The organism is Prevotella veroralis DSM 19559 = JCM 6290 (assembly GCF_000377625.1).
Taxonomy (GTDB): domain Bacteria; phylum Bacteroidota; class Bacteroidia; order Bacteroidales; family Bacteroidaceae; genus Prevotella; species Prevotella veroralis.
Genome location: NZ_KB898326.1, coordinates 173,014 through 230,684 on the forward strand (window position 1 = coordinate 173,014; position 57,671 = coordinate 230,684).

At 43.8% G+C, this 57,671-nt stretch carries 41 protein-coding genes and 1 pseudogene (2 of these 42 only partly in view); 20 read left to right on the forward strand and 22 right to left on the reverse strand.

The annotated features are described in order from the left end of the window. On the forward strand, window positions 1–256 hold the final stretch of the coding sequence (locus D464_RS0103195; RefSeq protein WP_004382100.1) for a cation diffusion facilitator family transporter. It extends 377 nt beyond the left edge of the window; the window shows 256 of its 633 coding nt (coding positions 378–633); its start codon lies off the left edge, out of view; its stop codon occupies window positions 254–256. 41 nt (window positions 257–297) lie between these two features. Here the strand turns inward: D464_RS0103195 and D464_RS0103200 are convergent, their stop codons facing one another. Then, entirely contained in the window at window positions 298–2,313 is a 2,016-nt protein-coding gene (locus D464_RS0103200; RefSeq protein ID WP_018910117.1) for a TonB-dependent receptor plug domain-containing protein, read from the reverse strand. A gap of 175 nt (window positions 2,314–2,488) precedes the next feature. Between D464_RS0103200 and D464_RS0103210 the strand changes: the two genes are divergently transcribed. The 5 genes from D464_RS0103210 to D464_RS0103230 all read left to right on the forward strand — a co-directional run bounded on the left by D464_RS0103210 (window position 2,489) and on the right by D464_RS0103230 (window position 10,072). After that, on the forward strand, window positions 2,489–5,152 hold the full coding sequence (locus tag D464_RS0103210) for an endonuclease MutS2 (protein ID WP_018910119.1): 2,664 nt from the start codon (window positions 2,489–2,491) through the stop codon (window positions 5,150–5,152). Between the two features lie 101 nt (window positions 5,153–5,253). Next, on the forward strand, window positions 5,254–7,341 hold the full coding sequence (gene porE, locus D464_RS0103215; protein ID WP_018910120.1) for a PorE family type IX secretion system protein: 2,088 nt from the start codon (window positions 5,254–5,256) through the stop codon (window positions 7,339–7,341). 35 nt (window positions 7,342–7,376) lie between these two features. Further along, on the forward strand, window positions 7,377–8,774 hold the full coding sequence (locus D464_RS0103220; protein ID WP_024985727.1) for a methyltransferase RsmF C-terminal domain-like protein: 1,398 nt from the start codon (window positions 7,377–7,379) through the stop codon (window positions 8,772–8,774). Window positions 8,775–8,786: 12 nt separating this feature from the next. Then, on the forward strand, window positions 8,787–9,581 hold the full coding sequence (locus D464_RS0103225) for a thymidylate synthase (protein WP_018910122.1): 795 nt from the start codon (window positions 8,787–8,789) through the stop codon (window positions 9,579–9,581). Window positions 9,582–9,586: 5 nt separating this feature from the next. Next, entirely contained in the window at window positions 9,587–10,072 is a 486-nt protein-coding gene (locus D464_RS0103230) for a dihydrofolate reductase (protein WP_018910123.1), read from the forward strand. A 103-nt stretch (window positions 10,073–10,175) separates the two neighbouring features. Here the strand turns inward: D464_RS0103230 and D464_RS0103235 are convergent, their stop codons facing one another. Further along, window positions 10,176–10,778, reverse strand: coding sequence for a DUF4890 domain-containing protein (locus D464_RS0103235; protein WP_238309052.1), 603 nt, complete (start codon window positions 10,776–10,778; stop codon window positions 10,176–10,178). A gap of 264 nt (window positions 10,779–11,042) precedes the next feature. Here D464_RS0103235 and D464_RS0103240 point away from each other — a divergent pair, with 264 nt between their 5' ends. Then, a complete protein-coding gene (locus D464_RS0103240; protein ID WP_024985728.1) occupies window positions 11,043–11,534 on the forward strand; it encodes a DUF4112 domain-containing protein in 492 nt (163 codons plus the stop codon). 27 nt (window positions 11,535–11,561) lie between these two features. Here D464_RS0103240 and D464_RS0103245 read toward each other — a convergent pair whose 3' ends face one another. The 3 genes from D464_RS0103245 to D464_RS0103255 are packed head-to-tail and all read right to left on the reverse strand — an operon-like array spanning window position 11,562 to window position 14,147. Next, entirely contained in the window at window positions 11,562–12,317 is a 756-nt protein-coding gene (locus D464_RS0103245) for an SDR family oxidoreductase (RefSeq protein WP_018910126.1), read from the reverse strand. 29 nt (window positions 12,318–12,346) lie between these two features. Beyond that, entirely contained in the window at window positions 12,347–13,216 is an 870-nt protein-coding gene (locus tag D464_RS0103250; RefSeq protein ID WP_154649578.1) for a DMT family transporter, read from the reverse strand. A gap of 13 nt (window positions 13,217–13,229) precedes the next feature. Continuing rightward, a complete protein-coding gene (locus D464_RS0103255) occupies window positions 13,230–14,147 on the reverse strand; it encodes a DMT family transporter (RefSeq protein WP_018910128.1) in 918 nt (305 codons plus the stop codon). A 606-nt stretch (window positions 14,148–14,753) separates the two neighbouring features. Between D464_RS0103255 and D464_RS0103260 the strand changes: the two genes are divergently transcribed. The 6 genes from D464_RS0103260 (at window position 14,754) to D464_RS14065 (ending at window position 27,003) form a co-directional block, all read left to right on the forward strand. Then, window positions 14,754–15,287 carry a low molecular weight protein-tyrosine-phosphatase gene (locus tag D464_RS0103260; RefSeq protein ID WP_018910129.1) on the forward strand — a complete coding sequence of 178 codons (534 nt, stop codon included), beginning with the start codon at window positions 14,754–14,756 and terminating at the stop codon, window positions 15,285–15,287. Between the two features lie 303 nt (window positions 15,288–15,590). Beyond that, a complete protein-coding gene (locus tag D464_RS0103265) occupies window positions 15,591–20,717 on the forward strand; it encodes a translocation/assembly module TamB domain-containing protein (protein ID WP_018910130.1) in 5,127 nt (1,708 codons plus the stop codon). After that, window positions 20,704–23,118, forward strand: a complete 2,415-nt coding sequence (tamL, locus tag D464_RS0103270) for a translocation and assembly module lipoprotein TamL (RefSeq protein WP_018910131.1) — start codon at window positions 20,704–20,706, stop codon at window positions 23,116–23,118. Before D464_RS0103265 ends, tamL begins: the two co-directional genes overlap by 14 nt. A gap of 17 nt (window positions 23,119–23,135) precedes the next feature. Further along, the gene (locus D464_RS0103275) at window positions 23,136–23,825 is read left to right on the forward strand and encodes a peptidylprolyl isomerase (protein ID WP_018910132.1); all 690 of its coding nucleotides are present in this window, start codon (window positions 23,136–23,138) and stop codon (window positions 23,823–23,825) included. Window positions 23,826–23,898: 73 nt separating this feature from the next. Continuing rightward, complete coding sequence (locus D464_RS0103280) at window positions 23,899–26,400, forward strand: zinc-dependent metalloprotease (protein WP_018910133.1); 2,502 nt, start codon at window positions 23,899–23,901, stop codon at window positions 26,398–26,400. A gap of 480 nt (window positions 26,401–26,880) precedes the next feature. Further along, complete coding sequence (locus tag D464_RS14065) at window positions 26,881–27,003, forward strand: hypothetical protein (RefSeq protein ID WP_262502519.1); 123 nt, start codon at window positions 26,881–26,883, stop codon at window positions 27,001–27,003. A gap of 49 nt (window positions 27,004–27,052) precedes the next feature. Here the strand turns inward: D464_RS14065 and D464_RS12470 are convergent, their stop codons facing one another. Next, complete coding sequence (locus D464_RS12470; protein WP_024985729.1) at window positions 27,053–27,484, reverse strand: hypothetical protein; 432 nt, start codon at window positions 27,482–27,484, stop codon at window positions 27,053–27,055. Window positions 27,485–27,644: 160 nt separating this feature from the next. Between D464_RS12470 and D464_RS0103290 the strand changes: the two genes are divergently transcribed. Next, window positions 27,645–29,066: a PepSY-associated TM helix domain-containing protein gene (locus D464_RS0103290; RefSeq protein WP_018910135.1), complete on the forward strand. Its 1,422-nt coding sequence runs from the start codon at window positions 27,645–27,647 to the stop codon at window positions 29,064–29,066. Window positions 29,067–29,099: 33 nt separating this feature from the next. Here the strand turns inward: D464_RS0103290 and D464_RS0103295 are convergent, their stop codons facing one another. The 9 genes and pseudogenes from D464_RS0103295 to pflB form a co-directional block, all read right to left on the reverse strand. Continuing rightward, the gene (locus D464_RS0103295; RefSeq protein ID WP_018910136.1) at window positions 29,100–29,774 is read right to left on the reverse strand and encodes a phosphatase PAP2 family protein; all 675 of its coding nucleotides are present in this window, start codon (window positions 29,772–29,774) and stop codon (window positions 29,100–29,102) included. A gap of 68 nt (window positions 29,775–29,842) precedes the next feature. Continuing rightward, on the reverse strand, window positions 29,843–30,538 hold the full coding sequence (locus tag D464_RS0103300; RefSeq protein WP_018910137.1) for an HAD family hydrolase: 696 nt from the start codon (window positions 30,536–30,538) through the stop codon (window positions 29,843–29,845). A 3-nt stretch (window positions 30,539–30,541) separates the two neighbouring features. Further along, the gene (locus D464_RS0103305; RefSeq protein WP_018910138.1) at window positions 30,542–31,579 is read right to left on the reverse strand and encodes a hypothetical protein; all 1,038 of its coding nucleotides are present in this window, start codon (window positions 31,577–31,579) and stop codon (window positions 30,542–30,544) included. Window positions 31,580–31,605: 26 nt separating this feature from the next. After that, the gene (locus D464_RS14165) at window positions 31,606–31,794 is read right to left on the reverse strand and encodes a transposase (RefSeq protein ID WP_409371853.1); all 189 of its coding nucleotides are present in this window, start codon (window positions 31,792–31,794) and stop codon (window positions 31,606–31,608) included. A gap of 74 nt (window positions 31,795–31,868) precedes the next feature. Then, window positions 31,869–31,934: pseudogene (locus D464_RS14170) on the reverse strand (hypothetical protein); the annotation flags it as partial. Beyond that, window positions 31,912–32,307: a hypothetical protein gene (locus D464_RS13890; protein ID WP_036908493.1), complete on the reverse strand. Its 396-nt coding sequence runs from the start codon at window positions 32,305–32,307 to the stop codon at window positions 31,912–31,914. The gene D464_RS13890 and the pseudogene D464_RS14170, both read right to left, overlap by 23 nt. Window positions 32,308–32,350: 43 nt before the next feature. Continuing rightward, window positions 32,351–32,647, reverse strand: coding sequence for a COG3415 family protein (locus D464_RS13895; protein ID WP_244264085.1), 297 nt, complete (start codon window positions 32,645–32,647; stop codon window positions 32,351–32,353). 256 nt (window positions 32,648–32,903) lie between these two features. Next, window positions 32,904–33,686, reverse strand: a complete 783-nt coding sequence (gene pflA / locus D464_RS0103315) for a pyruvate formate-lyase-activating protein (protein ID WP_051076958.1) — start codon at window positions 33,684–33,686, stop codon at window positions 32,904–32,906. Continuing rightward, window positions 33,673–35,919, reverse strand: a complete 2,247-nt coding sequence (gene pflB / locus D464_RS0103320; protein WP_018910140.1) for a formate C-acetyltransferase — start codon at window positions 35,917–35,919, stop codon at window positions 33,673–33,675. The genes pflA and pflB overlap by 14 nt, the downstream gene beginning before the upstream one ends. 272 nt (window positions 35,920–36,191) lie before the next feature. On the opposite strand from pflB, the gene D464_RS14070 reads away from it, so the two are divergent. Further along, window positions 36,192–36,320, forward strand: coding sequence for a hypothetical protein (locus D464_RS14070; RefSeq protein WP_279625387.1), 129 nt, complete (start codon window positions 36,192–36,194; stop codon window positions 36,318–36,320). Window positions 36,321–36,636: 316 nt separating this feature from the next. Here D464_RS14070 and D464_RS0103325 read toward each other — a convergent pair whose 3' ends face one another. Genes D464_RS0103325 through D464_RS0103335 form a run of 3 tightly spaced genes read right to left on the reverse strand, consistent with a single transcriptional unit; the run spans window position 36,637 to window position 40,315 of the window. Further along, on the reverse strand, window positions 36,637–38,166 hold the full coding sequence (locus tag D464_RS0103325; RefSeq protein WP_018910141.1) for a peptide MFS transporter: 1,530 nt from the start codon (window positions 38,164–38,166) through the stop codon (window positions 36,637–36,639). A 23-nt stretch (window positions 38,167–38,189) separates the two neighbouring features. Further along, complete coding sequence (locus tag D464_RS0103330; protein ID WP_018910142.1) at window positions 38,190–38,939, reverse strand: porin family protein; 750 nt, start codon at window positions 38,937–38,939, stop codon at window positions 38,190–38,192. A 26-nt stretch (window positions 38,940–38,965) separates the two neighbouring features. Next, on the reverse strand, window positions 38,966–40,315 hold the full coding sequence (locus D464_RS0103335; RefSeq protein WP_081618079.1) for a PBP1 and LysM peptidoglycan-binding domain-containing protein: 1,350 nt from the start codon (window positions 40,313–40,315) through the stop codon (window positions 38,966–38,968). A 285-nt stretch (window positions 40,316–40,600) separates the two neighbouring features. Here D464_RS0103335 and D464_RS0103340 point away from each other — a divergent pair, with 285 nt between their 5' ends. Continuing rightward, entirely contained in the window at window positions 40,601–41,284 is a 684-nt protein-coding gene (locus D464_RS0103340) for a T9SS type B sorting domain-containing protein (protein ID WP_026284621.1), read from the forward strand. A 101-nt stretch (window positions 41,285–41,385) separates the two neighbouring features. Further along, window positions 41,386–44,214: an excinuclease ABC subunit UvrA gene (gene uvrA / locus D464_RS0103345; RefSeq protein WP_018910145.1), complete on the forward strand. Its 2,829-nt coding sequence runs from the start codon at window positions 41,386–41,388 to the stop codon at window positions 44,212–44,214. A gap of 205 nt (window positions 44,215–44,419) precedes the next feature. Here the strand turns inward: uvrA and D464_RS0103350 are convergent, their stop codons facing one another. Continuing rightward, on the reverse strand, window positions 44,420–46,033 hold the full coding sequence (locus tag D464_RS0103350; protein WP_024985946.1) for a RagB/SusD family nutrient uptake outer membrane protein: 1,614 nt from the start codon (window positions 46,031–46,033) through the stop codon (window positions 44,420–44,422). A 22-nt stretch (window positions 46,034–46,055) separates the two neighbouring features. Continuing rightward, entirely contained in the window at window positions 46,056–49,190 is a 3,135-nt protein-coding gene (locus D464_RS0103355; protein WP_018910147.1) for a SusC/RagA family TonB-linked outer membrane protein, read from the reverse strand. 920 nt (window positions 49,191–50,110) lie between these two features. Between D464_RS0103355 and D464_RS0103365 the strand changes: the two genes are divergently transcribed. Then, complete coding sequence (locus tag D464_RS0103365) at window positions 50,111–50,857, forward strand: hypothetical protein (protein ID WP_026284622.1); 747 nt, start codon at window positions 50,111–50,113, stop codon at window positions 50,855–50,857. A gap of 67 nt (window positions 50,858–50,924) precedes the next feature. On the opposite strand, the gene D464_RS0103370 is transcribed toward D464_RS0103365, so the two are convergent. Next, entirely contained in the window at window positions 50,925–51,098 is a 174-nt protein-coding gene (locus D464_RS0103370) for a hypothetical protein (protein WP_018910150.1), read from the reverse strand. Between the two features lie 60 nt (window positions 51,099–51,158). Next, window positions 51,159–51,986, reverse strand: a complete 828-nt coding sequence (locus D464_RS0103375; RefSeq protein ID WP_018910151.1) for a DUF4595 domain-containing protein — start codon at window positions 51,984–51,986, stop codon at window positions 51,159–51,161. A 937-nt stretch (window positions 51,987–52,923) separates the two neighbouring features. Here D464_RS0103375 and D464_RS0103380 point away from each other — a divergent pair. Next, window positions 52,924–56,409 (forward strand): SusC/RagA family TonB-linked outer membrane protein, encoded by a 3,486-nt coding sequence (locus D464_RS0103380; RefSeq protein WP_018910152.1) that lies wholly within the window; start codon window positions 52,924–52,926, stop codon window positions 56,407–56,409. 5 nt (window positions 56,410–56,414) lie between these two features. Continuing rightward, a protein-coding gene (locus D464_RS0103385) for a RagB/SusD family nutrient uptake outer membrane protein (protein ID WP_018910153.1) crosses the window boundary here: on the forward strand, window positions 56,415–57,671 show its 5' portion. The gene runs 294 nt beyond the window's last position; 1,257 of the gene's 1,551 nt are visible here — the first part of the coding sequence; the start codon lies at window positions 56,415–56,417; its stop codon lies off the right edge, out of view.

Here is a 57,671-nt window from a genome sequence, read left to right on the forward strand (position 1 = left end):
CTTGATTGCTAATACCATCAGTGCTTCTGTGCTCCACGGACACGATGGTACGACTGATTATAACAGTCGGGCAGCCTATCTCCACGTGCTTTCTGATGCCTTAACAGAGATTGGTGCAATCATTGGTTTACTATGTGCAATGTTCTGGAACATCACTTGGATTGATTCCTTGGTAGCCGTTGTGAGTGCGATAGTAGTGCTCCGTTGGGCAAAGCGATTGCTTTGGGACACAGGTAGAGCATTGACTAAGTGTTAATAGAAAGGCTTCTTAACTGGCGAGCAAAACCTTATTAATCATCAACGAACATAGTAAATAAGACGTCCCTCACTGGTTACTCCCTCTATAATAAGGTGGTAACCCGATTCTAAAAGAGCAGGGAGAGCAATCTTAAAAGACGTTCCGCGCATGACAGGTTGCCAATAGGCTGTATGCGAATTGGGCGTATAAGACGTTGGAGTTTGATAGCCAAGAGTGGTGAAAGTCTTGGTATTTGTGAGTGGAACCGATGTCACATTATAGTTCCCCTTCTTAGTTGATATAGAGATAACTCCCATCCCTCCGGCTGTTCCCCATAGCACTGTTGAACCCGTCTTAAACACATCTACGCGTTCAACATCAGCCATCTGGATATTGTCTAAATCATAGTCTTCATTCGCAAAGATACCATCCACGGCAATAGCCGCAGGATGTCTGCCCTCGATAGTCATAGCTCCACGAACGTAACACTTGCCGAACTCGACCGTTACACCGGGCACTCTCCGCAACAACTCATGCAGACATGTGGCACCAATGTCCTCTATGTCGCGCAGACCAAACGAATAATCGGCTGTGCGGGCGTATGCATCTGAACGCGAAGCATAGCTCGGTCGGTGACTGAATACATGTATTTCGTCCAGCTTAATACTCCCATCTGTGACCGTCAAAGGTGCTTCCGTGGCAAGAGAATCATTATCGCTAAGCCATTTAAAAGGCGGTAATGAAGATGCAAAAGACGGATAGCTGTCCTCATCCAAATAGAGCTTCACCCATCCTTTACCAGCCTTCGTGAAAGCATTGAGTACGTATTGCGTGCCATCAGGATAGTCCATTCCATCGAATACGAATTGCCCTTTTTCGTCGGTTTTAACGGCTGCGCAGAATCCACGATTGGGCGAGATGAGATTGACCACGCCCCCTTTAATGGGTCTGTGTCCTATGAGTGTCTCCACTTTCCCACGTATCTGTGCTGTCGTTTCTACCTTTACTAATGGTTGTTGATACTGTTTCTTCAAGACAGCCGATAGGTTATATCGCTGCCAGAGATGGTTTCTTATGAAGCCGTCAAGCCTTGGATCGTTCAGTAAAGAGGCTGGTTGCTCTAAGGAGTAACGTGTGTCTTCATCTATCAAGAGGTGAGACAGGATATTAGAATATCCATCCCTATTCTCCTTGGGTAGGCTCTTCACGAGGCGGACAGCAACGTCCATCGTCTCATCGGGATGGAGGTCTGGAGCGGTAATAAGGCAAGGGAGGGTTCCATTCGTTGCCTGTGAAGTACTATCAAGACTTACTTTAAGATTGCAAAACTCCCTCTTCTGATTAATAAAACATTGTTGCTCATCTATTTTATTAAGGTCTGAATCCAATAGTAAAAACGAATGGACTCCATCTTGATTGAAGTCTTTTAGAGGGAAGACAAGGGCGGTATGGGGGCTTACTTTTGCAAAGTAGAAAGGTACGGAACGGCAGTGTCCCAACAACCAAAGTTCTCTTTTAGCAGTAAGGAGGCTATCCTTTATTGATACTCTAACCTTATCTTTTAACCTATTGATTGTTATGTAGTTATCAGAAATTACTTCTATACTATCTTGGAGATTGTCATCAAATGCAGAAAGGAGCTCTCCCGTTCCACCAATAAAAATACTTTTCGTACTTTCATAGCCCTCTACATTCGTCATATTACGGGTGTAGGCGCGCAAGAGATAACGCCCTTTGGCAGCGTTATCGGGTATGTCAATATAACCTGTAAACGTTTGTTGGTTTTGCAGAAGGCGGATGCGTCGAATGGTAACACGCTCTGGATTGATCAATTCAACATATACATACTGGCTCATGTCAGTAGGTTGATGTGTGATCGCATTCACTACGAAGACACGTAAAGAGATTCGTTGCCCTGCTTGATAACAATTAGCATCCGTGCAAACGTAGGTTTTCTCTTGTGGAAATACATTCGCCTGATGGATGAAAGGGGCATAGAGCGCATTGCTCGTCTGCGCTGATAAGGACAGAGCGAATAGAAGTGCAAGGTATGAGAGTATTATCTTTTTCATCATTCAAGCGCATTGTTTGTAGTTGACAGGACAAATATAGTAAATAAAATTGGATTCCTTTTGCTCTTCAAAAGATTTATGTCTTTGTTACAAGTAAATTTTAGTAATTTTGCAGGTAATAATGTGTGGAAGGTGAGAAAAGTGCCTTCTGTGATGGAAAAGAAAGTAAAAAGCAACAATGATATACCCTAAGAACTTTGAACAAAAGATTGGTTTCAGTGAGGTGAGAGCCTTGCTTCGTGCGCGTTGTCTGTCCCCCTTGGGGAAAGAACGTGTAGATGGAATGGCGTTCTCAACCGATGTTAACGAGGTAAACAGGTGGTTGGAAGAGATAAGGGAGTTCCGTCGTGTACAGGAAGGACAGGATGATTTCCCACTTGATAACTTCTTTGATGTGCGTGAGAGCGTGTCCCGCATCCGTTTAGAGGGCACGCACATGGAGGTAGAAGAGCTTTTCGACCTAAAGAGATCACTGGAGACTATCATTGCAATCGTTGCTTTTTTGAGTCGCGGTGAGGCAACGGAGCAAGGAGAGATAAAGCACTTTTATCCTGCTTTATACGACTTGGCGGATGGGATTGCGACCTTTCCACTATTGGTACAACGCATTTCGCAAATCATAGATAAGTTCGGTAAGATGCGCGACAATGCGTCACCTGAATTGCTCCAGATACGTCGGGAGTTGGCAAGAACAGAGGGAAGTATATCTCGAACACTATACAGTATCTTGCGTTCGGCACAAGGAGAAGGACTCGTGGAAAGGGATGTTACACCTGCAATACGTGATGGTCGTCTGGTGATACCAGTAGCTCCTGGATTGAAGCGAAAGATCTCTGGCATTGTTCATGATGAGAGTGCGACGGGTAAAACGGTGTATATTGAACCAACAGAAGTCGTTGAGGCGAATAACAGAATACGTGAGTTGGAGAGCGAGGAACGGCGAGAAATGATCCGAATACTCACTGACTTCGCTAAGAAAATGCGCCCTAATGTGCGTGAGATCATCGATTCCTATAGTCTCATGGCAGCGATCGACTTCATCAGAGCAAAGGCTGAGTTGGCTCGTTACTTCAAGGCTTTTGAACCAGAGGTAAAGGCTGATCCGCATATAGACTGGATTCGCGCGATACACCCACTATTACAACTCTCATTGGAAAGAAAGGGCAAGGAGCGATTAAGTCGTTCGTTATCAGCAGAAGAGGAAACAACTATCTCAGAGGAAGAAGATGTAACGGGAAACGTGCCAACAAGCGTTGTTCCACTTGATATTCAGCTAACGGAAGACAAGCACCTGTTGGTTATCTCGGGCCCAAACGCAGGTGGTAAGTCAGTGTGTTTGAAGACAGTTGGCTTGCTTCAATATATGCTTCAATGTGGCTTATCAATACCTGTTAGCGATCGTTCCACTACTGGTCTCTTCTCCGATATAATGATAGATATAGGCGATGAACAGAGCATTGAAAATGACTTGAGTACGTATTCTTCACACCTGATGAATATGAAGGTGATGATGAGACAGGCCTCTGATAAGACCTTGATACTTATTGATGAGTTTGGCACGGGGACGGAGCCTCAGATTGGAGGGGCTATTGCAGAAGCTGTGTTAAAGCAGTTTTGGGAGAAGCACGCATGGGCTGTTATCACCACACACTACCAAAACCTTAAGCACTTCGCAGAGGCTCATCCAGGTACAGTCAATGGTGCCATGCTTTACGACAGACATGAGATGCGACCTTTATTCCAGCTTGCTATCGGTAGACCCGGTAGTTCGTTTGCAATAGAGATAGCCCGCAAGACGGGTATTCCAGAGGCTGTTATCGAGGATGCCTCATCGATCGTTGGCAGTGATTACATTCGAAGTGATAAGTACTTACAGGACATAGTTAGGGACAAAAGATACTGGGAAGCTAAGAGGCAGATGATACATAGTCAGGAGAAGTCCTTATCGAAGAGTATTGCTCAATATGAGCGTGAGCTTGATGCCTTGGAACAGAGTAGAAAGGATATTCTCAACCGTGCGAAACGACAAGCAGAAGAGCTTATCAAAGAGAGTAACAGGCGTATTGAGAATGCGATCAAAGCGATAAGAGAGAAGCAAGCAGAGAAGGAGGAAACAAAGAGGATACGCCAGGAACTGGCGCAATATGAGGCTGGTTTGATAGAGGAAGATCGGTCGAAAGCATCTGACAAGTCGAATAAGAATAATCTTAAAAATGGCGGTTTGCTTTCTGATGAGGACTTCCAAAAGAGAGTAAATAAGATTAAGAAGCGTAAAGAAAAGCATGAGCAACACCTCAAGACGAAAGCTGAAAAGCAGCAAGCAGCCGCTGAAGCCCTGAAGAATGCAGTGCGTAAACAGCAAAGCGGAGGCGTTATCATGGTTGGTGATAATGTGCGCATCAAAGGCTTGACATCGGTTGGTAAGGTTGAAGCAATCGATGGGAAACAGGCGACAGTCATCTTTGGTGGTATGCGAACAAAGATGTCTATCAGTCGATTAGAGTGTGTGGATGGAGCGACGCTACAGCAGGAACAGAAGCAATTTCAGGCTTTTAATTATAGTAGGGAGACCCGTGAAACCATCGATAAACACCGTAATCAATTCCACCAAGAGCTTGATGTGCGTGGTATGAGGGCTGACGAAGCATTGAATCAAGTGCAACATTTCATCGATGATGCTATCCTCGTTGGGGCAAGTCAAGTGCGTATCTTACATGGAAAAGGTAATGGTATCTTGCGTCAACTCATACGTCAATACCTCGAAACAGTGCCTAATGTGACGAATTATCGCGATGAACACGTACAATTCGGAGGTGCAGGAATCACCGTGGTAGAGCTTTAGAGCAGTGCAGTCCACCTTATATAATAATACAATTCATCGGTATTCACAATGTCACCGAGTACCAAGCAATAATAAAAACAGATGTACGTTTATATGATAATATGGGTTATCTAAGACTTTTACATATCTTTGGTACACGACGAAAAAGCGTTGTCCTGGCAATCAGTATTCTATTGATTCTTAGCTCATGTGGCGCTGATCGCAATATAAAGAAGGGTGATAAGTACCTTTCCATGGGTGAGTATTATAATGCCGCAACACAGTTTAAGACTGCTTATCAGCGCACCCCACCTAAGGAAAGACGGCAACGTGGACTCATCGCAACAAAGTTAGCAGCGTGTTATGACCGCATTTCGTCTTATCAAAGTGCGATAGCTGCCTACCGAAATATCATCCGTTATAAACTAGATAATGGTGAAACGCATAAGAAGCTGGCTGACAATCTGATGAAGAATGGTAGTTACAAGGATGCTATAAAGGAATATCAAATAGCTTTGGATTCGTTACCTGGCAACCAACTCATCATTCAGAGCCTTGAAGCTGCTACTTTGGCAACACAAGCGAAAGAGTTGGGTTCGAAGTACATAGTCAAGCGGATGGATGTATTCAACTCTCGTCGGCAGGATTACTCACCAATGCTTTATGGCGACAAGTTCGATCAGCTCTATTTCACCTCGACCCGTAATGATGCGCAAGGAGACGATATCAGCGGTATTACTGGTGCTAAGGCGGGTGACATCTTCATAAGTGAAAAGGACGACAAAGGCAAGTGGAGCGTACCTCAGGATATAGCTTCTGGACTCAACACAGACGCTGATGAAGGTACACCAGCATTCTCTGTGGATGGCAGAGAGATGTATATTACACAATGCTTAACGGATCCTACTTATCCTCGTTATGCCCAGATTGCCGTGAGTAACCGCACGGATGCTGCGTGGAGTAAGGCTACTAAGTTAGAAATCAGTCGTGACTCGCTATCGAGTTTTGCACATCCTGCCCTCTCACCAGATGGTAATTGGCTTTATTTCACCAGTGACATGCCAGGCGGAAAAGGTGGTCTTGACATCTGGAGAGTGCGTCTTAGCGGAGGAACCACTGGTGGTGTAGAGAACCTCGGAGAGCCTATCAATACCTCTGGAGACGAAGAGTTCCCAACCTTCCGACCCAATGGTGACCTCTACTTCTCTAGTAATGGACATGGAGGAATGGGCGGTTTAGACATCTATATAGCAAAGGTTGGCAACGACCACCACTATCATTTAGAGCATCCGGGGTACCCTCTTAATTCACAGGGAGACGACTTTGGTATGACATTCGAGGGTCGATACAACCGCGGATACTTCTCTTCTAATCGTAACGATGGGCGTGGTTGGGATCATATTTATAGCTTTGAACTCCCCGAAGTGATACAGACTATCAAGGGATGGGTATATGAGATGGATGGTTACGAACTGCCTGCTGCACAGGTATTCATGGTTGGTGACGATGGAACTAACAAGAAGTTGGCTGTCAAGGGAGATGGTTCTTTTGAACAGGAGATACGTCCGGGCGTCAATTACGTGCTACTTGCAACCTGCAAAGGATATTTGAATCATAAGGAAGATATACGCGTTTCGCCTATTGGGGAGTCTAAGGAGTACACGCTCCAGTTCCCTCTTGCCGGCATTAACGTACCTGTCTTGATTGATAACATCTTCTATGACTTTGACAAAGCGACGCTCCGACCAGAGTCCGAAAAGGCTTTGGACGATCTCGTTAAGCTCCTTAACGAGAATCCAAACGTAACGATTGAACTCTCAGCACACACTGATTGCATCGGATCTGCCGATTACAACAAACGCTTGTCACAGCGTCGTGCGGATGCAGTAGTGGCTTATCTCACCGCACATGGGATTGCGCAAGACCGCTTGACACCTGTTGGTTATGGTAAGGAACGCCCTAAAAAGATCAGAAAGAAGCTTACGGAGAAGTACAACTGGCTGAAGGAAAACGATGTTCTGACCGAAGACTTCATCAAGAAACTACCAAAGGATAAACAAGAGATATGCAATCAACTCAATCGTAGAACAGAGTTTATTGTTCTTCGAACTACCTATGGCATGTTTGATGAAAAGGGCAATTTGAAACAGAAACCGAAGCCGAAAACAACGCAGAAGAGCGATGATGAATATGAAATATTCATCGAATAGGCTATTTATCGCCCGATAGTTTGATGTGTAATGATATGGTAAAAGATAAGAATCAACGGCAGGCAGTGGAACAGATAGACGCTCGCCCTATTATATATAAGGTGGAGAATGCCCCCACGTTACCCCCTGCTTTTGTCGACTATACCCGTAAACTCTTTGGGGAGGAATTGTTTGATGTGTTCCTCAAAGGGCTTACCGAACCTGTACCAACCAGTATTCGACTGAACAGCTATAAGCTATCTGCAATGGAGGAAGTGAACCCTAATCTTCATCCCGAACCCATTCCATGGTGCAAAGAGGGCTTTTGGCTGGCAGAACGACCAAACTTTACCTTTGATCCCATGCTCCACGCAGGTGTTTACTATGTGCAGGATGCATCGTCAATGTTCCTCTCTCACGTACTTCGTCATTATGTGAAACACCCCGTAATGGCACTTGATCTCTGTGCAGCACCTGGTGGGAAGACCACTTGCGCACGCTCTTCCCTACCCCAAGGATCGTTTCTCTTTAGCAATGAACCTATCCCCAAACGTGCCCAGATACTTGCTGAAAATGTACAGAAGTACGGTCATTCGGATGTAATAGTCACCAACAACTACCCAAGGGAGTACCAGAAAACGAAACTAACATTCGATGTTATCATCGCAGATGTGCCTTGTTCGGGGGAAGGGATGTTCCGTAAAGACCCGCAAGCTATTGCAGAATGGAGCGCGGCGAACGTTGAGAACTGTTGGAAACTACAGCGTAGTATTATCTCAGATATATGGGATAACCTCAAACCGGGCGGTCTCCTCATTTACTCCACATGCACTTTCAATGCCCATGAAGACGAAGAGAACGTGGCGTGGATACTTGAAGAATATGGTGCAGAGTTGCTCCCTGTGCCAACAGAAGAGGCTTGGAACATCACCGGTTCACTGATTGGTAATCCTTCAAAAACGGCTTCTAACTTCCCTGTTTATCGTTTCATCCCTGGTAAAACACGTGGTGAAGGGCTCTTCATGGCGGTCATTCGCAAACGAGGAGAGGATGAAAACTTACAAAAAGAAGTAGCTCTTGACCCCTCAAAAGCCGTTGCTGAAGCAAGAAAACGGCTTCGCATCCTTAGTTACGGAGTAAAGGCAGGAATACAGAAGGGCAAGACCATCATTCCAGACCATACATTGGCTCTTTCGATAACAGGCGATACTTCCATTTATCCCAATATAGAGGTTGACTGCCCCACTGCCATTAGCTATCTTCGACATGAAGCCATCACACTCGGAAGCGAAGTGCCTCGTGGCATTGTCCTCCTTACCTATAAGCACCATAAACTAGGCTTTGCAAAGAACTTAGGGAACCGCGCCAACAACCTTTACCCACAGGAGTGGAGGATCAAAAGCGGATATATTCCCCAAGAGGTAAAGGTCATTACAGAAACAAATAAACAATAACACATCCATAACATGCAACAGTATTTAGACTTACTAAGCCGCATTCTCAATGAAGGAGTGCATAAAGGCGACCGCACGGGGACGGGTACTCTATCCGTATTTGGTAATCAGATGCGCTTCAATCTACGTGATGGTTTCCCATTACTAACCACTAAGAAGCTCCATTTGAAGAGTATTATTTATGAGTTACTATGGTTCCTTCGCGGTGATACCAATATACATTATCTACAAGAGCATGGCGTTCGGATATGGAATGAATGGGCTGATGAGCATGGCGACTTAGGACCTGTCTACGGTCATCAGTGGCGTTCTTGGCCTGATTACAAAGGCGGAACTATTGACCAGATAGCCAATGTTCTCGATCAGATAAAGCATAATCCTAACTCTCGCCGCATGCTTGTTACGGCATGGAACCCAGCCGAGGTTGATGAGATGGCATTACCCCCTTGCCATTGTCTCTTTCAGTTTTATGTGGCTGACGGACGCCTTTCTTTGCAGCTTTATCAGCGATCGGCAGATACTTTCCTCGGCGTTCCGTTTAATATTGCCTCTTATGCTCTTCTCTTGCAGATGATGGCTCAAGTGACAGGATTAGAGGCTGGGGAATTTATCCACACAACGGGTGATACGCATCTATACAGCAATCATCTCGAGCAGGCAAAACTACAACTCACGCGTACACCTCGCCCTCTTCCGAAGATGAAGATCAACCCTGATGTGAAGGATCTGTTCGCCTTTAAGTACGAAGACTTCGAACTCATAGATTATAACCCATACCCTCATATATCAGCAGAAGTGGCTGTCTAACGCTTATGGAACTAAATATTATAGCAGCAGTAGCGGCTAATCGCGCTATTGGATATCGAAATAATATGGTCTACTTCATACATGAGGACCTAAAGAGATTCAAGCAGTTAACGACGGGACATACCGTTATCATGGGGCGTAAAACATTCCATTCTCTACCCAAGGGAGCACTCCCTAACAGAAGAAACATTGTATTGAGTCGGACGGAGAAGGACTTTAAGGGTTGTGAAGTCTATCCTTCTTTAGATGAGGCAATGCGCCATATTCATGCTGACGAACAGGCCTTTATCATTGGTGGCGCTAGCTTATATAAGGAGGCATTAGGCATTGCCAATCGTTTATATCTTACCGAGATTGCTGATACCCCAGCACAGGCTGATGTCTTCTTTCCACCTTATAACGATGGTACTTGGCGTGTTGAATCCCGTGAGGAGCATCCCGCTACGGATGAAACCCCACCCTATTCATTTGTAAATTACGTTCGGAAGTAGTTTTAAAAGCTACTTCCTACATACGAAAAAGGTGCGAAAGCTCGGACAATCGAGTGTCCTGACCAACGCACCAATAATCTAGTATTATGAAAGGGGTGTATCTTTAACGTCTCATGTATTTATCAAACTGAGCCTTAGTGAGAATCTTCTTCAACTCAGCGTTGTATGCTGTACGTTTCTCACAAGGCTTATCTTTCTTACATTCTTGCGCTCCTGACTGACATTGCTTATCGTTTCTTTTACATGCTGTTGAACCACTCTTGCAATCAGACTTAGCCTCCTTATTACACTCATTTGTACACTCCTTCTTGCAACCAGATGTACAATTTCCTTTTCCAGCAGCACTGCAACAACTCTTATTCTCGGCTTTCTCGCATTTCTGTTCAGCTGTATCACATGGCTTTTCACAGCTACCTTTCATCCCACAAGACTGTCTCTCGGAATTATTACAACCGCTATTCTTTACAAAAAGATCAGCATATTTCTCATTAAGTTGCAATAGTTTCTTAGCTTGCTTAGCGTTAAGTCCCAACTTGCTAACCATCTTATCTGTTACATGCTGTGGTGTTGCAGTGTGCTTATAACAGCCACCTTTTTGTTGAACCCATGCTATTTCGTTAGCATTGATAGCGTTTACATCCTTTGCAGATAACGCCATTGATGACATTAAGCAAACTGCAATCAGTGATAATGTTATACGTTTCATATAAATCTTTTATTTGTTATTACTATATCGTTCAAGCCCCACAAACAATTTAATTAACTTGCCTATGTGTTTGAACGAATGCAAAGATACAATACAAAAGGGATTTGTACAAATTACAGATAAGTATTATTAGTCGTGAAAGAGGCTTTTTAATAATTATTAATGAAAGCCCTTTTCTCATGTATGATATATATGTTGTATCTTTGCGCCCACAATCAAGTCTGGTTGTACTTATTATCTTTTAATACAGAGAAGGGTAATTTTATGAAAGAAGCAAATAGATTGAAAGCACAAGAGCGGATGAATGATAGCAATGTTTATAAGGCTATGGAGCAAACGCAAAGAGTTATGGATGACTATTACTTAGACGGTATTCTCGGTCTTCTTCCCTATGGTATTGGCGATATCCTTTCGGCTCTCTTCGCCCTACTCTATGTATGGTTTGCCTTCGTAAAGATACGTAGTATTCCTCTTGCCTTAGCCATTATCAATAATAGTTTGCGTGATGTTCTGCTCGGACTGATACCTTTTTATATCGGAGATGTCATCGACTTCTTCCATAAGGCGAACCGAGAAAACATGCAACTTGTGCGTGGCTTCGTTGAAGGAGACAAAGAGGTGATACGCGATGTGAACCGCAAAGCTGTACAAAGTGTCCTTCTCATTGTATTAATGATCGTCTTGATCATTGCGATGATAGTCCTTCTTGTAAGTCTGACCACGTGGCTTATTCATCTTATCGGCTCTTTGTTTTAGCCGATAAGACGAAAGATTGTTTCGGAATCAATCACGATGTATCACACTACCACTGCCTTGATGCGTGGCAAGAACTAATACTTCTGCCACTTGCACATGTGCTGGAGCCGATGCAGCATAGTATGCCACATCAGCAATATCAGCCCCTGTTAGGGGTTGAATACCTCTATATACTCCATCCGCACGAGCGTCATCTCCATGGAAACGAACATTTGAGAAGTGGGTCTCTACAAGTCCCGGTTTGATATTCGTAACACGTATATTGGTTGAAGCAAGGTCTATCCTTAATCCATCAGTGAAGGTTTTCACTGCTGCTTTCGTTGCACAATAGACATTCCCGTTAGCATAGGCTGCATCGCCAGCAACCGACCCTATATTAATAATGTGTCCGCTATTGCGTTGCACCATACGTGGGGTAACGAGGCGAGTCATGGTCAGTAAGCCCTTAATATTCGTATCAATCATAGTCTCCCAATCGTCCCAACGCCCTTCATAAGCAGGTTCCAAGCCAAGAGCCAAGCCCGCATTATTAATCAAGACATCAATCTGTTGCCATTCATCCGATAGACTCTCAATAGCTTTCGTGGCAGCTGCTCGGTTCCTAACATCAAATGCCAAGGCAAGAACTTTTGCTCCTTCTGCCTCCAGTTTCTTCCTTAGTTCGGCAAGAAGAGGTGCTCTTCTGCCTGTGATAATCACGTTATACCCACCTTGAGCAAACCGATGGGCACAAGCCTCACCGATACCACTTGTTGCTCCAGTTACTAATACTGTTTTCTTCATATATTTGTTTATTAAGACGTTATCATCGGTTATTTGTTTGACACCGCAACCCCAATTAAGATCAAGGCACTACCCATGTAGGCTATTGCCGTCATAGGTTCACTTAGGAAGATAGCACTTGCCACGACTGTTGTTATTGGGTTCAGATATTGATAGTTAGACGCTGTCATCACTCCAAGTCGTGCAATGACAACCGTCCACAAAGCGAAGCATAAGAACGAAGCAATTAGTCCTAAGAACAAGAGATTGAGCACCACTTTGGGTGTCATAAGCATAGAGAACGTTGCTGTCCATGGATCGATTAGGAACATCGGGAGCACTGTCACGAGTCCATAAAAGAATATTTTACGGGTGATGAACACGGCTGAATACTTGCTTGAAACAGCCTTCATCAATATCGAATAGACCGCCCAACACACCGCAGTAAGCAGTGCCAAGAGGTCGCCCCAAGGGTTCAGATGCAGGATAAAACTACCATTGAAGATCACTATTCCTACACCCAGAAGGGCTATTAACGAGCCCGTTATCAACGTCCAAGTTGCTTTAATGCTCTTCACGAAGACGATCCCGAGGATCACAGTTATTAGTGGAGAAGTAGACGTAATAAAGCTTACGTTGTTCACATAAGTTAGTCCGACGGCAGAGTTCTCAGCGACAAAGAAGAGCGAACCACCCGTTATTCCGAGTAAGAGCATGAGCCCTTCATCGCGCCAGCTATCGGCGAATAGCTTTCGAGGAGAGATAAACCAAATAGCGACATAAGCGATAAGGAATCGCAGAAAGAATATCTCCGAAGGGGTGAGACCACTATTATACAAGACCTTAGTATTTACAAAGGTTGTGCCCCAAACAGCGACCGCTCCCACTGCTATTAAGTGCCATAAAAGCTTCTGGTTCATAATCATGTATAGTCTACGTGGTGAAGTATTTGTGTAAAGGATTGGCTATCTTGCGCCCTTTAGTGATGAGTATTAGCACCGAACTAATGATGAGTACGGAACCTATCACTACTGTTGTAGTGAGCGGTTCGCCCATCAGTGCGATGCCGATAGTCATGGCTGTCAAGGGCTCGAAAGCCCCAAGTATGGCGACACTGGCCGAATCGATCAAGGTTAAGGATCGAACGAGAGTAACGTTACTGATAGTAGTTGGTACGAGACCGAGTAATATCAATGAAAGCAGCGAACTGATATCTGTTATCTTCTGCACGCCTCCCGTGGTAAAAGATGAGTACAACATCAAGAAGAGCATAGCGATGAAGAAGATGTAAAAATTCACCTTCAACGCCGGTAACTTACTAACGCGCATGTGTGGAAAGATAACCATGTAGATGGCATAAAGCAATCCGGACGACATAGCAAGGACAACGCCTAACATCGACTTAACATTTCCTGTTTGTCCAATACCACCCAGAAAGAACACGCCAAGGATAGCCAGAACGATGGCAGAGACGATCCTTAACGTCACTTTCTCATGGTAGAAGAGGATGAGAAGAACCTCTGTCCAAACGGGATAAGAGAACAGTAAGGTTGTAGCAACGCCTCCCGGCATATACTCATAACTACTGAACAGTGCCACAGCAGATACTGAATACATCAGTGAAAGGAATGCTAATCGCAATCCATCTCCCCATCTCAAGTGCAAGTTCTGACGCCTCCAAAGAAGGAAGCCCATCATAAACAAACAGCCGAAGGCGAAGCGATAAATGAGTACAGAAGGCAACTCCATTCCTGCTTCCATCACTGGAATGGAGAACAGGGGGATAGTTCCGAAGGTGATAGCAGACAGACTGGCATAACCGTAACCCTTGATGTTTGAGGATGTATTCACTACTTATTGTGTATGTTTTAGATAATCGTTTACACTTGCAAAAGTACTCATTTTATTGCAAAGAGGCTAATGAAAGGATAAGAAAAGATGTATTGGAATGGGAGTAAAAAGCACTCATCTAATAGCACCGAACCAAAGGTGACAAAGAAAGAGACGCCCTTCTCCATTTGAAGAGGGCGTTTCTTCGATGTGAAGAAAGCCTCTCTTTGAATCAAGGAAACGCCCTCTTCAAATCAAGAGGATACCCCAAAGTAGGGACAGACGCCCTCGTCTGTCCGCCCAAGTTGGATATTTTTGATAGAAAGAATATGTCATTAGGACAATATGTCCTTATGTCATTTTGTCTTAAAACCATGTTGAGAAGCGGAAAGACGAGGGCATCTGTCCTCACTTTGAGTATTCTTTTTGATTATTAACTACTTACACTTAAAGTATTCACGATTAACTTTACCTATTATAAATAGGTAATTATCTCAATAAAAATAACGCTTATCTCAGTTTTTTTTCGTTACTTTGTCAACTCAAAAGTATTAGTCAGACGCGTTACAATAGATACTATTCACAATGCGTCGGAAAATCATATAACAATAAAGAAAAGTAACAACTATGTGCAAGACAACAAACAACAAGAAGCGAATCTTATTCATTTGTCTAGGGAATATATGCCGTTCTCCAGCGGCACATGCCGTTATGCAGCATTTAGTAGACAAACGGGGATGTAGCAATCAGTATGAGATTGACTCGGCAGGGATAGGCGATTGGCATGTTGGACAGCTCCCCGACAAGCGCATGAGAGAGCACGGAAAGAGGCGAGGATACGATGTGAACCACCATGCAAGGCAGTTTGATGCACGCAAGGATTTCGCTTATTTCGATCAAATCGTGGTCATGGACGAAGATAACTATCGGTATATTACGTCGCAAGCTCCCGATGCGACTGCTCGAGGAAAGGTCGTTTGCATGGCTGATTACTTCACTCGTCATAAGAATGCAACCTGTGTTCCGGATCCTTATTATGGTGGTGCAGAAGCCTTTGAGTTGGCTTTGGACTTAATAGAAGATGGTTGTGAGGGCTTGATTAAAGCCTCCCTCAATCCCCTAAAAGAGAAGGGATATTCCCCAAACATAGCTCCAAAGTAGGTACAGACGCCCTCGTCTGTCCCTACTTTGTGGCTCTTTCTATACCTCAAAACTATTCCCTAATTAGCTTCCGTGAGGCTTCTCCTCCCCTTGGGGGAGGCTGGGAGGGGTTTCCAATCGAGGGCGTCTGTACCTACTTTGTGGCATTGTTTCAGATATAAGTATGTAATTTTTCGCCTACTATCTATCGTTAATTCAATTTTTTTCTGTTACTTTGTAGTCTTAAATTAGATATTAGTAATAAAAGACTTAACGCCTATTAGCACTACTGATAATGGACGGAACGCTAGCAAGACTAACGTGATGAATATAAAAAAGAGCATGAGGTGGCTGGTTGCTATTATAGCAACTCCGGTCGTCCTATTCCTCCTCTTGGTTGTTCTACTTTACTGCCCTCCTGTTCAAAACTGGGCTGTAAAGCAGGTTGCTACCTATGTTTCAAATCACACGGGGATGCAGGTTAGTATTGACCGAGTGAACCTTTCTTATCCTTTAGACCTCCAGTTGGATGGTTTAAAGATGATAAAAGCAAACGACTCTATACCTACGCAGAAGGATACTGTTGCTGATGTACACCGCTTAGTGGCTAGTATTGGACTATGGCCATTGCTTGAGAAGCGTGTAGAAGTAAACGAACTGACATTCACAGGACTGAAGGCTAATACCACAAACTTCATCGGTGACTTACGAATTAAGGGTAACTTGCAACGCTTACACATTGTGAGTCATGCCGTAAACCTCGTTGGTGACTCCGTAAGAGTGAATAAGGCGGACATTGAGGGAGGCTGGATTGATGTTGCATTGGGCGACACTGTGCCTGAAGACCCACATAAGCAGAACCCCTTGTGGCGCATAAATATAGACCAGCTGAACCTTGCCAAGACTGATTTCAAGCTCCACATGCCGGGCGACACGATGATTGTTCGGGCGCTATTCGGCGATGCTAAGGCTCGAGGAACAGAACTTCTCTTGCATGACAACATATATAAAGTGGCGGACATAGACTGGCATGGAGGTGCATTCAACTATGACCAACCTTTCGTCAAACGTGCTGTTGCGGGCTTTGATGCGGCTCACATCGCTATGAGAGACGTTAACTTGGGCATAGACTCATTCTTTTTTGCTGCGCCAAAGATAAGTCTTCGTGTGCGTGCAGGCAACTTCAAAGAGCGAAGTGGATTTGTGGTGCGTGACTTGCGATGCCCCTTTAGGATGGACGCAACGTCTATCCAATTGCCATCCCTTTATCTTCTCATGCCGAATAGTGAGTTATCAGGACGCCTGCGAATGGATATGAATGCCTTTGATGACGCTCATCCCGGTACACTTAACGCCCACATGGATGGCTATGTGAGCAAGACTGACTTGCATCCGTTCCTTACTTCCATTCCACGAAACATCTATCAGGCGATGCCGGGAGGGCGATTAACCATACAGGGAACCCTTGCAGGCAATCTTCGTTCGGCTTCCTTCCAACGGTTGAGACTTGCTATGCCGGGCTACTTCGACCTTACGGGTACGGGATGGGTGGCTGATATGATGGCAAAGAACAAGCCTTTACGCAGTGACTTACGCCTTAAAGGTGTGGCTCAAAACCTTGGTTTCGTTCAGAAACTATTGCCTGCAAGTATTCGGAAAACCATTGCGCTGCCTCAAGCTGTGGCTGTTGATGGAGACATACATGTACGGAAAAACCTTTATTCTGGCTCTATGTCATTGGCACAGGGAGGTGGTAAGATTCGTGTCAAAGGTGCTTTTAATCCTTCAAATAGCCTGTATCGCCTCACAGCGGATGCCACGAACTTTCCTATACAACGCTTCTTACCACACATGGGATTGTCGCCTTTCACGGGAAGTGTGCGTACGCATGGACGCGGAACGGACTTTATGAGTCCGCAATCGTCCACTAATTTAAGTCTTCGTATTCGTCGTTTCAGTTATGGGAAATATGTGCTTGATGGACTGAATGGTGATATTTCTAAACATGGAGACCTACTTTCGGCACACGTAAAGAGTGTGAATAAGATGCTGGGAGGCGACTTCACTTATAAAGGACGTGCTAACCAGAAGTTAGTTGATGGTCATTTGCATGGCTGGTTGAGCCGTGTTGACCTCCATGCGTTGGGCGTTATGACGGAAAGATACGTCGTTTCGACATGGACAGACATGGATGTTCGTTCAGATATGAAGGCTAATCACCATGTACAAGGTGTTGTTCGTAAGTTCAAAGTATTACAGGAAGGGCGCAAGCGGAGTGCTCTCTTGGCTGCTGGCGACTTCAATGTGAAAGCTGATATACGCAATAATCGTTTGTTATCTCACCTTAATGGCAATCTTACCGAAGCTAACTTAAAAGCCTTAGGACTGATTGATAAACCCTACATAGTAGCTGCTGGGGCTGATCTGGAGCTTCGGTCGGATCTTAAGAATAGCTTTGCTGTGAATGGACACATAGCTGATTTGGCACTGGATGACGTTCGGAAGGGTGGAAGAGTTGCCTTGGCACGAGGCAGCTTCAACCTTGATCTAACGAAGAAAGGTCCTAAGATAGATGGATCCATCAATGGACTCTTCCCACAAGTGGACTTCTATCAACTCGGAGTCATCGATAAGCCGTTATCAAGCAAGTTTGCTATTAATGCCGACTTCGGCATGAATGGTGCTGATAATATGCGTTTCAATGGTAAGTTGGGAGACTTACAAGTGAATGATAGCAAGCGTACCTACGCACCAGGAGACGTCAATCTGGATTTGACGAGTATGCGTGATTCGGTACATGTAGCCGTCGATGGCGGTGATTTCCACCTCAATACGGCATTCAATGGGAGTGTTGATCAGATGGCAAAGACGGGAAATCAACTTGTAAAGACACTACGGGAACAGATTCATCATAGGCGTATTGACCAGCCCGCTATCATCCGCTTGTTACCAACTGGGCATTTCACGTTGCGTAGCGGACGCGGAAATCTGTTTAGCAATATGCTTGCGAAGGATGGATACGCATTTAGTTTGGCAGATATCAACATATCATCTTCACCGCATGAGGGCGTAAATGGTAAGATAAACATTGACTCCTTGGTTTATGACAATGTGCATTTAGATAGCGTAAGGGTAAACCTTTCCAGTGTAGATGGGCAGTTGAATTATGATGCCGCCATACTGAATAAAGCCGATAATACCTATCCTTATCATGGACATCTGCGTGGCGTACTCTATGAACACGGCTTACAAACACATGCAACGATACTTGATAACAAGGGAGATACAGGTTTCGACTTGGCTTTGCAGGCTGCAATGGTGGGTCGGGGCATACGCCTTTCTATCACTTCTCCACAAGCCATCTTAGGTTATAAGACATTTACAGCGAACGACTCGAACTATATCTATATAGCACGTGATCATCGTTTATCGGCTAATCTACGCCTTTTGGCATCAGATGGAGCTGGTATGACGGTAACAACAGAGGATGAGGACACAACTTCGTTACAGAATGTTACGATCTCAATGAACCAATTCGAGCTGGGCAGTCTATTTAAGGTTCTCCCCTTCTCACCCAACATGTCCGGTGTTCTTAATGGTGATTATCATATCGTGCAAACGACCTCTGACCTCACAATCTCTAGTGATATGACCATCAATAAACTGGTCTATGAGAATTGTCCGATGGGTAACGTCGGTACGCAATTCGTGTATATGCCGAAGGAAGATGGCTCTCATTACGTTGATGCTATTATAACACAAGATGGCAAGGGAGTGGGCTCCTTGTCGGGTGTCTATCGTGGAGAAGGACAGGGAGAGTTGGATGCTACGTTGGAAATGAACCGTTTCCCACTGAATTACATCAATGGTTTTGTACCCGATCAGATCGTGGGGCTCGATGGCGTGGGAGAAGGTTCTCTAACGTTAAAAGGACCTTTGAACAAGTTAAACATCAATGGGGAGGTGTACTTGGATTCGACTTACTTGGTTAGTGTCCCTTATGGAATTAAGATGCGATTTGCCGATGATCCAGTCACAATACGTAATAGTCATATAGAGTTCGAGAACTTTGAAATGATCGCAAGTAACGGTTCGCCGTTAGACATATCAGGCTATCTTGACTTCTCATCGTTGGATAATATGCGCCTTGATACACGTATGCAAGCAAAGAACTTCCAGCTTATCAATGCCAGAAAGAACCCACGTTCAGAGGTCTACGGAAAGGCATTTGTAGACTTTGGAGGTCGAATGAGTGGACCGTTAAACAACCTTACTTTGGTTGGAAATCTGGATGTTCTGGGGACTTCCGACATGACTTATATAGTGCGAGATGGTACCTTGGCAACAGATACGGAACTGAAGGATCTTGTGCAGTTTACGAACTTCAAGGATTCAACAGTTGATGTTGTTAAACGCCCGGACATAACTGGTTTCACGATGTCGATGCTTGTCAATGTTGACGAACAGGCTCATCTGATGTGCTCTCTCAATGCTGATAACTCCAACTACTTAGCCTTTACAGGTGGAGGTGATCTACGATTAGAATATAACCGAACCAATGGTGTGCGCTTAAGGGGACGCTATACTCTGAATGACGGAAAGATGAAGTACTCCCTTCCTATTATACCGCTTCGTACGTTCAACATACAAGATGGAAGTTATGTAGAGTTCACTGGAGACCCCATGAAACCAACGCTTAGCATCGTGGCAACCGAAGATGTGCGCACGAGTGTATCGAATGGTAACGATGGAAGAATCGTCGACTTCAAATGTGGAGTGAGCCTTTCTAAGCAATTCCCAAAGCCTGGCGTGCAGTTTATCATTAGTGCTCCAGAGGATCAAGAAATGCAGAACACACTGAATACTAAGAGTGTTGAAGAGCGTTCAAAGCTTGCTGTAACAATGCTTGCATCAGGTATGTACCTCGATGGAAGTAACTCCACAAGTGCCAATACAGCGATGGGTGGTGCCTTAGCAGGCTTCTTACAGACCCAAGTTAACGCCATTACAGGCAAAGCACTCAACTCTATGGGACTCGACCTATCGGCTAACATGGAGAGTGCAGCAGACATTAACGGAACGTTGCACACTGACTATACGTTCAAGTTCAGCAAGAGGTTGTGGAATAACAGGCTTCGCATCATCATGGGCGGACGCGTTTCTACAGGCTCACAGTTCTCTGAAGAGAATGGAGCCTACTTCGATAACTTCTCGTTGGAGTACCGTCTTAACCAGAAGGAAACCAAGTATCTCAAGCTTTACTACGAACGGGAAGCATACGACTGGTTGGAAGGTAACCTCAGTGAATACGGTGCCGGATTCATGTGGAGACGCAAGTTAAAGAGCTTTAGAGACATCTTCCGCTTTAAAAACGATGATCCCGTAGTGGTTCCGAAGGTAGAGAAACCACGCAAGGATAGCTTAATTAATTTTGTTAATGAGAAGAGATAAAAATCATAAAGGACGTTTCGCGCTCATAAGTCTATCGGTGATGAGTGCCTTTCTACTACTCCTTTCGGCATGTAGCACAACCTCTGCTATCCCCGATGGAGAGCAGTTGTACATCGGAATGAAGCCTACTCTGTATAAGAATTACCAGTCAAATAAACACTTTGCAGCTACTCAAGAAGAACTTGATTTGGTGCTTGCAACAACACCAAATGCCGCTTTGTTGGGTAGTCCCAGTCATCGTTCTCCATTCCCAATAGGGCTTTGGATATGGAATGCCTTTACACCAGATACAACGAAGTTCAGCCGTTGGATCGTGCGTACCTTTGGGTCTACTCCTGTCTTAATGAGCAATACTACGCCCGATCTACGCGTCACTGTGGGACAGAACCTACTACGTAAGAGAGGTTATTTCAATGGTAAGATCACCTACGAGAAACTAACCCAGAAGAATCCAAAGAAGGGTAAGTTGCAATACACAGTGGACATGGGTCACCTATGGACGATCGATAGTTTGCGGTACACGAACTTCCCTCCTGTGGCTGACAGTCTCATCACGAAGAACTTAGATAAGGCTCTCTTGCATAAGGGAGATGCGTTCGATGTGGCCACATTAGAGCAAGAACGAAAGCGCATAACAGACCTCTTTCGGAACAACGGATACTACTATTACCAGAATAACGATGCAAGTTATCTGGCCGACACAACCAACGTGTATGGTGTAGCTAACGTCCGTTTACAAATGGCGGACTCGATTAGTTCGAAGGCACTAAGACCTTGGCAGATAGGGAAAGTGACGATTAACTTGCAGCGACAGTTCATGGAGCAGTTACACAATAAACAGTCTTTTCGAGATGTAACTGTCAATTACAATGGTAAACGAACGCCTCTCCGCCTACGCACAATAGCTAATGATCTGAAGGTATGGCCGGGTTCTTTGTACAATAATGAGCTTGTTGAGCGCAGTCAACAACAGTTGAATGGTAGCGGATTGTTCGCTGCCACCAACTTTACCTTTACTCCTCGTGACAGCACGGACAGTTGTAGTATATTGGACATGACGGTTGATTGCACCTTTGATAAGCCTTACGATTTTTATATCGAGGCGTATGCGAAAGGCAAGACAAGCGGTCAGTATGGTCCAGAAGGGAACATCGGACTCATCAAGCGCAATGCTTTTCGAAATGGAGAGAAGCTCGACTTGCGCGCACATGGCTCTTATGAGTGGTCGTTCAATAATGATGGTAATGGGCAAGATAGGCTTGGTGTGAGCAATTATAACTATGGTCTTGAGGGTAGTCTACAAATTCCTCGCCTCGTAAATCCCTTTGTCTTATCTCCAAGAAAGAAGTGGGAACGCATCCAGAAGAAGATTGCTGAGGCTGAAGCAAGGGGCATTGAATATACTCCGAAGCCTCCCCGCACTTACTATACTACTCCAACAACAACCCTAAAGGCATCAGTTGATGTGCTAAACCGCGCTAAGTACTTTAAGAGACATGTAGTTTCTGGAGAGCTAACGTACCAATGGCAGCCTAATGAACGCAATAGTTTCTCTTATTCTCCGCTCTCTCTAACATACGAATATATGCACAAGGTAACCACTCGTTACCGCACCTTAATAGCAAGCCTCCCCTATCTTGAAGTCTCAATGGCGGATCAGTTCATACCAAAAATGCTGTTCCAATATACCCATACGAGCCCTTTTAACTATCGAAACCCCATCAAGTTCTGGGCAACAGTTAGTGAGGCATCCAACCTTTTAGCTGCTTCTTATGCTGTAACAGGGCATCGCTGGAGTGAAAAGAACAAACAACTCTTTAAGAATCCATTTGCTCAATTCTTTAAAGTAGAGCTTAACTTCACTAAAATATGGGCTTTGGCAGAAAAGAGCAGTATTGCTTTTCATGCCAACACAGGCGCTGTTTGGGCTTATGGTAATAGCAAGGTAACTCCTTACACAGAGCAGTTTTTCGTTGGAGGAGCCAATAGTATTCGTGCATTCAACGCCCGACAGATAGGTCCCGGAAGCTATCGTTCATCCTTCCGACGCCGTTCCTACGTTGAACAAACAGGTGACTTGAAGCTCCAAATGAACCTCGAATACCGTCCCCACCTGCTTGGTTCACTCTATGGGGCAGTCTTCCTCGATGCAGGAAACGTGTGGACACTACATCACGACACGGCTCGTAAAGGTGGACAATTCGTCTTTAAGAATACTTTTAAGCAAATGGCATTAGGCACAGGGGTGGGTCTTCGATATGATATAGGCTACTTCATGCTACGTATCGATTGGGGAGTTGGACTGCATGTACCCTATAACACGGGCAAGAGAGGACTATATAACATAGCTAAATTCAAGGATGCTCAGACCCTCCATCTGGCTATTGGTCTGCCCTTCTAAACTATTTCTAAGAATATATGAAAAGACTTTTTTTATTATTACTAATGGTTGCTTCTATTGTGACAAGCTATGCACAGGAAAGCACAGAAGCCCCTCGTCATGAGGTGCTCTTAGAGACTGACAGCGGTAATATACGTATCGAACTCTTTAACGAAACGCCTCTGCACCGTGATAACTTCCTCAAGTTAGTACGCAGCGGAGCCTATGATGGGGTGCTATTCCACCGTGTTATCAAGGACTTCATGGTGCAGACTGGTGACATGGGATCGAAGAATGCCAAGCCGGGACAGGCTCTTGGCGATACGCCCGAACGCTATTCTCTACCCGCAGAGATACATTATCCCGAGTTGTTGCACCGCCGAGGTGCAGTCGCAGCAGCGCGTGAAAGCGATGATGTAAACCCACAACGTAAGTCGTCATCTACGCAATTCTACATTGTTTGGGGTGTACGTTTTACGGACAAGCAACTCGATTGGGCGCAAGAGAGACTGGATGCTCATACAGGTGGAACAGTGAAGATGTCGCCTGCAGTTCGTCAGTTATATAAGACTGAGGGAGGCTCTCCTCATCTTGATGGACAATATACTGTTTTCGGTCAAGTAGTCGATGGCTTGGATGTTGTTGATCGAATACAACGACAGCCCGTAGACGATAACGACCGTCCAACGACAGACCTCCGTATTCGCAAGGCAATTGTTTTGAAGTAAAGTGATGATGTAATGGTAAGGTCGTTTTAAGTACCTTGCCATTGCCTATATATAATAAGGTGTAAAACAGAAAATGGTAATCAATAAGAAACTAATAGGTTGCTTGGTTGCTCTCCTACTTGCTTCTGGCACGGGAGTAGCCCACAGCAGGTATATATATTATGCTGTTAACGATTCTACGGACACACAATCAGTAGCAGCAAAGACGAATGATAGTAATGATAAGAAAGATGCCAAGGATAAGGAGAAGCCCTCTTCTTACGAACAACTAATGAAGAAAGGCGGTAGTGTACACGATGGTCTCTTCACGATAAGGCATATCGAAGACAAGTGGTACTTCGAACTCCCAGACTCCATTCTGGGTCGTTATCTATTGGCTGTAACGCGTTTCACCGCCGTACCACAGAGCTTCGGCAAGTTCTCGGGAGAGGCAATTAACCAACAGACCCTCTATTTCGAGCAACGCGACAATAAGACTATTAACCTCCGCGCATACGTTCTTTCACAGGAAGCAGACCCAAAGAGTCGCATATCCCGAACGCTCAAAGCCTCCACTGCCGACCCTATCATCGCCTCGTTCAAAGTAATTGGTCGCAACAAGAAGACTAATAACCAGCTCATCGAAGTGACCCCTTTATTCATCAAGGATAATGGTGTCGTCAGTATTCCACAGAATGCTGCTAAACAACTGAAAATCGGTTCGTTGCAGTCCGACAGAACCTTTATTGACACGATGAAGGTCTATCCGATCAATGCCGAAATAGCCACAACACGCACCTATAGTAGTACTCCTTCTTCCGCTCCGGCATCATCAACTGGGGTCATGACCATCGGTCTGAACACGAGTATAGTACTACTTCCTAAGACTCCAATGCGCAAGCGTATATGGGATCCGAGGGTTGGTTACTTCACCAATCGATATACTATCTTCAGTGATGATCAGACCCGCGCCGACCGCGAACAGTTCATTTCTCGCTTTCGCTTAGAGCCTAAAGACAAGAAAGCCTACGCCCGAGGCAAACTCACAGAACCGATTAAGCCCATCGTTTTCTATATAGATCCTGCAACGCCAAAGAAGTGGGTTTCTTATCTAAAACAGGGTATTGAGGATTGGAATGTAGCCTTCGAAGCGGCTGGATTCAAGCATGCCATCCAAGCAAGGGATTGGCCGGAAGATGATTCAACGATGAGTGTTGACGATGCACGTTACAATGTTTTGCGTTACTTACCAGCTGAGATTGAAAACGCATACGGCCCCCACATTGTCGATCCTCGCAGTGGGGAGACCATCGAAAGTCATATTTGTTGGTATCACAATGTGATGAATCTATTGACAAAGTGGTACATGACGCAATGCGGACCACTTGACAAACGAGCACAGACAATGCACATGGACGACCGACTCATGGGTGAATTGATACGCTTCGTATCGAGCCATGAGGTCGGACATACACTCGGTTTGCGTCACAACATGGGTGCCAGTCACGCCACACCAGTGGAGAAGTTGCGTGATAAGAAGTGGGTTGAAGAGCACGGACACACTGCAAGTATCATGGACTATGCCCGTTTCAATTACGTAGCTCAGCCCGAGGACCATATTTCCGAACGTGGTCTTTTCCCACGAATAAACGACTATGACAAGTGGGCAATACGCTGGGGCTATCAGTACAGACCTGAGTTTAAGGACGAGATAGACGAGAAGGAAGGGTTGTTAACAGAGACTTCTAAGGTCTTAGCAACCAATCCGCGCCTATGGTTCGGAGGCGAGGGTAAGAACGAAGACCCACGTGCGCAGACTGAAGACTTGGGTGATGACAATGTGAAAGCGAGTGAGTATGGCATTAAGAACCTTAAGCGCATCATAGTCGCCTTACCTACATGGACGCATCAAACTAACGATAGATACGAGGACAGGATAGAGATGTGGAAGAGTGTTATCAGTCAGTTCAATCGATACACAAACCACGTTCTTAAGAACGTTGGAGGGCGATACATCAATAACATGCCAGGGCAGAAACCTTACGAGGTGGCACCTGCACAAAAGGGAAGAGACGCTGTTAACTATCTCTCCCGACAGCTCTTCGACGCTCCAGTCTGGCTCTATCCGTCAACGATGACAGATGTTTCTGGAGTCAATGCTGTCGATGAGATCGCTGCACAACAAGGGCGAGTTTTGAAGGTATTGTTGAATGGTTCGTTGATAGATAAGATTTACAAGGATCAATTTGCGGCTGGTGCTTATCAGGTCAAGGACTATTTGAACGATGTATTCAAGGCTGTTTGGCAACCCTTATCATCGACTAATGACGTGAAAGTTCGTACACGTCGTTTGTTGGAGCGTACCTATATCAAGCAGCTCGATGCATTCCTTAATCAAGAGGAGAAAGATAAATCCATAGCTATAGACCGCGCTCGTCCGTCAGATATATCGCTGTATCTTGGACAGCAGCTTGATACTATTGAGAAGTATTGCAAGGCGCAGGCTGCCATCAGCACAGACCTCAATCTCCTGCATTACAACGATATTCTGCGCCAGATAAAACTAATTCGTGAACGGCAGAATAGCGTGAAGTAAGGAAGTCTCTTCAATCCTCTCCACTGGAGGGGATGTTCCGAACGAAATAAAGAGGGCGTCTCTTTGCATTAAAGAGAGCCTCTTCTCACATCAAAGAAACGCCCTCTTCGATATGAAGGAGGCGTTTCTTTAAATTGTATCATGCAATTTCCTCTGCTTTTATGAAGCATTACCTCCAATGCCACTAGTACTATCTACTCTCCCTCGCCATTCTGTGAGGGGGCAGAGATGAGGCTTCTCATACTCCTTCTATACCTATTTCAAGGTATTGTCTAATCTCCTTTTTATATGTAACTTTGCATTTCAATGTATCTTGGAAGACACAGTCTTATCAGGCAATAGGGTACATTCACCAGTCGTTCAAGGCTTCATCTCACTGATCCAACAGCCTTACTTGCACAGCAGGTAATACTTAAAGACAAGTCATTCTACGATGCCAATCTCATCCATGGGAGCCTACAAGTGATGTACCAATTCCCTATGACGATTAAAAAGTCACATTCCATGTGGTTTGTAAAGGTCTTCGGCGACTTCTCATCTGCTAGCACATCGGGGCATCCCAATCTATATAATGTAGGCTTCAGTATCGGTTTATTTAATTAAAGAGGACGTTGTTTTATAAGATAGTAAACCATTAATAGCAATGGAGCTGTTACTTGATTGCCGACTTCCATATCCATAGTTTTCCTACTTGGAAACTAACAAGTGCCTTCGTTTCTGTCTCCATCTCCTTGATTCCTTGTTCCCCTCTTTGCAAGATAAAGACGTCTCCTGCATTGAGCTTAGCTATCAATGAGGAGTCTTTATGCGTCACCTCGTCAAGTCGGGGGAGCATATCAAGGTCGTCAGCATTGTGCACTCCGAAGCAAGGGGTGGTAATTTTCACTTTCACCTCACCCACCTCTCTAAAGCCGGCATTACTTGCATTGATTGCTTGAACATTCTTGTTACCCTTCTCGAAACTCTCTTTTAGTGTGTCAATAGTCTTTTCGATTTCCGTAAACTTAGCCTCCTTCTGTCCGTGCTCACAAGCGCAAAGGAGAAAAGAAGCCATTATTGAAACCGCTGTTAATTTCTTTATCATTGAGTATATACGTTTATCAATGAATGCAAAAGTACGCTTTTTCAATCATAACAAGCAAAGTTAGCAATGGAAAATACCGATTATTCCTCTTTTTTATGTAAGTTTGCAGACTTAAAGAATATACTCTGTTTAATTACATCTCACTAATCAATAGTAATCAATGAAACGCAAGACATGGCACAAGTACCATAAGTGGTTAGGAATAATCATTTGCTTTTTTGTCATCATGTTCAGCCTCTCTGGCATCATTCTCAACCATCGCAGCACATTTACAAACCTATCTGTCAGTAGGAAATTCTTGCCTTCCTCTTATTCTTTTAAGCGTTGGAACAATGGCTTATTACGGGGTACTTTACGTTATAAAGACCCAAAATCAAATACCGAGAAAGTGCTTATCTATGGTGCCGCAGGCTGTTTCTTAACCGATAGTACCGCCTCTTCTATTACCGAATTTAACAACGGCTTACCCACAGGAGCCGACTATCGACAGATAAGGGGAGTAGTGCAAACTCCACAAGGAGAACTCTTTGCCGCAGGTATCATGGGCTTATACCGATTGAAGGAACACAACACTTGGCAGCAAGTGAGCCTCCCGAAGGAAGATGATGACGAACTCTTATCGGATATAAGTATGCGTGGTGATACCTTGGTAGTGCTTAGTAGATCGTATCTATACATCTCCAACGCTCCATATAACCATTTCCAACGCCTTCAACTACATGCTCCTGCAGGTTACGATGGCAAGGTTAGCCTCTTTAAACAACTTTGGCTTTTGCATTGCGGAGGCTTATTTGGTACTTGGGGAAAGCTCTTTATGGATGCAATAGCCCTTGTTCTCATTCTTCTAAGCGTCACTGGAATATGGTTGTGGGCACGTCCTCGCAGTGTAAAGATGTTTAAGTGGCATAAACAAGTGGGTATCTACACTTTCTTCCTCACCCTCTTTATCGCAATAACAGGCTGGGCATTACGTCCACCTCTTATGATTCTCCTTGCCACCAACAGCACTCGTCCACTGCCGGGAACGGTATTGAACAGTGATAACGCATGGTATGACAAGTTAAGGATGATACGTTATGACGACCAAAAACACGATTGGATGATTTCAACCTCCGATGGTTTCTATTCCTTGACATCATTAATAAGTCAGCCGAAAGCCCTCACCACTACCCCACCTGTTAGTGTGATGGGGCAAAACGTATGGCAACATGAATCGACGGGAACGTGGCTTGTGGGTTCGTTTGATGGTCTCTACCGATGGAATAGACAAACAAATTATATTGAACCATGCGATGCCTCCTTGTATGCAGGAGTCCTCATCCCAGGCACAGCACCAACAGGACAAACCATCTCGGGCTATAGTTCTGATTTTAAAGGGTATCTCTGTTGGGCTGATTACTTCACTGGTACACTTTTCCCAGCCCAACCTTCCGACTTAGAAGACTGCCCCATGTCACTTTGGAACGCGGCATTGGAGGTGCATACAGGACGTATCTACATGGGAAGTATTGGTTCCTTTGCCTTTATCTTCATTATAGGTATTCTTCTAATAATCGTCTTGGTATCAGGGAAGAAACTATAAAGACTATTCGAGCATACGATTTGCTCGAATGGTCTAAGCCATCATATACATTACCAAAGAGGCAACAGTAATATAAGCAAATATGCCTAAGCCCGCCCAAACAGGTAAGAGCGTCCCCTTGAGCTGACGGCTATGATAAGGGCCTTCTACATATAATAAGGTGCGATAAACGAGTGCAGAACCAATCAAAGCAAAGGTTAATCCGCCAAGAATATCACCTGGGTAATGCACGCCAAGGTACATTCTTGAATAGCAAACTATGGTTGCCCAAACTATCATAAACACCGACAACCATCGCTTCCGAAGCAGGAAACAGATGAAGAAAGCCAACCCGAAGCAATTACCAGCATGATTGGAGGGGAAGCCGTAAGCCCCACCTCGATAATTATTAACGACATGTACCAAATGACCAATCGGACAATTAAGGTTACTTGGACGCATTCTTCCTATCATCGGACGTATCCACTGCGCTGTCAGAGTGTCTGTTATGAGTATCATTACACCGATTGCCAGCAGACTAAAAAACACTGCCTTGAAGGTGAAATTACGTATGAGCAACACAAGAATCAACACATACAAGGGTAGCCAGATGAGCTTCCCACTAACGGAAACCATGAACAAGTCCCAATAAGGATTGTGTAAGCTGTTTACTGCCAATAGGGCATGTTGATCATAATTGAGGATATTTTCAATGAAAACTTCTTTCATTTTGGCTGTAGATTAGTTATATTCTTAATCTCTGTTATCTATTATCTGTATTCTTTCTAATGTTGATTTCATCCATTCACGAGCGTTTCCAGTTCGCTAAATGACTTCATCTTCAAAAGATGAGGATGCTCATATTCATCGACAACTTCGTGTTGCCAGACAGTAGGAAAGGGTATATGGGCAGCCCAACCACCAAGTTTTAACACTGGCTCAACGTCCGACTTGAACGAATTACCCACCATTAAGAGCTGCTCAATGCCGATTCCATATTGCTTACAAAGTCTTTCGTAAGCTGCAGGAGTCTTATCCGACACCACGACAATATCGTCGAAACAATCTCTCAAACCCGATCGTTTGAACTTTGACTCTTGGTCTAATAGCTCGCCTTTAGTAAACACTACCATCTTATATAAGCCCGATTTGCGTAGCTCCTGCAAGGTTTCTTCTACTCCTTCAAGCGGCTTGCCTGGTAATTGCAAGAGCGATTTTCCCATCTTGATGATGGCTGCCACTTCCGCAGAAGTCAGTTTCCCGTCACTCACGTGTGTGGCGTTTTCGAGCAAGGAGAGGATGAACGCCTTACTACCATAGCCCAACAACTCCATGTTGGCGGTCTCGGTTGCGAACAAAGCCTGCGATATGTCCCCAGCAGGAGCATAGTTTTTCAATAAGTCACAATAATCTTTCTCCACTGAAGCAAAGTAAGTTTGACATTCCCAAAGGGTGTCATCAGCATCGAAAGCAATCAGTGATATATCCCTCATCGTCTATTCAATTACGAACATAACATTGCGGAACTGTTCCTTAGGAGCCGCTTCATTCGTTAATACCTCGGGGACTTTTACAAGGTTGCGAGCCTGTAAAAGGTCGATAGTATCCCACATTATTTCATGAAAGAGGACGATGGAAGTGCGCTTATCATCAATCTTTGTAATCGCTTGAGCACGTGTGATATTATCCTTAACGGCTGAAGCTAAGCTCGCAGACAATCGATGACAAAGATTGTTGACAGCATCTTGTTTCTCCCTGTCAATTACTGGTATCTGTAACTTCCCAGCCTCATTAACAATGCCGTAAGGCTTTAGGTGGTCGATAACAGTAGCATCTTTCAACTCCTCATTATCGAGTAGGCATTGTGCTAAAGGCATTAAGTCAGCATGTTGCGGGGCATTTTTAAGGCTCGTTCTTGTCCATGTTTCTTGTATAGAACCATAGCTGTTGGTGCCGAACTGAGTTTTCTTTCTTGGTTCACAAAGTATCCAAACCACTCCTTTCCAGTCTGTTTTGTTATCCAATTTATATCTATCTGGTGCTATCGCATCCCATGCCAAGCCATCAAGCATATAGGAGAAAGCAATGCTAAAAGCGTTATCAGCAAAATTACTCTTGCCTAATTCAGTAACAAGCTGTCGATAATCACCCTCCGACTTATCCATCACGTCTGTTGCAATAGATCGGCTTAATTGACGAAGTGCAGCCGTTTGTTCGATGTCAAAGATAGGTAAGGTGGTTTGCCATTTATTACTTTCCACCTGCTTTACCATCCCTGCTTTCTCTAAGTAAGCGAGCTGCTCATCATTGAAAGTAAGCCCCGCTTTGCGCAAAGCCTTAGCCGTACTCGGTGTGCGAAGCATGTAAAGTAATTGCCAGTTGTTATCCTTCTTGATGTATTCGAAGGGGTGGACAGACTTAAAATCACTGTATGCAACGCGTTCACACTGGCTTAGATTACGCATTACGTTTTGTGCGAAAACAGTCGTTACAGCCATGCTTAACGCAGCTATAAGTATTATTTTTAGTTTCATAAGTAGGTCGTAAGAATTAATTTATACTAAGCTATATGGTTAAAATTGATTTTGATTCCAGCCCCGATTGCCGCCAAGGCTCTGTTTGTGGCATAGAGCAGGGCATCTGTTGAGAGATAATCCACAGGTCTGAGCCATTTCCCCTTGAGGATGCGCCAAAGAGTCTCGGCAATATTAAGATGTGGGCTATAAGGAGGGAGAAAGAAAAGGAACAGCCACCACTTTTCTCATAGGGAAGAAGTTCCCGCATAAGCCTGCATCTGTGTACATTTGCGTTGTCAAGGACTACAAAGATCCTTCTGCTGATACGGAGCGACATACGGTCAAGAAAGTCAGCGACCTTGTCTGCGGTCATGTTCTCTGTCGTAGTGAAATCCCTCATATCTGTTCCTGCGGTCTATCATGCCGAATATATTGAGCCGGAGACCTCTTTCACAGGGGATGTAGACATCTTCACTGCGGAACTGCCATCCGTATGGCACATATCCATCCATACAGATATGACTCTCATCACCATAGTAAAGGTCTATAAGACCGTCCTTTTCCTGTTGTACGAGTTCCTGCAGCTTCTCTCTATTGTAAGCATAGAGCTGCGGCGAGGGGCTCCCCTTGGAACGTTTCCTTATACGTCTATATCTTGCACCAATGCGGATAAAAAAGCCCGGAAGGTACTTTCCGCTCGCTTTCTTGCCGGAAGCCTGCTGCCAGGCTTCTTTCGCTTTCTTCATGCTCTGCCTGTCATTCTCGATGGTCCTGCGTACCAATTCCTCGTCAGAACTGTCTATTATATCGGTTTCCGACCTCGCCCGAGACGTGTATCCAGCCCTTGACACCTTCACACTCGACCCGTTTCACCCATGAGTTGACTGATATGTGTGTCATTTCTGTTTGAATACCGACTTCTTTTGATGTTAGACCATTGGATTTCAACAGTATGGCACGACAACGCATACGGAAGGAATGGCTCTTACCAAGCCGGAAGCTCTCCTCCAACTGAAGACGCTCTTTGTCTGTCAGTTCTATAATCTTGATCTTTCCGATAGTTGTACTTCTTTTATATGTCCGCACAAAGGTACGAAAAAAGTATGATATAAACTATTTTTCAACATCTACTTACCATCTTCAGATTATTTAGTCGCAGATTTAATAGTAGAACTTTCGGTGCAGATATCGTATTTTGTCTTTTACAAAGCAACTATCTGCGTCCTTTTTTAGTATTAATCAGCGAAATCCTTCTTTAGTATATTATGATTGTGAATAGGAAATAGGGGGTGTCTTGAAGAATTGGTACTGGGCTCGTCTACTCTTGAAAAATTTTATTCGATTACTTCATTAATATCTCCTGTGCATGAAGCACACTTTTCTTCGTAGGTGGTTTAACGTCAGAAAGTGAATAGGGAATCTCTAATTGCTCCCATTTGTAAACGCCTAAGTCGTGATAGGGGAGGACTTCTATGCGTTCTATATTATCTAATGTACCAATAAAAGCACGTAACTTGTATAGGGATTCATCGTCATCATTAATCCCAGGAACCAACACATATCTTATCCAAACAGGCTTTTTGATGTCGGAAAGATAACGTGCACAATCAAGTATATGCTCATTCTCCCAACCCGTAAGCTGCTTATGCGCCTGGTTATCAATGTGCTTTATATCCAATAATACTAAATCGGTGTATTGCATCAACGCTTCAAAAGCTACAAAAAAATTGCCCTTTCGAGTAAAAGGTTGTGCCGAAGTGTCGAGGCAAGTGTTAACCCCTATGCCTTTAGCCTTACGGAAGAGCTCTGTCAATGGACGTATTTGCAACAACGCTTCTCCACCACTCACGGTGATTCCGCCCTTCTCTCCCCAGTAAGTGCGATAGCGTAATGCTTGCGAAAGAACGTCATCAACAGGGCGGAGGTTGCCCCCCGCTCTGTCCCAAGTATCCGGATTGTGACAATACTGGCACCGCATTGAGCACCCTTTCAGAAAGATAACAAAGCGAATACCAGGTCCGTCAACCGATCCAAACGATTCAACCGAGTGCACTCGGAGCATCGTTTCGGGCGTTGTTAATTGTGAACTGTCTGTCTGCAATTTATTTACTTTACATTGAACCATGTGCACGACGTGCGATAACATCCAATTGCTGCTCACGAGTAAGGTCGATGAACTTCACCGCATAACCGCTTACACGAATGGTGAAGTTGGCATATTCCTCCTTCTCTGGGTGCTCCATACAATCGATTAGTTTGTCAACACCAAATACATTGACATTCAAGTGATGTGCACCACGACTGAAATAGCCGTCCATCACACCCACAAGTGTGCTGAAACGTTCCTCATCGTTATGCCCAAGAGCATCTGGACTGATGGTCTGAGTGTTAGATATTCCGTCCAAAGCGTACTCGTATGGGAGCTTAGCCGTTGAGTTTAACGATGCCAACAAACCATTTTGTTCAGCACCATAAGATGGGTTAGCACCTGGAGCCAATGGTGCACCAGCAGGACGACCATCAGGCATATTACCCGTAAACTTACCATATACGACGTTAGAAGTGATGGTAAGAATACTTGTTGTAGGCTCAGAGTTACGGTAGGTGTGATGCTTACGAATCATGTTCATGAAGGTTTTTAACAACCAAACAGCAATATCATCAGCACGGTCGTCGTCGTTTCCATAGCGTGGGAAGTCACCCTCTGTCTTAAACTCAATTGGGAATCCCGTCTCATCGCGAATGATGTTTACTTTGGCATACTTGATAGCTGAAATAGAGTCGACCACATGGCTGAAACCAGCAATACCCGTAGCAAAAGTGCGACGCACATCTGTATCGATAAGCGCTAACTCTGCTGCTTCGTAGAAATACTTATCGTGCATGTAATGAATGAGATTCAGTGTGTTTACATAGATTCCCGAAAGCCATTCCATCATATCCATGAAGCGTGGCATAAACTCTTCGTAGGTTACCACATCGCCTTCAATAGGGCGATAAGCTGGACCACATTGCTCACGTGTCTTGCTATCTACACCGCCACTAATAGCATAGGTGAGGCACTTCGCAAGGTTAGCACGTGCACCAAAGAACTGCATCTCCTTACCTGTCTGTGTAGCTGATACGCAACAGCAGATAGAATAATCATCTCCCCATATAGGGCGCATCACGTCATCATTCTCGTATTGGATAGAACTTGTTGAGATGGATATCTTTGCTGCATAATCCTTGAAAGGCTTTGGCAAACGTGAACTATATAATACGGTGAGGTTAGGTTCTGGTGATGGACCCATATTCTCAAGTGTGTGCAAGAAGCGAAAATCGTTCTTCGTTACCATTGAACGACCATCCATTCCTAATCCTGCAACCTCCAACGTAGCCCACACTGGATCGCCAGAGAACAATTGGTTATATGATGGAATACGAGCAAACTTAACCATGCGGAACTTCATAACTATGTGGTCGATAAGTTCCTGTGCCTCAACCTCTGTTAGTGTTCCTTCCTGCAAATCGCGCTGAATATAGATATCTAAGAAGGTAGAAATACGCCCCACTGACATTGCAGCACCATTTTGTGTCTTAATAGCTGCAAGATAACCAAAGTATAACCACTGCACAGCTTCATGTGCATTGCTTGCTGGTTCAGAGATGTCATAACCATAGATAGCTGCCATTTCTTTCATTTCCTTCAATGCCTTAATCTGCATAGAGATCTCTTCACGAAGGCGAATCACCTCTTCGGTCATTGTGCCATCGCCACAATTGCGTAGGTCTTTTACCTTTTCATTGATGAGGAAGTCGATACCATACAATGCCACACGACGATAGTCTCCAACGATACGACCACGCCCATAAGTATCAGGAAGTCCTGTAAGAATATGATTGTGTCTGACGAGCTTCATCTCATCAGTGTAAGCATCAAAGACGCCATCGTTATGTGTCTTGCAGTATTTTGTGAAAATTTCGTGTAGTTTCTCTGATGGTTCATAGCCATAAGTAGTGCAGGCTTGTTCGGCCATCTTTATACCACCATAAGGCATAAAGGCACGTTTAAGCGGCTTATCAGTCTGTAAACCCACGACCTTTTCCAAATCTTTAGTCCCTTCGCCAATATATCCAGGACCGTATGCGGTCATACTAGAAACGACTTCTGTCTCCATATCCAATACGCCCCCTTTAGCACGCTCTTGCTTTTGAAGGTCTTTGAGCATGCCCCAAAGTTTATTAGTAGCCTCGGTTGGTTTCTCAAGGAAAGAAGCATCACCATCATAACGAGTGTAATTGTCTTGTATAAACTGACGCATATTGACCTCATCAAGCCACTTTGTACCAGTAAATCCTCTCCATGCTTTTTTCATAATTGTCTGTTTTGTTATTATGTAAAACGTTTAGTGAATTAGTTTGTAAATGTTCATAATGACAAAGCATTACTAAATTACGGGGTCAAAGTTAGGTAAAAAAAGCGTAATACAAAGTCTTCGGATATGTTTATATCTATAAAATACATATAAGTAGGTATGGTTATTCAGAACCTAAGGGGGATTGTAAGAATAGGGTGTCTGCCGTTGTTTGTTGCCATTTACTAACTTACCCATGTAGCCTAGTATAAATTAATTCTTACGACCTACTTATGCTATTTAAGTTTTACTGGACAGCAATAATCAACAAACAAAGAGGGCGTTTCTTCAATATGAAGAAACGCCCTCTTCGCATCAAGGAAACGCCTCCGTTGATGACAGAAGAGCCCTTCTTTGATTAATGATAGTGCTATAAAGTAGGGACAGATGCCCTCGTCTGCCCGCCTAAATGGGGTGTTTGGGGCGAATGGAATATGTTATTAGAACAATATATCCTTATGTTTGCTGTCTGAAAAAATCATCTTGTATCGGACAGACGAGGGCTTCTGTCCCTACTTAAGGAGCCTCACCCCCACCCCCTCTCCGAATGGAGAGGGGAGTAGATAGTATTGTTTTCCACAGAACAAACAACTCGTTAACTTGTCAACCTGTCCACTCGTCAACTCGAAGTAATCATAATTTTGAATTATGAACTTTGAATTTTGAATTAAAGAAAGCCTATGCCACTTTCTCCAAACGCTTCATCATCAAGAACATGAAGGCTGCGGAAACGAGGCAGAGAACGATGAATACTGACCAAACAATGGTGAGTGACAAGCCGCCCCAGAGGTATCCTCCAACGCTGACAAGGAGGTTTCCGATTGCTGTGGCTACAAACCATCCGCCCATCATTGCGCCCTTGTACTTTGGAGGAGCTACCTTACTAACGAAGCTGATACCCATCGGACTGAGCAATAACTCACCAAAGGTGAGGACGAGGTAAGTACCAATTAGCCAGTTGGCTGACGCAAATGGGGTTGCTCCACCTGCTGCCTTTGCTGCTGCCTGTTCGTTAGGTGTGAGCAAACCTTGCGATGCCATGACCATAAGGAAGTAGGCGCAACCTGCAACAATCATACCGTATGCAATCTTACGAGGTGCTGAAGGCTCCTTACCTTTGGCTGCCAACGAACTGAAGATAGCCATACTTACTGGTGTGAGGGCTACTACATAGAATGGATTGAACTGCTGGAAAATAGGTGCACTAACCTCTACTGAGCCAGAAAGATCTCTGTATTTCGACATTAAAACTAATACTGCTACGAGGAAGACAACGCCTGAGATTGCCTTTGCCTTTGCTGTTTTGCTCTGGAAGAAGGTCATACCACTATACACCATAAGCACAATCATGACTAGATTGACTACATCAAATGCCATGCTCTGAACGCCTGTTGAAACAGGACTTACAAACTCATTAGCAAAGTAAGTAAGCGTCAGACCATTCTGATGGAACGCCATCCAGAAGAAGATAACGACTGCAAAAACAAGACAGAGAGCCACAATGCGCTCCTTTGTTTGCTGTGGAGTGAGTTCTTCTTCAGCAACAGTTGTTTCCTTCTTCTCAGTCTTTCCGTTGCCACCCTCAACGTGTTTGAACATACGACGGCACCCATAATAGATTGCCATAGACACGATTAATGATACGCAAGCTACTGCAAATGAGAAGTGGTAAGCGTCATTGCTACTGCAATGGAGCGTTGACTCAGCCCAAGACTGAATCTTTACGGCAGCCGTTGGAGCAAAGAGCGCACCAATATTGATTGCCATGTAGAAGATTGAGAACGCTGAATCGCGCTTGCCAGCAAGCTCTGGTGTGTCATAGAGATTACCCACCATAACCTGCAGATTACCCTTAAATAGACCCGTTCCAAAGCTGATCAGCAACAGAGCTGCTAGCATAGCAACGAACGCAACAGAGCCTCCGCCCAATGGAATAGACAGGAAGAGATAACCGACAAACATAATCGCAATACCAATGGTTACCATCTTCCCGTACCCGAACTTATCGGCCATGACGCCTCCAATAAGCGGTAGGAAGTAGACGAGACCAAGGAAGATACTATAGATTAGACCCGCTGTCCCGGCCTCTAATCCGAAGTTTGCTCTCAAGAATAAAGCGAATACTGCCAACATTGTGTAGTATCCGAACCGCTCGCCAGTATTGGCTAATGCCAAGGCATAAAGCGCTTTTGGTTGGTTTTCAAACATAATGATAAAAATCTAGGTTAATATTACTTTGTTCGTTTGATATCGAATAGGTAAGTCGCTTTTACTACTATGTTGCCAAAGTTCGACTTGCCGAAATAATCTTTCTTAGAGCTTCCGTAGATGTTTCCTAATCCATAGTAATAACGTCCTTCAAGTAGGAAATGCCCCACATGACGGCTGCTCCATTCCATTCCCAAGCCCGCTGCTATACCATAATCGAACTTTTTCTCCACAGGTTTCGACTCTTGTGCGACGGTGACGTTACTACGTCCTGTGCCGTCAGTAGCAAGGTTTGGAGTGGTATAATTCATGTTGGTTGACTCGTTCAGATAGATTCCTATCTGTGGACCAGCTTGTACGAAGAAGTTGAAACCACGCTGCTCTTTGCCCCAAGCAAGGTGTGCAAAGACTGGAATTTGTATGTAGTTAATTGTTCGAGAGTACTTCTCCGCTTGTCCGTTGGCGTTGATAACAGGTTGATCAGTGCTTGTTTGTATCTTTTCCTGCCATCCGATAGAAGCGTAATTGACCTCTCCATAGATGGAACAGATGGTATTGAAATACTTTTCACATACGTATCTAACACTCAAACCACCTGTTATTCCTCCATGAAGAGACTGTGAAACTTTTGGACTGAAGCCCACATTAGAAAGGGCATAACCGCCATTAACACCAATGGAAAGGTCGTCACGATGTTCTCCCACTTGTGCTGCAACACGCATCGGAAGCACAAGTAAGAGCAAAAGGAATATGCTTAATGTCTTATTTCTCATATTATAAGCAGCTGTACCAACGATGGTTAATAAACGAGATTCTCCATCTTCTGGTCAGTAGTAAAGTGTATCAACTGGAAGTTGTTATTGATATATCCTCCCTGCCCTACACGTTCGAAGTTATAACGAGTTTGTAGTGGGCGATACTTCACTTCGCTATATACACCCTTGAACTCCTTTCCCTGTGCTTTAATTCCACGTACAAAGAATTGCGCCTGATCGTAACCTGTGAGTGCCAAACGGGGTATGTATTGCTTAGCCATTGGCTCGCCGTACTGTTCATTATACTTAGCTTCGAGCGACTTCGTCTTCTCTGACATCTTATTATAATAATAGGTGGAAGGAATGTAAGTGTTATATTTGAAGAAGAAGTCCAAGTCGTAATCTTGATAAACGAACCATTGATTATAGCCAAAGAGGGCTATTGCAATACCTGGATTAGTCTTCTTGAGTTGTGCCAGTTTAGTAAACACTTCGTTTAACTGCGGACTCTTCTCCGAGTTAAGGACAACTACATTAGGGCGAGTCTTATCGAAGTGCTTTGCAAAGTCGGCTGCGGAAGACTTCAGACTAGTAAGGTCATACTTAATCTTCAGTATGTTTAACTGCTTACGCAACAATGAGGTGAAGTTGCCCACTTGGCTGTTTGCATCGTTGCAATTAATGAATACAGGGTGATGAGACTTCTGGAAACGCTCTAAGAAAGACGCAATAGCCTTGCTATTCAAGCTCTCATCGGTTTGATACACTTGATAGATATTAGGGTTATTTTCTACTTCGTTGCCTGTTATAGAGAATGGGATAACGAGCTTTGTGCCATGTGCTCGACAGAAATCAGCCAATGGCTTCACCTGATCAGAGTAGAGTGGGCCAAAGATGAGGTCAAGTTTTGAGGCATTAGGGTCTAATAAAGTAGTACGAATGTCAGCGTCCTTTGGAACATTCCAAGCATGTACGTCGGTTGTAATCCCTTCACTCTTCATCTCGTTGAGGGCTAACAGCACGCCGCGATAAAACTCTATCATGCGTTTGCCATCACCATCTTGATTATGGAGAGGGAGCATGATTCCAACATGAATAGCATTCTCTTGTTTTGCGAGAGCAGCCGCATTTGCGCCTTTCTTCTTAGCCTCTTTATCGGCTTTGGAAGGCTTTACAGTCTTGCCCATAATCGACCCATCAGGACGGATATCACCATCTTTTGCAAACGGAACAAGGATGAGTTCACCCTTTTTCAACTCATATCCTGCGGTCTTCATAATCGGATTGGAGTCTATCAACTGTTGGATAGTTACACCGTACTCTTTGGCTATTCCGAATATAGTCTCCTTACGTTTCACTTGATGTTGATCACGCCATACAACATTCTGAGCCATCACACTACAACTAATCATTATGGTGAATAGCAACAAGAGATATCTTAAACTGTTTTTTATGCACATGTCTTTTGAGATTACAAACTGTTACTTATATGCAAATACATGTGCAAATATACAAAAGAAATCTGTAATCAACAGGTGTAGATAGCAAAAAAACGTAAAATAGATAATGGCTTCTTGTATATCAACCATCGCTTTTCTGTTTTGCTTGTAGGTGTGAGAAAAAATGCTTATATTTGCACGATTATCCTTTTGGAGACGTTGAATTGTAAGGTAAAAGAGATGGGAGATAAATATACAAGATTCTTATTACTGGTTTTGTCAATGCTTGTCACGGTCTATACAAAGGCACAGGATTGCCAGCCAACAGGCTCTTATAACGATGAGAATGGCGAAGTCATGACGATAAATGCAGGTGATAATTATACAGGATCGGCACCTTTAACGATGAAACTGAAGGCTAATGCGCCTACAACGAATGACCCTGCAACGCATTATGAATGGCATTTCTTTGCACAAACAAGCCCTCGTGAGGCTTTTCTGATACGTTATGAAGAAGACACAGAATACACTTTCACGAAGGCAGGTAATACACAGATTGTGCTTTACGAGATACTCAATGGAGACACAACTCGTTATAATCCTATAAGCGTATCTATTAGTGAAAGCAGCTTGCAAATGCCTAATGTTTTCACTCCAAATGGCGATGGAATCAATGATATCTATCGAGCGAAAACAGGCTACAAGAGTATCATTGAGTTCAAAGCAGTTATATTCAATCGATGGGGACAGAAGCTCTATGAGTGGACAGACCCTGCTGGTGGATGGGATGGAAAGTATAAAGGTAAGGATGTAGCTGAGGGCACTTACTTTGTGAATGTGACGGCAAAAGGAGCTGACGGAAGGCGTTTTAATATTCGGCGCGACGTCAATCTGCTAAGGGGATACAACCAATTAACACCCTAAACACACCACTCCTCATTCATAAATCATCATTAGGATAATTCCTAACTCATCACCCCTCATTCCTAACTCACCATTATATATTTTATAAGCAACACACAGATATGAACGAAAAGATAGAAGTCTTCGGTGCAAGAGTACACAACTTGAAGAACATAGACATAACTATTCCACGCAACTCACTCACTGTCTTCACTGGACTATCGGGTTCGGGAAAGAGTTCTCTAGCCTTTGATACCATCTTCGCAGAGGGTCAACGAAGATACATAGAGACCTTCTCCGCCTATGCTCGCAACTTCCTCGGTAATATGGAGCGCCCAGATGTGGACAAGATAACGGGACTCTCGCCTGTAATCTCTATCGAACAGAAGACGACGAATAAGAATCCTCGCTCCACAGTGGGCACAACTACGGAGATATATGACTATCTTCGCTTGCTTTACGCACGTGCTGGCGAGGCCTTCTCATATATGAGTGGGGAGAAGATGGTGAAGTACACTGAGGAGAAGGTAGTCGATATGATCATGGCAGACTATCGTGAACGTAAGATCTACATATTGGCTCCTTTGGTTCGAAACCGTAAGGGTCACTATCGCGAACTATTTGAACAAATGCGACGAAAGGGCTATCTTTACATCCGTATAGATGGTGAAATTGAGGAACTCACACGCGGTATGAAGGTGGATAGATACAAGAACCATAACATCGAAGTGGTCATTGATAAGATGAAACTCAGCGACACGGAAGATACCACCCAACGTGAACGTCTATCGAAAACTATCGCTACTGCGATGAAACAAGGCGATGGTTTAATTATGATACTGGATAATGAGACCAATGCAGCAAATTACTTCTCTAAACGTCTCATGGACCCTGTTACGGGTATTGCATATAAAGATCCTGCCCCCAACATCTTCTCTTTCAATTCCCCAGAAGGAGCTTGTCCGCATTGCAAAGGATTAGGTGTAATTGATGAAATCGACCTAAAGAAAGTGATTCCTGATGACGCTTTGAATATCTATGAAGGGGCTATTGTACCATTAGGGAAGTATAAGAATCAGATGATATTCTGGCAGATTGAAGCCCTGTTGAAGAAGTATGATTGTACCTTAAAAACACCCGTTAAAGACATTCCCAAGGAGTGCATGGATGAGATTCTATATGGTTCTTTGGAGAAACTAAAGATTGCCAAGGAACTTGTTCACACCTCTTCGGATTACTTCATATCCTTTGATGGCATCATCAAATACCTCCGCACGATCATGGAAAGTGATGATTCGGCTGCCGGGAAGAAGTGGGCTGACCAGTTCATAGCCGAGGTTACTTGCCCAGAATGCCATGGGCAGCGCCTCAATCGGGAGGCTTTATCCTATAAGATATGGGATAAGAACATCGCTGAACTTGCCAACATGGATATCAGCGAACTGAAGGATTGGATTGATCATGTCGAGGAACACATGACGGAAAAACAGCGAGTTATAGCCACAGAGATCGTGAAGGAGATACGCAAACGCATTAACTTTCTATTGGAAGTGGGACTTGATTACTTGGCTCTCAATAGACAAAGTGCAACGCTATCAGGCGGTGAAAGCCAACGTATCAGACTAGCCACTCAGATTGGATCGCAGCTTGTCAACGTGCTTTATATCCTCGATGAACCTTCGATCGGACTGCATCAACGTGACAACGAGCGACTTATCAATTCCCTAAAAGAGCTGCGCGACATGGGTAACACGGTGATTGTTGTGGAACATGATGAGGATATGATGCGTGCTGCCGATTGGATTGTTGACATCGGTCCAAAGGCTGGAAGAAAAGGAGGAGAGGTCGTCTTCCAAGGGAAACCGGCAGATATGCTCAAGAAGCACACGCTCACGGCACAATATCTCAATGGTGAACGTAAGATAGAGATACCCACTGAAAGACGCAAAGGAAATGGGAAGTCTATCAAGTTGATAGGCTGCACTGGCAATAATCTAAAGGGTGTTGACGTAACCTTCCCACTAGGTGAATTGATTGTTGTAACAGGTGTTTCGGGCTCTGGAAAGAGTACACTTATCAACGAGACATTGCAACCTATCCTCTCACAACACTTCTATCGCTCATTGAAACGACCCATGCCTTACAAGAAGATAGAGGGTATTGACAATATAGATAAGGTGGTGAATGTGGACCAAAGTCCTATCGGGCGCACCCCACGCAGCAACCCCGCAACCTATACGGGGGTATTCTCTGACATCCGACAGTTGTTTGTCAACCTCCCAGAAGCTAAGATCCGAGGCTACAAACCAGGGCGTTTTTCCTTCAACGTAAGGGGTGGGCGATGTGAAGCATGTGGTGGTAATGGATACAAGACTATCGAGATGAACTTCCTTCCGGATGTAATGGTTCCATGTGAGATATGCCATGGTAAGCGTTACAATCGGGAGACTCTTGAGGTGCGATTCAAGGGTAAGTCGATTGCAGATGTACTAGATATGACGGTCAACATGGCCGTGGAGTTCTTCGAGAATGTACCGCAGATTCTACCAAAGATAAAGGCTTTGCAGGACGTTGGATTGGGTTATATCAAACTCGGGCAAAGCTCAACAACGCTATCGGGAGGCGAGAGTCAGCGTGTCAAACTGGCTACGGAACTATCGAAGAGGGATACGGGTAAGACGCTATTCATCCTCGACGAACCAACTACGGGACTGCATTTTGAAGACATCCGCATCCTTATGGACGTCCTTGAGAAGCTAGTGGATCGTGGCAATACGGTACTCATCATTGAGCATAACCTCGATGTTATCAAGCTCGCCGACTACATCATTGACATGGGACCAGAGGGTGGTCGCAATGGTGGAAGGCTCCTTGCAGCAGGTCTACCAGAGGTAGTTGCCAAGAATAAAGAGAGTCACACAGCCCCTTTCTTAGCAAAGATTCTGAAATAACCTATCGTATTTTCCGGATTTAACTAATACTGTTAATGGCGCAAATTAGCACCACTGCCAAAGCTAAATACGACAATAAGCGTAACAGATTACCGCAATAAGCAAAGTAAACGAGCATCATTACCAGAACTAAAAAGTATAGGCATCGTTACGCATGATGCCTATACAAAATCTACTAACCGCCTTAATATGTAAGTAAATGATCTTACTTTGCGTAACCTGGGTTTTGTTCTAGTTTCGGATTATCCGATATATTCTTTTGAGGAATAGGCAGATAACGGTTGTATGGTTTGAATGTTCGATCCTCAATCTTACGTGTTCCATTCACTGTGGCACGCATGGTTGGATCAGTAACAGCATTGTTTACCGTACCAGTGATTCGAACCAATTCACCATTCAAAACGTTTTCTGCTAACATCTTCCCATCTTTCTTCCATCGCAAGATATCTGCACGACGAAGTCCTTCACCCGCAAACTCTGCTCCACGCTCACGATGAATGAGTTCACGAAGGGTCTCCTTTGTGTTATACTTAGACTGGTCTACGTCAGGCATTCCAGCACGATGTCTTACCATATTAATCTTTGCGTAGACAGCTGCCGATGGTCCGTTCAACTCGTTCTCAGCCTCAGCCCATGTCAAAAGTACCTCTGCATAACGGAAAACAATTGGGTTACATTCCGTATCCCACACGTCTGCATATTGGTCTTTCGGGTCTAAATACTTACGCCAAGTGAGTGCTGTCTTAGATGAGTTAGCGGCATTTGAAGGGTAATTAGGGTTCTTCTTGCCATTCAAGTTCTCATCCAGAGTATTGAAGACTCCGCCATCCCAGTCAGAACCGGGGAACAGAATCGTCATTGCCATACGTGGGTCACGACCATGGAAAGGATGTGCTGCATCATAACCGGAGCCTGCCTCATCAATCGTCAAGCCATTACTCATCTCATAGTTATCCACACACTTCTGGGTAGGAACTACTGACGACCAACCTCCATCACCATTGTTATACAACTGACCAATGGTACTTAATGGGTAAGTACCCGACTTATGCTGTACTGCAAGGATAATTTCATTTGAGTTTCGACCCGTTAACTTGAACAGATCTGCATAATTGCTTTCAAGCTGATATTGCCCTAAGTCAATGATAGCTTGCGCTGCCTCCTTGGCTTTCTGGTACTCGCCCCAATAGAGAGCAGCACGCATCTTGATAGCTAAAGCAGCTCCCTTAGCAATGTGACCACGTGAAGTTGGTGTAGCATTGATGTCCGCAATAGCCTCTTCCAAGTCTTTGAAGACATAGTCCTTCACCTCCTGTTCGGTATTACGAGGCACTTGCGCCTCCTTCGCACTCGTAAACTTCTTCACGATAGGAACGCCTCCATAAAGGAATCCCATACGGAAGTAACTATAAGCACGAATGGCTTTCACCTGTGCAATAAGGTCTTTCTTTATAGCTTCATCACTAATGTTGCACTTATCAATATTATCCAAAACGGTGTTGCAACGACCAATGATAACGAAGTTATAGAATGACCATCCGGGATCAGAAGGGGACAGAGAACCATTGCCAATGTTGGTGAATCCCTCCCAAGGGAAGTTGTTGTAAGCAAAGTCAGAACCTGCATCCCAATAGAGCAAAGCCGCTCCGCTTTCCCAACCATCATAGCATCCAACGATGAACTTCTCCGCATCTTGCCTTGTTTTCCATGTAGTGGAAGGGGACATCGCATCCTTTGGTAAGGTGCTTAGGAAGTCATTACAAGAAGACAACGTAAGGGCTGTCACTCCTGCTAATAGATATGTTTTTATATTTTTCATAACGTATATCTCGTATTTATGGTTAGAATGTTATGTTAACACCAAGTGAGTGAGAACGTAGCAAAGGATAGCTTGATCCGCGCTCACTGGTTACCTCTGGATCAATATTAAATGGTAGATGATCGAAGGTGAGGAGGTTTTCTCCAGCGTAGTAGATACGTATCTTCTCTACCTTGAGAGCCTTCAGAGCACTCTTAGGAAGCGTGTAACCCAACTGCAAAGTCTTAAGTCTTAGGTAAGAAGTGTTCCATAACCAGAAGGTAGACATGGCTCTTGTCATGTCGCTTGGACTATTACCTGTCTCAAAAACACGCGGTAGTTTCGCATTGTGGTTATCCTCTGTCCACGAGTCTTTCCATAGAGTAGAAGGATGGCTGGCATCACCTGAGAACTCTCCAAGAACCTCTCTATTATAGATGTGAGAGACTGATCCTACACCCTGCCAAACCATTGATAGGTCTATATTACGCCACGTTGCACCGATATTAAAGCTATAAGTAATGGCTGGGATATCCGTATGCTTCGTATAAACACGGTCTCTTGAATCAAGCTTACCATCCTTGTTTGTATCCTCATAGATCAAGTCGCCCGCCATGAACTTACGCCCGAAAGGATTGCCATACTTCGCTGTGTAGTCGTCAGCCTCTTGTTGCGAGTTAAAGAACTTACCGGTTGCCTTGTACATATAATAGCTATTGTATTGCTGCCCAACTGCCGTTCGGCGATAGCCATTCTTTTGCTGATCTTTACTGTCAGTTATGTATTCAACACCTTCACCGAGGTCCAGTATCTTGTTCTTATTATATGCGAAGTTAACGCCAGCATTGATAGTCCAGTCCTTGCCGAACTGTTTTGTATAAGCAAGAGAAAGCTCAACTCCTTCATTGCGAAGCGAACCGATATTATCCTTATAAGCACCGAGAGCAAACTCTGCAGGTGCTGATACATTCATGATGATACCTGTTGTCTTGCGGTTATAATAGTCGAATGAACCTGTTAAACCACCAAACAATGTGAAGTCAACACCGATCCCCCATGTTGTAGACTTCTCCCATGAGATGGTTTCAAGATGGTAACTTCCTTGGTAATAACCTGGTGTTAGCTGTCCACCAAACGGATAAGACGCATTCAAGTTGTAAGTATTCAACCATGGATAATAGTCGTTTAACGCATCCTGATTACCCAACTGTCCCCATGAAGCACGCACCTTCAAGTTGTTCAACCATGACTTCGTACTAACCATGAAAGGCTCTTCTGAAATGCGCCACGCTGCAGAGAATGAAGGGAAGAAACCCCAACGATGACCTTTGGCAAAGCGTGAAGAAGCATCCGAACGGAAGTTAGCTTCAAAGAGATAACGCCCTGCGAAGTCGTAATTAAAGCGTCCGAAGTAAGACACCATCGTCAGTTCACGAGTGTTACCTGCGTTCTGCTGTGTAGAAGCATCACCCGCATTCAAATCAGTGAGGTCGTTATTTGGGAAGTTCTTACGGTACATCCAGTCAGGAAGATACTTGAATCTCTCCGTGTGCCAACCCAACATTGCCTTGAAGTTATGCTTTTGGAACGACTTATCATAGTTCAAGAAAGCATCAAAGTTGGTACGGTGCCAATCGTAATGAGCAATCTCCAACTTGTTAGGCTCCGATGCCTTATTAGGGTTATACTGTATGAACTTCTGGAAATAAGAGTATCGTTGAGAATTATCAACATACGCTCCTTGAAGGGTCAACTTCAAGTCGTTGCAGATCTGATAATCAATTCCTAATACTCCCGTGAAGTTTCGGTTATTACGTTTCACCGTCATTCCCGACTCCAGCCAAGCAATTGGATTACCATCCGATACCGTTCCGTAGCTACCATCCTCATTCTTATAAGGAATCCAAGGAGCGATGATATTGAGTTGACGAATGATCTGATCACTACTTCCACCAGCGTATGCACTACTTGCATCACGATAGTTATTCTGGATGTAAGAGAGGTTCAGATGAGCTGTAACACGCTTTGAGAGCACCATGTCAAGGTTGGTTCGAGCATTGAACTGCTCACGTCCTGCATTGGGCAAGATACTACTTTGCTTGAGATAACCAGCCGAAGCCAAGTACTTCACATACTCATTACCACCCGTAACACTCACGTTATGGCGGTTTTGCCAAGCCGTCTTAAAAGCAAGGTCATACCAGTCTGTGTTCGGATAGTTGTACGGATCCGAACCATCACGGAACTTCTTAATGGCGTCCTCGCTGAATCGTGGAGCCTTCCCACTGCGTTCCAATGCTTTATTATAGTAGTAGGCAGCATCCGCCGAGTTCATCCTTTCCATCAGAGCAGTTGCTTTCTGCATACCGAAGTAGCCAGAGTAAGTAACCTTCGGAGCACCATGTTGTCCACGTTTGGTCGTCACAAGGATAACACCATTCGATGCTTTTGAACCATAGATGGCTGCCGAAGAGGCATCTTTAAGTACAGAGATACTCGCAATATCATCTGGATCAAGCGAGTTCAAAGTACCAGCTTCTACTCCATCAATGAGGATGTAAGGTGTAGCAGAGTTCAGTGTTCCCACACCACGCACAAGGATTGTTCCATTGTCAAGCCCCGGTGCACCATCAGAACCCGTTACGGTGATACCCGGCAAGAGCCCTTGCAGACCAGAAGAGACATTAGGGATCGGTCGGTTCTCAAGTGTCTTACCATCAAGCTGAGCAACAGAACCGGAGAGGTTAGCCTTCTTCTGCGTACCATAACCTACTACCACAACCTCGTTCAAGGCTTGGTTATCGTCCTGCAAGGTCACAGTGTAGTTGCTAACTCCACTTCGGATCGTGACGTGCTGGGTAGCATATCCCACGTAACTGATCTTTAGTTCCGTGCCAGGAGGTACCGATGCAGAGAAGTGACCATCCATATCGGTAACAGCAACGGGGGTACCGTTGACCAATACGGAAGCACCAATGATAGGTGACCCACTTGCGTCTTTCACAACACCAGTGATACTTTGCTTCTGCTGTTGCACGCTTGTATTACCATTAACAGCTGCAGAAACGGTTGAAGGTGAGTATGTCATCAAACCAACAACGAATGAGAGAGCAACACTACCAGCTGTCAGTGTAGAGTGCTTCTTACGCCTTTTATCAATTTTCATAAAATTAGACATAATTATTCATGATTTAGGTTTCGTGCACAAATATAGGTCTTTTCTTTCATTCCTGCAATACTTTTGTAGAATTATTTTTCGATTAGAAGGAATAAAGAAGACTATTAGGTCTAATTCAAAATTCAAAGTTCACAATTCAAAATGATGATTACTTCGAGTGGATGAGTGGATAAGTTGACGGGTAAACAAGTTATTTGTTCAGTTGTATATAGTACCCAGAAGTAGAACAGATGTTCAGCCTGATCCTACTTTGTGGTACTTTCTTCATTATAACGGGGGCGTTTCCTTGCCATGAAGAAAGCCTCTCTTTGATACAAAGAAAGCCTCTCTTTGATACAAAGGAACGCCCTCCTTAGATGGAAAAGATACAAACCAGTAGGGACAGATGCCTTCGTCTGTCCGATAAACAGATGTCTGCTTGTTAACTAATCGGGGTAAATGGGCGGACAGACGAGGGCGTCTGTCCCTACTTTGTGGTACCTTTCCCAAAAGAATTAATAACTTGTTTACTTGTCCACTCGTATATTCGTCCACTCTACCTAACCACAATTTTGAATTGTGAACTTTGAATTGTGAATTATAAGCAGAGCCTTCTGTCCCTACTTCAAAATTCCATCAAGGGCGAGATAGATGTCAGATTCCTTTTCGTAAGGAATCATTTTGAAGTAAGCAGAACCTGCAAAATAATTTTTCTTATTCATTGTTTCCTATTATGTTAAGTTCCAATCGGACAATCAGAATTGCCTTTTACAAAGATAATACATTTGTGTAAAATATTAATAACATCTTCCTTTCGTGTGCTACTAATTCCTATATCTTTTGGAATATATCAGTGAGAAAAAGAGGAGCGAGTGCTTGTTTTATCTGTTTTTTTTATATCTTTGGCGCATAGATAGTGGTACCCTAAATGTCAAATAGAGATGAGATATAAGCTATTAATGTTCCTTTTGATGCTAACAAGCAACTGTCTGGCATTAGTATTCCAGCCTGATACATTAGCAATAGATAATGGTAAATCACAGAAAACATTAGATGAATATGGTTATGATATGACTGCTGACACCGTTGCTAATTATTTGAATAAACCTATTCAGCATCTTATGACCTTTCAAAATGACACCATACAACTAAGAATCTCCGCCTCCAAACACTACAAGGGCTATTATCAATGGAGAAGTTTTACGATTTCTAACTTTTATGTGAAGTGTTCGGAAGCTACATTCCAGGGGATGTCTGCTGCGATATTGTCACCAGTCACCATGATAGCAGGTGCTGATAGTAATACAGATTCAGTCTATACCGACCGCCTACTTATCATTGAATACAAAGGGAAGAGATGGGTATATGCTAATGTTATCCGTAACACTGAGTGTGAAGACTCGTTCGGTTTTGAAGATTTAAGAGCAGGAGAAGAAGGATTAGAATTAAGCTATATGGCAGGACAAGGGTATAAGTACTATTACAATATACTCATCGCAATGTCTTTTGGTCAGCCCTGTTTAATGAACTTGGATGTAGAAGAACACAATTCAACTGCACAATATCAAGCCACTCATCAGTATGATTTTACAGCTTCGGATGAGGCTGACTGCTATCCTCTTTACTCTTATCGACGACACTTCCCAATGTTACTTCGTGGTGGAAATTATGATTCTTTCGTCAGATAAGGATAATTATTACTTATCTGTGGCACATTCTTTTATCAGTAAACACTCTATGGCTTCCCTGTTAATCTTACTTCCCATTGATAGATCGAATAAAGAAGTAACGCTTCTTTTTATAGTCTCCTGCAACTTTCAATATCTGTGCTGGATATCGGTCTACTATATATGCACTAACCAAGATAGGCTCTTGCGCATATAGAGTAGAAGTGAAGAATAATAAAAAGAAGGTTATGACTTTATACATGCAGGCAACCTTTTCCTTGTTCTATATCCATAGGTAATACCCCAGAAAACTCTTCTCTGTTTACCAAGTAAATGTATTTGTCCAGTTAGGAGCATGACTTCTAACCATGGAAGTAGGATAACCAGAGGCGTTCAAATGCCATGCGAAACTCTCTTCCTCCCCTTCGTTACCGACTAATCGAACAGGTAGATGTTTCGTTGCTTTACCTAATAAGCCTGCGAAATAGGCATATTGCATCTCGTCCATATCGATCCCCAATGTGGTGTCAAACAGCATAATGCACCCTTTGTTTACGATAGGTGATGGGACAGACTGCGAAGTATAATAAACCTTGTGAGTCTTATTTCGGGTTCCATTGACAGCCTTCTCTGTTGTAGACACAATGTTCCCCGGCTCATATTTGATCGTTGTTCTTTCGTTTCCTTCCGAACGGAACATAGTCAGCAGTTGCCCATTATTGTTATAGGTGAAGTCCCATGTCTCTTTTTGTGATAAATCATCTCGATGATATTCGGTTTCGTCGCAATGTTTTACAAAGCCTTCCTTGTTAAGGAAAAGATAGAGTATTAGCTGTTCTTCTTTACTCTCCAACGTCATAACGACATTAGGTGTATTAGCATTGTTAGACGTCGATTCCATATATTCAAAGGTGATTTTCTCATCACCATTATTAGCTTGAATGGCTGAAACCTGCCCCTTGACATTCTTGAGAATATTATATTCACCATAACTAAGTGGCACCCCTCCTGTAAATACATTCAGAGGATTTACCTCCGTTGGAGTAGTCGGTTTATCTGGTTCTATGGTCTTATTGTCATTTCCGCAGGAGATTAACGCACTGCAACCTAATGTTATTACAAAGAGAACTAAGCGAATTGATTTCTTCATTAATTAGTCTTTTATGTTACTATCATTGTCTATTAGTTTGCAAAGATACTGAAAATAATTGAAGTTCTTATGTTTGAGGATGAAATTAGTTGATAATGGTTGAGACGGAATCAAAGGATAATGAAGCTATTAAACGGGGTTATTTCTTATTTTTCAGGTGCTGGTATGACTGACAAATTATAGGTGAAATATAGAAATGATATAAGCTGTTTTGTAATAAAATACTGCTAATTGGAGTACTCATTTTGGCGTTTTTTTCAGCAAGCTGTGCCCTTCTCTGTAAATACACGAATTATGGAGGAAGAAAAGACGGTTGCTGTAAGAGATTGATAGATAATGAGTTGTGCGTAATGGAGCTATCTTCCGATAGAGAATTGTGTACAAATTCTGTCAAAATAAGCCTATTTTTATATAGGAAGTAGGTACTTTCTGCTTAAAACGGAGGTACCTTTTGCCTAAAACGATAGTACCTTTTCATCAAAACGATAGTACCTTTTCACTAAAACGATAGTACTTTTTTCTAAAAAGGTAGTATTCTTCTTGATTTCACGTTATATTTGTCTTAAAGTAAGTCTATAATGAGAAAATGGATTATAAAGTATATTTCACATAGAAGGAATAAGTTTTATTCAATTCTATGGGATATAAATTGTCATTTTGATAGTCTCTACCTCCTCTCTAATCATTTATAATTATTGTTTCAGCTTGTTCTTTCCTTTCATATATAAGGTTATAAATGAAAAAAAACTGCATACATTTACTTGATAAGTGAAAATATATGTTTATATTTGCAGGTCATTTGTTTTGGAATCTTTCTAATGGGTATTCTCTAACGATGATAAGTAGGCGGACTGGAGTTATTATTTTATATTGAAGTAAAGTATTCGACCTTGCCTGATTTAGATATCATAATTTAGTAAAACAATAAAACGATTCAATGAAGTATCACCAACACATGTCAGGAATACGGAAGAAATTGCCTTCTTTGCTATTCCTTGCTACCTTCTTCTTGATGATTTCGTGGACTTCTCCAGCCTTCTCACAGGTGGTTGGCAAGAAGTTCTCTATTTCTTTTAAGGATAAAGGGGTAGCGGAAATCTTAGACTTTATCGCTACGAAGGGCGATTATAAGATTAATTACACGGATGATGTACGGAACGACTCATTGCTGTTGACCATTTCTTTTGATGAGGTTGATGAGTTGGGAGCCGTTCAAAGTCTGCTTTCCCACACTCCTTTCACTTATAATGTGAGTGAGAAGGACATCAATGTCTTTAAGATGAAGAACGCCACTCAGGGACAGTTCACATTGAGTGGTACGGTGAAAGACAAGGATGGGGCGGGGATTCCATTCGCCACTGTGCAGATTAAAGGAACGTCACAGGGCGTTATTGCCGATATTGATGGCAATTTCTCAATGCCTGTAGAGAAGGAGGAGGGCATGATTAGCTTCTCCAGTGTGGGATATGAGAGTAAGAACTTGAAGTATCACGCTGGTAAACCAATGAATGTTGTTTTGCCTTCTTCGGCCTATACGATGGGCGAGGTGACAGTGGTTGCTTATGGTAAGCGTAACACGCGTGAGCAAGTGGGTGCGATAACCTCTGTGAAGGTGGAAGACTTGCAGAAAGCTCCGACAGCCAGCCTTGAGAACCTTTTGCAAGGTCGTATGGCGGGTGTTGATGTTACCAACCTTTCCGGTTCGCCAGGCGGTGGTGGCTCTCGAATAACGATTCGTGGCTTTAGTTCTTTGAATCAACAAGGAGTGAATGATGGTAGTCCGTTATTCGTTATCGATGGTGTTCCTGTCAATAGTACAGGTAATGCGAATACGGGGGGTATCAATCCTTTGTCAGCCCTCGACCCCTCAAGTATCGAGTCAGTACAGGTGTTGAAGGATGCAGCTTCGGCTTCCCTCTATGGTTCGCGTGCTGGTAATGGTGTGATTCTGATTACTACAAAGAAAGGAAAGTCAGGGCGTACAGAGGTAAGCGTGAATGTTTCTCAGTCGCTTTCTTGGTTGCCACGCACACCATTACAGACGCTTGGTAAGGGGGAGCGCGATATTGCTTTGATGTTGGCAAAGAACCAACGTACATCTCATTATGACTATACAACCGACCGACTGATTAATCCGGGATCTTACAAAGACTCCTATGGTTGGGATGCAGAATACGATGGTTCGTATGACTACTTATGGCGCAATGGTCAGGTGCTCAATAGCGATCGCAGTTTACCAGCTATAGCTCAAGACTCATTGAACACCTTTTATAATAATAGAACAAACTGGTGGAAATATGCCTTCCGTTTAGGTCGTGTGACCAAAGCCGACCTTCAGTTGGCAGGTGGAACCGATAACCTCCGTTATATGGTGAATGGTGGTGTCTATGACGAAACTGGTATCATGATTAGTTCCAACTTCCGTCGTTATAGCTTGTTGAGTAATCTTGACTTCAATCTCTCCACCAAGTTGAGTGCCTTCACACGTATTAATCTCTCTTATGCAACCCAACAGGCAGGCTCCGATGCGGGGCGTGCTCAAGGATTGACCTTCGATCCGAAGCGCACCTCAACATTGCTTCCTGGTAAGGGAAGTACGGCAGAGCGTGTGGCATTAAGGCAGTTACGGGATATTGATAAACAGAACTCTAACTATAATGTTCGATTGAGTTTAGGTTTCAATTACAATATTCTTAAGAACTTGAAGTTCTCTTCAACTTATTCTCTCGACCATTATTTCACACGTGTCTACAGCTTTACGCCAGACTATCTGACTTATGACCTCAAGTCGGCGATACAGGCTGCAAACATTGCAATGACCAATATTCAGACAGAGAATATATTGACTTACAACCTCCTTCTCCCACATGATCAAAAGTTGGAGTTGATGGCAGGTATGACTTATAACTACGAACTCTTGCAGAACTTGAATGGTACTGCAAAGGGTGGTCCAACCAATTCTATTAAGTATGCAGGCGAAGGATGGCCTTCACTCTTCAATGATAATGGAACGATAAGAGCCGCTCAGAGTTTCAGAACTGATAAACAGGAACAAGCCATGATGAGCTTCTTGGGACGTGCAGCCTATAGCTATAAGAAACGTTACATGGCGGAATTGTCCATTCGTTCCGATGGGTCAAGTGTATTCGGAAAGGACGTTCGTTGGGGTACATTCCCATCGGTAGGTCTAGGCTGGGCATTCAGTGAGGAACGCTTTATGAAGAAGCTTTGGTGGTTGAGCTTTGGTAAGATTCGCGCCTCATGGGGTAAGTCCGGACAGAAGTTCCAAGAGCCTTACTTAGCCTTAGGTATTATGTCAGAAAGTAATGTCTATAACGGTTCTCTCGGATTGATACCACAAGACATGGCGAATCCAAAGTTGACTTGGGAAGAGAGTGATCAGTATGACCTTGGTCTCGATCTTCAGATGTTAGATTATCGTTTGAAGCTCAAGCTCGATTATTATTATAAGTATTCTAGCAAACTCTTGATGCAGTCTTACCTCCCTGGTAACGTCTTCCTTGCATCTCGCATGTGGGATAATGCCTCTGCAATCTCTAATGAGGGAATTGAGTTTGAAGCCTCTTATGATGTCATCCGCAATAAGAAGTGGAACTGGACGGTGGGCTTCAATCTCTCACACAACCGCAACATGTTGCGTAAAACCTATAATGGAGAAGACTTGAACGATAAGGTTCTTGGTCGTCCAGTCTATGGTATTTATACTTATAAGGATGAGGGAATTGTACAGCGTGAAGAGGATATTCCAATGTATCGTAACGCCACGGGTAAGTTGATGCCATTGTATTTCCAATCAGCAAATAACCCTTTGCGTGTAGGTGGAAGGAAGATTAAAGACCAGAACTATGATGGTGTCATTGATGATAAAGACCTCTATTATGCTGGTAGCACACTCCCTGCTGCTTATGGTGGTATCAATAGTCACTTGGAATGGAACGGCTTTAGTCTCGACTTACTCTTCAGTTACACCCTTGGTCGCAAGGTAATGAACATGGTCAAGAACAGTGCCTTTAGCTTCACAAAGGAGTTTGGGGTTGTCATGAATAAGTTTAATATTCACGACTTCTGGACCACCAACAACCGTAATGCGAAATATCCTTCTTTGGAGTTCGCAGACAAGGATTACATTGGACAATTTGATGGTAACGTTGATTCAAACATAGAGACTATCAGCTTCTTACGCCTTAAGCAACTTGTACTGGGGTATAAGTTCCCACAGAACTGGTTGAAGAAGACCTTTATAAAAGAGGCTAATCTCTACCTTAGTGGAGAGAACCTCTTCCTCTTAACTAACTATTCAGGAGTAGATCCTGAAGTGATAGATCCTTATACAGGAAAGGACGATGGACGTGAATATCCATTGAACAGAAAGGTTACTTTAGGCATTAATTTAAAATTCTAAAGACAATGCGAAAAATCATATTTGGGTCTATTCTTGCATGCTCTCTACTCTCTTCATGTAACCTCAATATCGAGCCAGAGAATAGTATGACATACGTAAACTCTTTCAACAAAGAGAAGGAGTTGAATGCGACAACGACCTCCATACAATATTACATCAACACAACTATTGGCAGTAACTTCGTCTTGTCAATGGCTGGAGTCCTAGCTGATAATGTGCAGTCGAACACTCAGTTGCGCGAATGGAACCCTCGGACGGTTCTTTCAAACGACTATTCTTGGAAGGGATTGTACGATCTTATCTTTGAATCAAACCTATTGTTAGATAATATCCATCGTACAAAGGACCTCCCAGAAGAGCGTGCAAACTATCACAAGGGACAAGCCGAATTTGCATTGGGATTGGCATATTTCCTTTTAGCACAGCGTTATGGGGATGCCATTATAACAGAGAACTCTTCTGTTATTAAGGCTTATGACCAGTCTTCACAAGCTGATGTTCTCAACACAGCGATTGATCATGCAAAGAAAGCATTAGACCTTTTGCCAACATGGGATAAGTTGAAAGACATTAACGGAGTGGCTATCACCGAGCGTCAGACAGCCTCTAAGGGTACTGCTGCAACCTTGTTAGCGCAAATCTATGCTTGGAGAGGGAGCATAACAGGGCTTTATCATCTAAATAACGATGCACAGGCTGACTATCAGAATGCTATCAAGTATGCTTCCGATGTCATAGCTGGTAAGGATGGAGTCTATCGGTTGTGTAGCACGCCAGAGGAGCTTTGCCAGTATCTTTCCAATGAGAAGAGTCCGAACCCAGAAGCCATCTTTAGCCTCTATTTCGATAAGACGCGTTCAGAGAATGTAGCCTCTCCTAATGAGATAGCACGTAACTTTGTTAGTTGGCCAGTGAGGAGCGATCAGACCTTAGCCGACCTACCATCAGAGACGCCATGTCAGCTTTATAAGTCTACTGTTGAGGCTCTCTTCCCTGATGCAACAGACAAGCGTTTGCACGCATTCTTCTATGATTGGGGTACAAGCCATGAGGTTGATGGACAAGAATATGCCATTATGTACAAGTTCCGCAAGGCTATCATGGATCCTGACCAGTTCTCGCCAAGTGGTTACAGCTACCGTACCATTGATGCAGACTACGTCTATTGGCGTTTGGCAGACTTATATCTCTTGCGTGCAGAATGCTATCAGAAGTTGGGTGACGATGCGCATGCTATTGCCGATCTGAACGTTATTCGTGCT

Coding starts and splice junctions, on each gene's coding strand:
- pflA (WP_051076958.1), bottom strand. CDS start 33,686: ATGGTTCAATGTAAAGTAAATAAATTGCAGACAGACAGTTCACAATTA.
- D464_RS0103220 (WP_024985727.1), top strand. CDS start 7,377: ATGGTAAAAGATAAGAATCAACGGCAGGCAGTGGAACAGATAGACGCT.
- D464_RS0103265 (WP_018910130.1), top strand. CDS start 15,591: ATGAATATAAAAAAGAGCATGAGGTGGCTGGTTGCTATTATAGCAACT.
- D464_RS0103305 (WP_018910138.1), bottom strand. CDS start 31,579: ATGAAACTAAAAATAATACTTATAGCTGCGTTAAGCATGGCTGTAACG.
- D464_RS0103325 (WP_018910141.1), bottom strand. CDS start 38,166: ATGTTTGAAAACCAACCAAAAGCGCTTTATGCCTTGGCATTAGCCAAT.
- D464_RS0103300 (WP_018910137.1), bottom strand. CDS start 30,538: ATGAGGGATATATCACTGATTGCTTTCGATGCTGATGACACCCTTTGG.
- D464_RS0103350 (WP_024985946.1), bottom strand. CDS start 46,033: ATGAAAAATATAAAAACATATCTATTAGCAGGAGTGACAGCCCTTACG.
- D464_RS0103240 (WP_024985728.1), top strand. CDS start 11,043: ATGAAAGAAGCAAATAGATTGAAAGCACAAGAGCGGATGAATGATAGC.
- D464_RS14070 (WP_279625387.1), top strand. CDS start 36,192: ATGCTATTTAAGTTTTACTGGACAGCAATAATCAACAAACAAAGAGGG.
- porE (WP_018910120.1), top strand. CDS start 5,254: ATGGGTTATCTAAGACTTTTACATATCTTTGGTACACGACGAAAAAGC.
- D464_RS0103330 (WP_018910142.1), bottom strand. CDS start 38,939: ATGAGAAATAAGACATTAAGCATATTCCTTTTGCTCTTACTTGTGCTT.
- D464_RS0103210 (WP_018910119.1), top strand. CDS start 2,489: ATGATATACCCTAAGAACTTTGAACAAAAGATTGGTTTCAGTGAGGTG.
- D464_RS0103245 (WP_018910126.1), bottom strand. CDS start 12,317: ATGAAGAAAACAGTATTAGTAACTGGAGCAACAAGTGGTATCGGTGAG.
- D464_RS0103340 (WP_026284621.1), top strand. CDS start 40,601: ATGGGAGATAAATATACAAGATTCTTATTACTGGTTTTGTCAATGCTT.
- D464_RS0103365 (WP_026284622.1), top strand. CDS start 50,111: ATGAGATATAAGCTATTAATGTTCCTTTTGATGCTAACAAGCAACTGT.
- D464_RS0103275 (WP_018910132.1), top strand. CDS start 23,136: ATGAAAAGACTTTTTTTATTATTACTAATGGTTGCTTCTATTGTGACA.
- D464_RS13890 (WP_036908493.1), bottom strand. CDS start 32,307: ATGAAGAAAGCGAAAGAAGCCTGGCAGCAGGCTTCCGGCAAGAAAGCG.
- D464_RS12470 (WP_024985729.1), bottom strand. CDS start 27,484: ATGATAAAGAAATTAACAGCGGTTTCAATAATGGCTTCTTTTCTCCTT.
- uvrA (WP_018910145.1), top strand. CDS start 41,386: ATGAACGAAAAGATAGAAGTCTTCGGTGCAAGAGTACACAACTTGAAG.
- D464_RS0103260 (WP_018910129.1), top strand. CDS start 14,754: ATGTGCAAGACAACAAACAACAAGAAGCGAATCTTATTCATTTGTCTA.
- D464_RS0103375 (WP_018910151.1), bottom strand. CDS start 51,986: ATGAAGAAATCAATTCGCTTAGTTCTCTTTGTAATAACATTAGGTTGC.
- D464_RS0103380 (WP_018910152.1), top strand. CDS start 52,924: ATGAAGTATCACCAACACATGTCAGGAATACGGAAGAAATTGCCTTCT.
- D464_RS0103280 (WP_018910133.1), top strand. CDS start 23,899: ATGGTAATCAATAAGAAACTAATAGGTTGCTTGGTTGCTCTCCTACTT.
- D464_RS0103290 (WP_018910135.1), top strand. CDS start 27,645: ATGAAACGCAAGACATGGCACAAGTACCATAAGTGGTTAGGAATAATC.
- pflB (WP_018910140.1), bottom strand. CDS start 35,919: ATGAAAAAAGCATGGAGAGGATTTACTGGTACAAAGTGGCTTGATGAG.
- D464_RS0103295 (WP_018910136.1), bottom strand. CDS start 29,774: ATGAAAGAAGTTTTCATTGAAAATATCCTCAATTATGATCAACATGCC.
- D464_RS0103230 (WP_018910123.1), top strand. CDS start 9,587: ATGGAACTAAATATTATAGCAGCAGTAGCGGCTAATCGCGCTATTGGA.
- tamL (WP_018910131.1), top strand. CDS start 20,704: ATGAGAAGAGATAAAAATCATAAAGGACGTTTCGCGCTCATAAGTCTA.
- D464_RS0103225 (WP_018910122.1), top strand. CDS start 8,787: ATGCAACAGTATTTAGACTTACTAAGCCGCATTCTCAATGAAGGAGTG.
- D464_RS0103250 (WP_154649578.1), bottom strand. CDS start 13,216: ATGAACCAGAAGCTTTTATGGCACTTAATAGCAGTGGGAGCGGTCGCT.
- D464_RS0103355 (WP_018910147.1), bottom strand. CDS start 49,190: ATGTCTAATTTTATGAAAATTGATAAAAGGCGTAAGAAGCACTCTACA.
- D464_RS0103370 (WP_018910150.1), bottom strand. CDS start 51,098: ATGTATAAAGTCATAACCTTCTTTTTATTATTCTTCACTTCTACTCTA.
- D464_RS14065 (WP_262502519.1), top strand. CDS start 26,881: ATGACGATTAAAAAGTCACATTCCATGTGGTTTGTAAAGGTCTTCGGC.
- D464_RS0103200 (WP_018910117.1), bottom strand. CDS start 2,313: ATGATGAAAAAGATAATACTCTCATACCTTGCACTTCTATTCGCTCTG.
- D464_RS0103235 (WP_238309052.1), bottom strand. CDS start 10,778: ATGAAACGTATAACATTATCACTGATTGCAGTTTGCTTAATGTCATCA.
- D464_RS0103335 (WP_081618079.1), bottom strand. CDS start 40,315: ATGGCTCAGAATGTTGTATGGCGTGATCAACATCAAGTGAAACGTAAG.